The sequence below is a fragment of the uncultured Nostoc sp. genome, from assembly GCF_937863485.1.
Lineage (GTDB): Bacteria > Cyanobacteriota > Cyanobacteriia > Cyanobacteriales > Nostocaceae > Nostoc.
In genome coordinates, this window is sequence record NZ_CALMFY010000028.1 from 1 (window position 1) to 50,396 (window position 50,396).

41 protein-coding genes and 2 pseudogenes are annotated in these 50,396 nt (G+C 43.1%); 26 read left to right on the plus strand and 17 right to left on the minus strand.

Translation table 11 applies throughout. The annotated features are described in order from the left end of the window. The first annotated feature begins 953 nt into the window (after positions 1-953). From Q0541_RS04085 to Q0541_RS04100, 4 genes are all read left to right on the plus strand, one after another. A complete protein-coding gene (locus Q0541_RS04085) occupies positions 954-1,523 on the plus strand; it encodes a photosystem I assembly protein Ycf4 (RefSeq protein WP_273768725.1) in 570 nt (189 codons plus the stop codon). Positions 1,524-1,547: 24 nt separating this feature from the next. Beyond that, the gene (locus Q0541_RS04090) at positions 1,548-1,730 is read left to right on the plus strand and encodes a hypothetical protein (RefSeq protein WP_298905916.1); all 183 of its coding nucleotides are present in this window, start codon (positions 1,548-1,550) and stop codon (positions 1,728-1,730) included. Positions 1,731-1,736: 6 nt separating this feature from the next. Beyond that, positions 1,737-2,537, plus strand: coding sequence for a peptidylprolyl isomerase (locus Q0541_RS04095; protein WP_298905918.1), 801 nt, complete (start codon positions 1,737-1,739; stop codon positions 2,535-2,537). Between the two features lie 180 nt (positions 2,538-2,717). Further along, positions 2,718-3,860 carry a beta-ketoacyl-ACP synthase gene (locus Q0541_RS04100; RefSeq protein WP_298905920.1) on the plus strand — a complete coding sequence of 381 codons (1,143 nt, stop codon included), beginning with the start codon at positions 2,718-2,720 and terminating at the stop codon, positions 3,858-3,860. Between the two features lie 332 nt (positions 3,861-4,192). Here Q0541_RS04100 and Q0541_RS04105 read toward each other — a convergent pair whose 3' ends face one another. The 3 genes and pseudogenes from Q0541_RS04105 to grpE all read right to left on the minus strand — a co-directional run bounded on the left by Q0541_RS04105 (position 4,193) and on the right by grpE (position 7,930). Then, on the minus strand, positions 4,193-5,275 hold the full coding sequence (locus Q0541_RS04105) for a J domain-containing protein (protein ID WP_298905923.1): 1,083 nt from the start codon (positions 5,273-5,275) through the stop codon (positions 4,193-4,195). A gap of 13 nt (positions 5,276-5,288) precedes the next feature. Continuing rightward, positions 5,289-7,021 (minus strand): annotated as a pseudogene (locus Q0541_RS34290) (Hsp70 family protein). A 75-nt stretch (positions 7,022-7,096) separates the two neighbouring features. Further along, on the minus strand, positions 7,097-7,930 hold the full coding sequence (gene grpE, locus Q0541_RS04120) for a nucleotide exchange factor GrpE (RefSeq protein WP_298905932.1): 834 nt from the start codon (positions 7,928-7,930) through the stop codon (positions 7,097-7,099). A 779-nt stretch (positions 7,931-8,709) separates the two neighbouring features. Between grpE and Q0541_RS04125 the strand changes: the two genes are divergently transcribed. Next, positions 8,710-9,999 (plus strand): Glu/Leu/Phe/Val dehydrogenase, encoded by a 1,290-nt coding sequence (locus tag Q0541_RS04125; protein ID WP_298905934.1) that lies wholly within the window; start codon positions 8,710-8,712, stop codon positions 9,997-9,999. 196 nt (positions 10,000-10,195) lie between these two features. Here the strand turns inward: Q0541_RS04125 and Q0541_RS04130 are convergent, their stop codons facing one another. Continuing rightward, entirely contained in the window at positions 10,196-11,332 is a 1,137-nt protein-coding gene (locus Q0541_RS04130) for a Gfo/Idh/MocA family oxidoreductase (protein ID WP_298905936.1), read from the minus strand. A gap of 656 nt (positions 11,333-11,988) precedes the next feature. Here Q0541_RS04130 and Q0541_RS04135 point away from each other — a divergent pair. From Q0541_RS04135 to minE, 7 genes and pseudogenes are all read left to right on the plus strand, one after another. Further along, a pseudogene (locus tag Q0541_RS04135) lies at positions 11,989-12,258 on the plus strand (DUF29 domain-containing protein); the annotation flags it as partial. Between the two features lie 290 nt (positions 12,259-12,548). Continuing rightward, positions 12,549-12,734 (plus strand): hypothetical protein, encoded by a 186-nt coding sequence (locus Q0541_RS04140; RefSeq protein WP_298905938.1) that lies wholly within the window; start codon positions 12,549-12,551, stop codon positions 12,732-12,734. A gap of 84 nt (positions 12,735-12,818) precedes the next feature. Further along, entirely contained in the window at positions 12,819-13,481 is a 663-nt protein-coding gene (locus tag Q0541_RS04145; RefSeq protein WP_298905940.1) for a hypothetical protein, read from the plus strand. 185 nt (positions 13,482-13,666) lie between these two features. Continuing rightward, entirely contained in the window at positions 13,667-15,007 is a 1,341-nt protein-coding gene (locus Q0541_RS04150) for a four-carbon acid sugar kinase family protein (RefSeq protein WP_298905943.1), read from the plus strand. 142 nt (positions 15,008-15,149) lie between these two features. Further along, positions 15,150-16,178: a septum site-determining protein MinC gene (minC, locus tag Q0541_RS04155; protein ID WP_298905945.1), complete on the plus strand. Its 1,029-nt coding sequence runs from the start codon at positions 15,150-15,152 to the stop codon at positions 16,176-16,178. 293 nt (positions 16,179-16,471) lie between these two features. Next, a complete protein-coding gene (minD, locus tag Q0541_RS04160) occupies positions 16,472-17,278 on the plus strand; it encodes a septum site-determining protein MinD (RefSeq protein WP_273768711.1) in 807 nt (268 codons plus the stop codon). 36 nt (positions 17,279-17,314) lie between these two features. Beyond that, complete coding sequence (minE, locus tag Q0541_RS04165; protein WP_273768710.1) at positions 17,315-17,611, plus strand: cell division topological specificity factor MinE; 297 nt, start codon at positions 17,315-17,317, stop codon at positions 17,609-17,611. Positions 17,612-17,773: 162 nt separating this feature from the next. Here the strand turns inward: minE and Q0541_RS04170 are convergent, their stop codons facing one another. Both Q0541_RS04170 and Q0541_RS04175 read right to left on the minus strand, forming a co-directional pair. After that, positions 17,774-18,307 carry a Rho termination factor N-terminal domain-containing protein gene (locus Q0541_RS04170; RefSeq protein WP_298905949.1) on the minus strand — a complete coding sequence of 178 codons (534 nt, stop codon included), beginning with the start codon at positions 18,305-18,307 and terminating at the stop codon, positions 17,774-17,776. Between the two features lie 280 nt (positions 18,308-18,587). Continuing rightward, positions 18,588-19,892, minus strand: a complete 1,305-nt coding sequence (locus tag Q0541_RS04175; protein WP_298905952.1) for a hypothetical protein — start codon at positions 19,890-19,892, stop codon at positions 18,588-18,590. 860 nt (positions 19,893-20,752) lie between these two features. On the opposite strand from Q0541_RS04175, the gene fmt reads away from it, so the two are divergent. Beyond that, positions 20,753-21,757, plus strand: coding sequence for a methionyl-tRNA formyltransferase (gene fmt / locus Q0541_RS04180; protein ID WP_298905954.1), 1,005 nt, complete (start codon positions 20,753-20,755; stop codon positions 21,755-21,757). A gap of 104 nt (positions 21,758-21,861) precedes the next feature. Here the strand turns inward: fmt and Q0541_RS04185 are convergent, their stop codons facing one another. Beyond that, positions 21,862-22,224, minus strand: a complete 363-nt coding sequence (locus Q0541_RS04185) for a DUF6464 family protein (protein ID WP_273768703.1) — start codon at positions 22,222-22,224, stop codon at positions 21,862-21,864. Between the two features lie 107 nt (positions 22,225-22,331). Then, positions 22,332-23,843 (minus strand): FAD-dependent oxidoreductase, encoded by a 1,512-nt coding sequence (locus tag Q0541_RS04190; RefSeq protein WP_298906010.1) that lies wholly within the window; start codon positions 23,841-23,843, stop codon positions 22,332-22,334. 278 nt (positions 23,844-24,121) lie between these two features. Here Q0541_RS04190 and Q0541_RS04195 point away from each other — a divergent pair, with 278 nt between their 5' ends. The 5 genes from Q0541_RS04195 to Q0541_RS04215 all read left to right on the plus strand — a co-directional run bounded on the left by Q0541_RS04195 (position 24,122) and on the right by Q0541_RS04215 (position 29,250). Continuing rightward, a complete protein-coding gene (locus Q0541_RS04195; protein ID WP_298905959.1) occupies positions 24,122-25,024 on the plus strand; it encodes a class I SAM-dependent methyltransferase in 903 nt (300 codons plus the stop codon). A gap of 306 nt (positions 25,025-25,330) precedes the next feature. Next, entirely contained in the window at positions 25,331-27,133 is a 1,803-nt protein-coding gene (gene modB / locus Q0541_RS04200) for a molybdate ABC transporter permease subunit (protein WP_298905962.1), read from the plus strand. Between the two features lie 496 nt (positions 27,134-27,629). Continuing rightward, positions 27,630-28,046, plus strand: coding sequence for a XisH family protein (locus tag Q0541_RS04205; RefSeq protein WP_298905965.1), 417 nt, complete (start codon positions 27,630-27,632; stop codon positions 28,044-28,046). Continuing rightward, the gene (locus Q0541_RS04210) at positions 28,034-28,369 is read left to right on the plus strand and encodes a XisI protein (protein WP_298905968.1); all 336 of its coding nucleotides are present in this window, start codon (positions 28,034-28,036) and stop codon (positions 28,367-28,369) included. The genes Q0541_RS04205 and Q0541_RS04210 overlap by 13 nt, the downstream gene beginning before the upstream one ends. Positions 28,370-28,635: 266 nt before the next feature. Further along, positions 28,636-29,250, plus strand: coding sequence for a Uma2 family endonuclease (locus Q0541_RS04215; protein WP_298905970.1), 615 nt, complete (start codon positions 28,636-28,638; stop codon positions 29,248-29,250). A gap of 72 nt (positions 29,251-29,322) precedes the next feature. Here Q0541_RS04215 and Q0541_RS04220 read toward each other — a convergent pair whose 3' ends face one another. The 3 genes from Q0541_RS04220 to Q0541_RS04230 all read right to left on the minus strand — a co-directional run bounded on the left by Q0541_RS04220 (position 29,323) and on the right by Q0541_RS04230 (position 32,212). Next, positions 29,323-29,664: a hypothetical protein gene (locus tag Q0541_RS04220; RefSeq protein WP_298905972.1), complete on the minus strand. Its 342-nt coding sequence runs from the start codon at positions 29,662-29,664 to the stop codon at positions 29,323-29,325. Between the two features lie 266 nt (positions 29,665-29,930). Next, positions 29,931-30,302 carry a four-helix bundle copper-binding protein gene (locus Q0541_RS04225; RefSeq protein ID WP_298905973.1) on the minus strand — a complete coding sequence of 124 codons (372 nt, stop codon included), beginning with the start codon at positions 30,300-30,302 and terminating at the stop codon, positions 29,931-29,933. 728 nt (positions 30,303-31,030) lie between these two features. After that, on the minus strand, positions 31,031-32,212 hold the full coding sequence (locus Q0541_RS04230; protein WP_298905974.1) for an aminotransferase class I/II-fold pyridoxal phosphate-dependent enzyme: 1,182 nt from the start codon (positions 32,210-32,212) through the stop codon (positions 31,031-31,033). Positions 32,213-32,409: 197 nt separating this feature from the next. Between Q0541_RS04230 and Q0541_RS04235 the strand changes: the two genes are divergently transcribed. The 4 genes from Q0541_RS04235 to ribD all read left to right on the plus strand — a co-directional run bounded on the left by Q0541_RS04235 (position 32,410) and on the right by ribD (position 37,143). Then, positions 32,410-33,009 (plus strand): MBL fold metallo-hydrolase, encoded by a 600-nt coding sequence (locus Q0541_RS04235; RefSeq protein WP_298905977.1) that lies wholly within the window; start codon positions 32,410-32,412, stop codon positions 33,007-33,009. 384 nt (positions 33,010-33,393) lie between these two features. After that, entirely contained in the window at positions 33,394-34,656 is a 1,263-nt protein-coding gene (locus Q0541_RS04240; RefSeq protein ID WP_298905979.1) for an NAD(P)/FAD-dependent oxidoreductase, read from the plus strand. A gap of 337 nt (positions 34,657-34,993) precedes the next feature. Then, on the plus strand, positions 34,994-35,488 hold the full coding sequence (locus tag Q0541_RS04245) for a DoxX family protein (RefSeq protein ID WP_298905981.1): 495 nt from the start codon (positions 34,994-34,996) through the stop codon (positions 35,486-35,488). A 440-nt stretch (positions 35,489-35,928) separates the two neighbouring features. After that, the gene (gene ribD, locus Q0541_RS04250; protein WP_298906013.1) at positions 35,929-37,143 is read left to right on the plus strand and encodes a bifunctional diaminohydroxyphosphoribosylaminopyrimidine deaminase/5-amino-6-(5-phosphoribosylamino)uracil reductase RibD; all 1,215 of its coding nucleotides are present in this window, start codon (positions 35,929-35,931) and stop codon (positions 37,141-37,143) included. Between the two features lie 42 nt (positions 37,144-37,185). On the opposite strand, the gene Q0541_RS04255 is transcribed toward ribD, so the two are convergent. The 5 genes from Q0541_RS04255 to Q0541_RS04275 all read right to left on the minus strand — a co-directional run bounded on the left by Q0541_RS04255 (position 37,186) and on the right by Q0541_RS04275 (position 43,366). Then, the gene (locus tag Q0541_RS04255) at positions 37,186-37,404 is read right to left on the minus strand and encodes a hypothetical protein (RefSeq protein ID WP_298905984.1); all 219 of its coding nucleotides are present in this window, start codon (positions 37,402-37,404) and stop codon (positions 37,186-37,188) included. Positions 37,405-37,823: 419 nt separating this feature from the next. Then, positions 37,824-39,065 (minus strand): NAD(P)-binding domain-containing protein, encoded by a 1,242-nt coding sequence (locus Q0541_RS04260; RefSeq protein ID WP_298905985.1) that lies wholly within the window; start codon positions 39,063-39,065, stop codon positions 37,824-37,826. Between the two features lie 119 nt (positions 39,066-39,184). Continuing rightward, on the minus strand, positions 39,185-40,213 hold the full coding sequence (locus Q0541_RS04265; protein ID WP_298905987.1) for a cupin domain-containing protein: 1,029 nt from the start codon (positions 40,211-40,213) through the stop codon (positions 39,185-39,187). Positions 40,214-40,452: 239 nt separating this feature from the next. After that, a complete protein-coding gene (locus Q0541_RS04270; protein WP_298905990.1) occupies positions 40,453-42,309 on the minus strand; it encodes a serine/threonine protein kinase in 1,857 nt (618 codons plus the stop codon). A gap of 109 nt (positions 42,310-42,418) precedes the next feature. Further along, entirely contained in the window at positions 42,419-43,366 is a 948-nt protein-coding gene (locus Q0541_RS04275; RefSeq protein WP_298905992.1) for a LysR family transcriptional regulator, read from the minus strand. Positions 43,367-43,497: 131 nt separating this feature from the next. Here Q0541_RS04275 and Q0541_RS04280 point away from each other — a divergent pair, with 131 nt between their 5' ends. Continuing rightward, the gene (locus tag Q0541_RS04280) at positions 43,498-44,142 is read left to right on the plus strand and encodes a DsbA family oxidoreductase (protein WP_298905994.1); all 645 of its coding nucleotides are present in this window, start codon (positions 43,498-43,500) and stop codon (positions 44,140-44,142) included. A 48-nt stretch (positions 44,143-44,190) separates the two neighbouring features. Beyond that, positions 44,191-45,345 (plus strand): FAD binding domain-containing protein, encoded by a 1,155-nt coding sequence (locus tag Q0541_RS04285; RefSeq protein ID WP_298905997.1) that lies wholly within the window; start codon positions 44,191-44,193, stop codon positions 45,343-45,345. Between the two features lie 172 nt (positions 45,346-45,517). Here the strand turns inward: Q0541_RS04285 and Q0541_RS04290 are convergent, their stop codons facing one another. After that, positions 45,518-46,579 (minus strand): hypothetical protein, encoded by a 1,062-nt coding sequence (locus Q0541_RS04290; protein WP_298906001.1) that lies wholly within the window; start codon positions 46,577-46,579, stop codon positions 45,518-45,520. A gap of 679 nt (positions 46,580-47,258) precedes the next feature. On the opposite strand from Q0541_RS04290, the gene Q0541_RS04295 reads away from it, so the two are divergent. Both Q0541_RS04295 and Q0541_RS04300 read left to right on the plus strand, forming a co-directional pair. Then, on the plus strand, positions 47,259-49,187 hold the full coding sequence (locus tag Q0541_RS04295; RefSeq protein ID WP_298906004.1) for an alpha-amylase family glycosyl hydrolase: 1,929 nt from the start codon (positions 47,259-47,261) through the stop codon (positions 49,185-49,187). A gap of 363 nt (positions 49,188-49,550) precedes the next feature. Further along, positions 49,551-50,291: a hypothetical protein gene (locus Q0541_RS04300; protein ID WP_298906007.1), complete on the plus strand. Its 741-nt coding sequence runs from the start codon at positions 49,551-49,553 to the stop codon at positions 50,289-50,291. Positions 50,292-50,396: the final 105 nt, after the last annotated feature.

The following is a 50,396-nucleotide window of genomic DNA, read 5'->3' on the forward strand; positions in this document are numbered from 1 at the left end:
CGTCTAGAACGTCAAACCACCCTCTACTAGGGGCGCGTCCAACTGCGATGGTCATCGGACTAAAATCCTCTTTTTTACTAAAATTGCAACGTTTCTAAAGCAATACGGAGAGCCGATGTAACCGACTGCCGTGAGGAATTAACGTTTTTTTTGACAATCTCAACAGCGTGAAAGCAACTGAGATTCTGAGAATTTGCTGACCAGTGATATCAGCATTTCTCTTTCTTTATGCCATTACACGTACCATCGGCTAGTAATCTAGCTTGTGGTAACTTAATGATTCTTAACTTATCACACTAGTCGGGGTTTTTGCCTGATACACAGAAGCAAATCAGGCATAAAACGCGAACCTTATAAATAATATGAATATCAGAAATTTTACAATTTGACACAAGTTTTCTCAGAAATGTAAAAAAATTTAGTGCAGATGGACGTAGGTAGGTAACTCATTCCCAAGAGGTCAAAAAGAGGCAGGGGGCAGGGGAGAAAGAATTTTTATCAGCCACTGAGTCAATAAATTATATAACGTGCCCTAACAAATTATATGGATTATATGGGTAGCAGGAACAGGCAGGGGCGCAGTTGAGTTTTTGTCAACAATGTTTGGTAAAATGTGGATGGTTACTTCGCCACCCCGGTCGTTGATACACCTCTGGAAAACCTATGTGAAATGTTGGACAAGGGGAAAGGAAGTTGGCACATCTTGACTAATACAAATAGCCTAAGTGGTTTGTCCCATAGTGCAAGTAAGCCAGTATCATCTAGGACAGTAAAATTTGTCGGGTACAGGGTAAAAAATTTATAGTCTGCGGTAATGTATCCCGTGAACTTAAAACAGAGCTTCAGTGCCTTTTAAGCATTAGCCGGATTGGCACAGAGAGCCACCACTCTATGCAAGAGCATTCAGTGTACGAGTATGTCACAGCGAGTATCTCAAGGGCAATGGTAGTTCAATGATGGCATCAACAACAATTAACAAAGGCGATCGCCTCCTGCATCAAAATGTTCTCGGTTCTCGTCGCTTCAGTAACTACTGCTGGGCAACTATCGTTACCTTGGGAGCCAGCGGCTTCTTATTGGCTGGGATATCCAGTTATTTAAAAGTTAATTTACTCATAGTTTCCGATCCAACTAAACTGGTATTTGTCCCCCAAGGATTGGTGATGGGATTATATGGCACTGCTGGCTTGCTATTAGCCACATATTTGTGGTTAGTGATTTTATTGGATGTAGGTGGCGGTTACAACGAATTTAATCAGGAAACTGGCACAATCAAAATCTTCCGTTGGGGGTTTCCTGGCAAAAACCGCCGAATTGAGATTGACAGCCGCATAGAAGATGTGCAATCTGTGCGAATAGCCGTCAAAGAAGGTCTTAATCCCCTTCGTGCCCTCTATCTACGCATTAAGGGCCGGCGAGATATACCCTTAACACGGGTTGGACAACCGTTATCTTTAACAGAGTTGGAAACAGAAGGCGCAAAGTTAGCCCGCTTTTTGGGAGTGTCACTAGAAGGACTTTAATTAATTGGGCATTGGGCATTGGGAATGGGGAATGGGGAATGGGGCATTGCGGATTGGAGAATGCGGATTGGGGAGTGCGGACAAGGAGGACAAGGAGGACAAACTGGCAAAGAAGCGGATAAACCAAGAATTTTTACAATGCCCAATGCCCAATGCCCAGTGCCCAATGCCCCTCGAAAGGATAAGATACTGTGGTTGAATCAGTAACTGGCAATGCGGTTAAAAATTTCACAATTTTTGCTTTCTCTTGTGATCATCAGTGCTTTGATGTTGGGAGGATGTTCCACACAGCAAGTAGCTTCTAATACGTCTTCTCCAAGCTCGACAGCTACCTCGGCTACAAGCCAGGCAAGCACCAAGACGACTACTGAAGCAACATCTGTATCTCAAACTAGTAGTGAGAGTATTCCTGGAATCACAGATTTACCACGGCTCGAAGGCAAGGCTACTGTGGTGCTCACGGTTAAAGGTTCGCCGATTACTATCGAAGTAGACGGCACTGATGCCCCCATTACAGCTGGCAACTTCGTAGATTTAGTGCAAAAGCGTGTTTACGATGGTTTAGCTTTCCATCGAGTTGTGCGCGAACCCCAACCGTTTGTAGTTCAAGGGGGCGATCCCCAAAGCAAAGACCCGAAAGTTCCAGCAAATAGACTGGGAACCGGTAGCTATATTGACCCAAAAACGGGAAATCCTCGCTATATACCTTTAGAAGTTAAACCAAAAGGTTCAGATACTCCGATTTACAATAAACCATTTGATGCTACTGCTCAACCTGTCATATTGCCCCATAAGCAAGGTGCAGTAGCAATGGCGCGATCGCAACCACCAGACTCCGCTTCTGCTCAGTTTTACTTTGCTTTAGCAGATTTGGCCTTCTTGGATGGTAACTACGCCGTGTTTGGCAATGTCACTCAAGGCTTCGATGTAGTGAACAAAATTCAGCAAGGCGATCGCATTGAATCTGCTAAAGTCACCCAAGGTGCTGAAAATCTGAAAACACCAGGGCAGTAAGAGGAACAGGGGGAGATGGGCGAGATGGGGGAGATGAGGAAGTTTATTAAACATATCCGCAAATTAAATCTCGAAGGGTTATAAATCGAGAATCAAAACCTAATTTTCGGACAAGTGGATTGATAATTACGTTTCCTCATCCCCCATATCTCCCTCATCCTCCTCATCCCAAAATTCAAATTGGTTAAGGTTTGTGTAACTGGTATTGGTTTAATTTCTGCCTTGGGTGGAAGCTTAGAGGATAGTTGGCAAAATTTGCTAGCAGGTAAATCTGGAATTCGGTTGCATCAACCATTTCCAGAAATTACACCACTTCCTCTAGGTTTGATTGTTCAACAATCATCTGAGTTGCCAATGTTAACTCAGATGGTTGTTGCTTCTGCTTTGCAAGATGCTGAGTTAGTTTCACCTTTAGCTGATTGTGCTGTAGTCATTGGATCGAGTCGCTCTTATCAAGCGTCTTGGGAAATGCTGGCGCGGCAAATGTATGAAGACACGGCGAAGCCCGTGTCCTCTTTTGGAAATTGGCTAGATACATTACCTCACATGAATGCGATCGCAGCTGCAAGACAAATCGGTGCATCTGGGATAGTTTTGGCACCGATGGCAGCTTGTGCAACTGGAATTTGGTCTATTGCCCAAGCAGCTTTGCTGATCCAAACTGGGCAATGTCAACAGGCTCTAGCTGGTGCAGTGGAAGCGCCAATTACACGTTTAACTTTGGCTGGATTTCAGCAGATGGGTGCTTTGGCGAAAACTGGCGCTTATCCCTTTGATTTGCATCGGGAAGGCTTAGTTTTGGGCGAAGGTGGAGCTGTGTTTGTCTTGGAATCAGCAGAGTTGGCAAAACAGCGGCAAGCAAAAGTGTATGGTGAAATTCTCGGTTTCGGTTTAACTAACGACGCATATCATACCAATTCACCAGAACCTCAAGGGAAAAATGCGATCGCTGCCATCAACCAATGTCTAGAACGTAGTTGTCTCTCACCAGCCGATATTGATTATATTCATGCTCATGGCACAGCTACTCAGCTAAATGACCGGATAGAGAGCATGGTAATCCAGCGTTTGTTTCCCCAAGGCGTGGCAGTTAGTTCCACCAAGGGAAGCTCAGGTCATACACTAGGAGCATCTGGAGCCTTAGGTGTAGCTTTTTCTCTCATGGCATTAAAGCATCAAATTTTACCACCTAATGTAGGATTGCAGCAGCCAGAATTTGATTTAGATGTGGTTACAGCAGCCCGTCTAAGTAAAGTTAGGCAGGTATTATGTTTGAGTTTTGGCTTTGGGGGACAGAATGCTGCGATCGCCTTAGCAAGGTAAAAACTTGTGAGGGTTGTGATTTGTGATTAGTTGCCAATGCCCCATACCCTTAAGTTAACTGTGAGAATATCTCTGTTACTGGTGCTATTAATGTAAAAAAAGATGTATTAGTGCCTATATGCAAAGCAGCTTGCTTGCCATTAGATACCTTCGACTGGGCGGGTAGCAACACAACACTAAATGTGATCGCCTGTTATTTACCAATTGTCAATGAAAGAGGGTTAACAGTTTCAATACCTTATTCACTGCTTTAGCATTAGGAAAAGCTTGGGTAATATCAGGTCTAGAAGTACTAAGTTTGTCCCCACAGGCCATCTTAAACTTAGATATGACTACTTTTCATTGGGTAAGTAGTTAGCTAGATTACCCAGTATAAACGCCATCACTTTTTTAACATTTGGGTGCTTTTTAATGTAGCTTGCAGCTATCGGGCCAAAACGATAATAATGACTAATAAATTTCCTCCCTAAGATGTTCTTGGTCAAATATTCATCCCTGAAGTAACGATATTTCATTACTTCTGGTGCATAGGGTGTACCGTAGGTGGCTGTGACAACAAAGCAACTGTCTGAAGAATTGTTAGTAGCTTGATACTGGGGTTGATACTGCTGTTTGCTAGCAATCTCCATAGCTGCCTTTTCTAGCTGACCAAAAAATCCACTATTCAACAGATATATGGTAGGATACTTAGATTTTATACGCTGTGCAGATACAAGAACTTCACTGTCTATTGAGTTGCTAATTTCTTCGATGATACTCTTGAAATTTGTATCTCGTTCATAGTCAGAATGTTGTGCTCCCAGTGCATTAATAATGCTAAATGCTGCTAATCTTTTGAAGCCGTGGATAATTTGATAATCATCTTTGAGAACATCATATTGATTGAAAGCACTAACAACTTCTGAAATATCCTTATGTATTTTCGCAATTTCCGTATTACCAGGACTAAACCTTTTTGCTGCTTCCATAAAAGTTAGTGCAGCTTTTAATATGTGAGGATTTATGTATTTTGCACCGGCTTGAACCAGTTCAGAGCCAATTACAGCAAATTTAGCTGCAACATAATTGCGTACATCTTCATCTGCTGGTAAACAAGAAATAATTTGTTCTGCTGTGGACGTAACTTGTTCTACTTGATTGTTGCGTAAATGAATAATACAAATATTTTCTTCCCCTATTCTATCTTCAGCTTGACTTAGCAAAACTATTATTTCTCCACCATGCTGTTGTAGCGAATCATAGTTTTGCTTTGCTTTAGGATCGGATAGGGTTTCGTATGCCTCACGAATAACTTTGAATTTTTCAGGATCTTTCTCAGGTGAGTGCTTGCGTACCAGTCGATAGTAGGAGCGCCGAATTTCTTCAGTAGATGATTGTGTGGGAATATCTAGCGTTTGGTATAGTTCGTAAGCCATCTTAATTACACTCCTAATTGATTTCCCATTCAAACATCATGTCTACTAGGCGATTACCCACCTCATCAATCAGCCTGGAATTGTCAGTTATCAAAGCCTCTTTCAAATCCATTACCGCACGAGAAAGAGGAGATCGTTCCTGGGGTGGGATACCTGCCATAAACCGTTCAGCTTTATTAATCAGGCTTTCATACTGTTTTGCCCGTCCATTCTGTTTCCATAAATCCTGACTACGCTCAGTAGCGGCTCGTTTCTCCTCATCACTCATGCGCTTGTCTGAATGTCCCAGGGCTATTTCAACACTTTTACGAATATAGGGAATACTGGCTGTAACTTTAGCAATCCCATTAATATCGTAAGAAAATTCAATCTCAATTGGATAAGGATTGCCATTTGGTGCAGGTGGTATATCAGTAATCTGCCCAGTAATTCCCGTATCAATAGCATCTATGGGAAGTTTAGCCTTACCTGTTTTATCTTGATAGAGACGCACCTCAACTTCCTGTTGTTCAGCATGAAGTAAGGTGTACGTTTTTTTGGCTGAATAAGGGATGGTAGTGTTTGGTTGAATCAATGCTTCATAAGTCAACATGACTTGTCCACCGATCATGCTCACTACATCAATTCCTAAACCAAATGGGGCTACATCCGTTAAAATAATGCCACTTTCCTCATTGATTAACCCTTTGGCTAGAGCCGCTTGTATACAAGCACCAATCCCAACTGCCAAATCTGGATTAACATCTAATTTTGGTTCTTTACCGAACATTTCCGCCACCATATTCCGAACTGCCGGAATATAAGTTGTGCCGCCAACTAGCAGCACTCGATCAATTGCACTAGGGCGTATTTTTTTCTTATTTAACGCTTCTCGGATACAAACTCTCGCTCTAAAAGTGGAGCGATCGCTTTTTCAAATTCTGTGCGAGTGATTTCAACATCCAAATCAATCCCTTTTCCATCTTTAGTTGCAAAATAGGGAATTCGGACATCACAAGATTGCTCTACAGAGAGTGTCTTTTTTGCTTGTTCTGCTTGTCCCTTCAATTCCGCCTCACGGTTGTAAACTGGAACTCCCGGATACTGTGCTTCAAATTTTTTGAGCAACAGAGAAATCATGACTTCATCAAAATCCTTACCACCCAAATGAGTATCACCAAAACTACACTTTACATCTAACACTCCTTCAAACATTTCTAGAACTGAAATGTCTAAAGTTCCACCACCAAAGTCAAACACAACAAGTTGTTCTTCAGAATCAATATTTTTGATGCCAAATGCTAGTGCTGCTGCGGTTGGTTCATTGATCAACCGAAGTACATTTAAACCAGCTATCTCACCGGCATTAAATGTTGCTTTACGAGCAGCATCTGGGAAATTAGCAGGTACTGAAATTACTACATCTTGAATTGGATGTCCTAACGCTTCTTCAGCATTTTCTTTCAACTTGCGAAGAATCAAAGCGGCAATTTCCTCTGGGCGATAATCTTGTTCTTGTAAGCAAAAAACTTCCTCAGTTCCCATTAATCGTTTGCTTTCTCGAACACCATACCCCGGACGATCAACTGTTCCCCGTGCTGTTTCGCCAACCAAAAGTTTTTTTCGCTCATTAATTGCCACAATTGAAGGGATAATAGGAATTTTTGTTACTGGGTCAGGGATTGGCAGAGGTTCATTATTCTTGTAAATACAAATTTCTGAAGTCGATGTACCCAAATCAATTCCAATTGCATAAATTGTTTTCATTGTTTAAATCTCGTAAAAATGAATTTATTGCTGATGTAATTAAAGTTAAAGCTTTATTTCTACCTAAAGTTACATTTAAGTAGTTGTAGAGGCTTCTAGAGGCATTAATTGTTCTGAATCATTACTATTTATAGGTTTAAGTGCCAGAATGACTTCTGCTCGCTGCAAGACTTTTGCACCTAATCTATAACCCCAGCGATCGCACCTTACAATATATCCAGGTTTTGTTTTTGATGATTGTTCTTCACCCTTACACTCATGTTCATTCTCGTCAAATTCGCCATTGGCAAATGAAACGATTCGATAGAAACCACGTTTGTTGACAACCTGTTCAAAGTCTTGAATATTTTTATTAATGACCTTCTGTTTTTCTTCATTCTGTTCAGTTTCCAATGCTCGTTTTAGTACTTGAAAGAATTCAATAGTACTTTGATTCCAATAAAGTAATTCACGCTGCAAATTACCATTTTCTTGACGCAGATCCATCAATATCTTTTCAATAGACTTGTTACTCTCTACAAAAGAATTGTTACTCTCTTCAAGCCTTTTTATTTCCTGTTCAATCCTGTTATGCAATTTTTCCACCCGCTCACTATTGTCTTCAATAGCAGAAGTGTTTTTGAAATACTCTCTGCCAATTCTCTTTAGTTCATCAATTACCTTTGGCAAGACACCGACAAATTCTTGATCTTGATTTCGCAGGTAGATCCATAAGAAAAAGCTACAAGATGCCAAAAGGTAAATTGCTGAAATAACAAACAGGGTATCGCGCTGAATTTTCACTTGGGCATTAGGTAAAACAGCAACTGCAAGACCTACCAGAGAAATGATTAAAATAGTTGCAGTAATACCATAAAGAAGCCAATGTTTTTTTAAATGGCTTGGTGTTGTACTTTTATCATTACGCATTTATAAAAATCCTTTTGAAATTTCTGTGAAGGCACATATTGAGAATGCTTTATTTAGAGGAAATATTGCTGCAAACCCTTGCTGTCTATTGAGCGTAATTAAGCCTGAATTGTTAGGTTAAATCTGCGATGGGCAAAACCAATCACCCACACAAAAACTGAGCAAGCAACTAATTTGGCAAATACTTCGACAACAAATCTTGACCCTTACCGCCCATCTTCTCCATCGCTAGCGGCGACGGTTTAGAGCGTCCATTTTCCTAACGATTAATCGTGGTATATGTAACGCCTAGAGTGGCTGCAAATTTTTCTGGCGTTAGCCCAGCCAAAAGCCGCAAATCATGAATGATCTGCTCTACCTCTGGCTGGTTGATAGCCAAAGGTTTTGTGATAGTAATTTAACTTCTAAACTTGATTTACTAGCTTAAGTAGCTAATACTGTATTATTGGTTATATAGTAATTATGCAAAAGCCTACTAACTAACCGTATATACACGTAAATCATTTATTGCTTTAATAAAGGCGATTTGTTAAGTAATGTTGAACCTGAATTCTTAAAGGAAATCCCCACAAGATTAGATAATTTATTTTTTGGAATTATTTAACAAAGCAGACTATCTAGAATGTATTAGTCCATATACTGCTTTGCATCTATATCAAAACATAAAATATAAAACTGTAACAAAAACTACAAAAACTCTATTTTACCCACAAAAAAAAGATAAGCTAGTTAAATATGATATCCGGTTCGCAAAGATACCGTGATTAGGAGAAAATTTTATGATTTCAAAATCCCTGTTGCTGCCAGAACCTGCTTCTCCAGCACATATATGTCCATTTGATCAAGCCTGTAGCTACTTAGAAGCGGCAGCTAAAGAATTAAATTTAAATCAAGGTTTGCTGGAAATTCTCAGCCACCCGCGTAAGGTTGTCACGGTTTCCATTCCCGTGAAACTAGATGATGGGCAAATACAAGTTCTCGCTGGACATCGAGTGCAGCACTCCGATGTTTTAGGCCCCTACAAAGGTGGAATTCGTTATCACCCGGCTGTGACACTGCGAGAAGTTTCAGCTTTGGCAATGTTGATGACCTGGAAATGTGCTTTGTTAGGTATTCCTTACGGTGGTGGTAAGGGTGGTATTGCTATAGATCCAAAACGTTACAGTGTTGGCGAATTAGAGCGAATCAGCCGTCGATATATCAGCGAGTTGATTAAAGATATTGGGCCTGCGGTAGATATTCCTGCACCCGACATGGGTACTTCTGCCCGTGAGATGGCTTGGATGATGGACACTTACTCTGTAAATGTCGGTCATGCTGTACCAGGGGTTGTGACTGGGAAACCGCTTTCTATTGGTGGTTCGCTGGGACGGGAAATGGCAACCGGACGTGGCGTGATGATTATTGTGCGTGAGGCGCTAGCAGAACAAGGTAAATCCTTGGCAGGAGTGCGAGTAGTTATCCAGGGTTTCGGTAACGTTGGTAGTGCCGCAGCGGAATTACTACATCAAGCAGGCGCGAAAATTATCGCTGTTTCAACGGGTGCTGGGGGAGTATTTTCCGAAGTTGGTCTTGATATTTCCAAGTTGAAAGTCTACGCTGCTGAAAATCGCAAGAGTATTGTGGGTTTCCCGCAAGCTGTACCAATTAGCAATGCAGATTTATTAAGTTTACCCTGCGATGTCTTAATACCAGCAGCTTTGGAAAACCAGATCACTGAAGAAAATGTGAATCAGGTACAAGCGCAGATTGTGGCAGAAGCAGCTAACGGGCCAGTTACTCTTGAGGCTAACTTGTCGTTAGAGGCGCGGGGTGTGACAGTGCTACCGGATATCTTGGCGAATGCTGGTGGTGTGGTAGTCAGTTATTTGGAATGGGTGCAGGGTCTTTCCTATGTATTTTGGGATGAGGAACGTGTCAACCGCGAAATGGAGTATTTGATGGTGCAAGCCTACCGCCGGGTGATTCAGCAGTCGAAGGTACGGCAAATTCCTTTAAGGTTAGCAGCTTACACACTGGGGGTAGGTAGAGTGGCGCAGGCGCTGACTGATAGAGGTCTTTATCCTTAAATTTTTATATTTAGTTGTTCACGGGGCAGAATAGATCATTATCGGCAATAATTGTATTTGATCCGCCATTGATTTATCTGTCTTTTTTTGTTGAGCGATCGCTACAACATAAACTGTATTAATCGGATGAACAAGGGGATTTTGCCCCTTGTCTTACCAAGCTGATATTATTTGGTCAAGGATACTTCAACCTACCTTACTCATTAGAAGGTGCAGCAGCATTAATCAGGTCTGGCGTTTCCTCAAGAGGAGGACGTTGAATAGCTTGAGCCGATGTGGGACGTTGATGGCGTAGTTTACCGCCGCCGGCATCGCGAGTTTCTATCTGCACAGGTTGACGCGTCTCAATTGACTTGTAGAGCGCTTGAATGATCGAAACATCAATCAACCCCTCCGTTCCAGATGGCTCTGGATTTTTATCTTGCAGAATACAATCAGAGAAGTAGATAAATTCAGCTGCTAGTTGATCGTGATCCTCAAAGGTACGCTCTTGGGTTTCACCATTAATTGTTAGGTAGTGCTTCAGTTCTCCCTGCCAAGCATAGGCAGATTCTACTCGCAAATCGCCTTGAGTACCTACAATCTGATAGCTCGAAACACTAGCCCCTCCAAAGCTACAGGTAAATGTTGCCAATCGCTCGTTGGGAAAACGTAAGATGACGCTAGTCATTTCTTCCACTTCGCTGAAGCGTTCTTCTCCCTTATTGGCAGCTACAGCAAATACTTCAATTGGTTCATCTTGCAATAGATAACGTGCAGCATTAATGCAGTAAATGCCAATATCATAGAGCGTGCCACCACCTGTGACATCTCGCAAACGAATATTGCCTTCTTCTACTTGCTGAGTAAAAACCGAGTTGAAAATCCGTGGTTCACCAATTTGCTTTGAGCGGACAATTTCGACTGCTTGTAAATTGGCTTCTTCTAAATGTAAGCGGTAGGCAATCATCAGCTTCACATTGTTGTCATTGGCAGCTTTAATCATTGCCTCACACTCTTCTTCAGTCGTTGCCATTGGCTTTTCACATAATACATGAATTGCCTGATTAGCAGCCCGTACAGTGTACTCGCAATGCAAGTGATTGGGCAGCGCAATATAAACGGCATCAACCTCGCCGCTTGTCAGACAGTCTTCATATTGCTCGTAGGAGTAAGTATGCTTAATATCATATTTTTTGCTCAGTTCTTCGCTTTTAGTGGCGTCATCTGAGACTAGTGCCACTAATTCCGAGTTTTCAGTGTGGACAAAGGAAGGCAAGGCGGCTTCTTGAGCAAACCAACCTAAACCAACAACGGCATAACGAATTTTACGCTGATCATTTGTAGCAGTCATTTTTATACCTCATGATGAATAGCTTGGTAATTTTAAGGGACTTCCAGTTAAAAAAACATCCCATCATAGGGGCGCAAGGCCAAGATCCCCTACAAATGTACAAATAATTTTGGATAATTTATTTTTTGTCAGTCCCTAATGCCTTAATTACGTGCAAATTCTGGTTTGTTTATCTGCTTCAATTAATGAAAGAATGTCTGTTGCTTTAGTTTTAGCTATCTTTTCCCTTCACTAAATAATCGATTTCTAGGGCTGAGAATTTGGAGGTTGATGAATGGTATCTCGTATATTCTCAATGACTTGGTAAATTAAAACCTCATTCTTTCAGTAAGCTTTAGTTTAGACTTAAGGAATATTTTTGGTATTGCACCCTAACTGAAATTCATAACCTTGGCATGATGGATACTGAGTATGTAGCATTAGCAGCCCAAGGCTACGACCCTAATCTGGAACACCAACTGAAGATTTCCCCACAGACCAGTCGCTTATATAATCAATCAACCAACAACTAAACTTTCTTTATTATGATAGTGTCACAGGGAGTATTTTTATTTTGGTGAGAGATTGGAGGCAACTCTGAATATTGATAACCTGAAGCACAATTGGTGTACAAAACACAGTGTGTATAATACAACTTATGGGAGTTTAACAAGTGTATGGTGATCCAAATACAACCATCAACTCAAACTTTATACGAACAAGATTATTACCTTTGGCTTAGGACAACCATCAACCAACTTCGCACTAATCAGTTTTCATCTGTGGATTTAGATAACTTAATTGAAGAGTTGGAAGATATGGGCAAAAGCCAGAAGCGAACGGTTAAAAGTCTGTTAATTCGACTTTTTGAACATCTGCTTAAGCTCACATACTGGAATGTGGAACGAGAGCGAAATCAAGGGCATTGGAAAGGTGAAATCAGGACAACTACCCAAAACAGAGTATATTAAAACGCAGATTGAGCAAGAGTCAGCTTATCAGCAATTTTTGGCGGATCATAACCTACCTGATAGCACTGGCTTCAAAAGACTGTTGCTAGATGATTAGCCTGGGATATAGATCCCCAACTTCTTAGAGAAGTCAGGGATCTGAATGACGTGTGGTGAAAAGTGCGTAGTTTACCGCCAACCGTAGGCATCGCATAAAATCATTGTCTTGTAGAAAGTGGGAGATTAGATCCCCGACTTCTTGAAGAAGTCGGGGATCTGAATGGCGTGTGGTGGAAAGTGCGATCGCTAACGATGGATCGATTGGAGAATCTACTACCTGTGAATGCAAAAAAGGTGGCTATGGCACTAAAATGATGGATGCGATCGCCTCTGAACTTCCAGATGGTGCATGGCAAATGTCAGCTTTGCCTGATGGACAAGTGCAAGTTACACTGAGTTGGCGTTTATCCTAAGTTGATCTGGCTCAAGAAATTCATCCACGCCAAACCCGATTAAAATGAATACGCAACTCGCGCTTCCTCAAGGAGTATCAATCCGTGCAGCCGGACTTAATAGGCTTGGAAATTAGCAAAGGAGAACTGAGACGTTTGACTGGGTTCGATCCAGAAGACGTTTTTAGACCTTCTGTTTTGCGAGATAGCAAGAAGCGATTAGGGTTTTTCATCAATGAAATGCTGGTGACACTGGCGCTAACGCCAATAATTGTTGGCTTTGTTTATGCGTTTATTATTCTGCCGACAATTGGTTCTTCAATTCGACTAGGAATTCTTTTACTAATTCTAGTGCCAATCCCGATATTAGTAGGACGAGCGCTCTGGCGGCAATTAACCTGTCCCCAAGGACTGACAATACTTTTAGATGAAGTTGATAAATATCATGACCTGGTTGCTGCCATCGATATTAATGACCAATTGGCAGCATCAGGAAACGTAGAAAGCAGTATCCATGACCGAGATCAAGTAACCGCCGCCCTGCAACTAATTAGAGAAGATTTAGTCCGCGCTTTGAAAACGGAACGAATTTTGCGAGATAATAAAAAATTGCTTGCTAATAACCAAGAGTTATTTGTTAATAATTTAGCCAGTCTGCAAGCTTTACAACTTAGTAGTCAAGCAGGCGAATATGCTCAACTGCTAAATCAATCATTGCAAATTGCGATCGATGTGCAAGCAGAAATCAGAAAATTGCAGAAAGGCTGAATTGATGTTTGAAAAGTCACAAATGATACTAACAGACCTCTCTTTTTTAAGGAGAAAGGCTTTAAATCTCTCCCCAACCCTAATAAGGAAGGGGGTAGGGGGTTAGGTTGCAATTACTTTGATGTTTAGCAAAATACTTTTCAAATCCGAACTTTTCTAAAAAACAATTGCCCCGTTGACTTAAAATGAGCAACAAACCAAAAATAATTGTCCTGGATGATGACCCTACAGGTTCTCAAACAGTCCACAGCTGCTTGCTGCTAATGCACTGGGATGTGGATACTTTACGCAGCGGGTTGCAGGATGATTCACCGATTTTCTTTGTGCTGACTAACACTAGATCACTAACCCCAGAATCAGCTGCATCTGTGATCAAAGAAGTTTGCCATAACTTGAAAATCGCCTTGAATGCTGAAGGAATTGAGGATTTTCTGATTGTCAGCCGTTCTGATTCTACTTTGCGAGGGCATTATCCCATTGAAACTGATGCGATCGCACAAGAACTCGGTCCCTTTGATGCTCATTTTCTCGTACCTGCATTTTTTGACGGCGGACGCATCACCCGCGACAGTGTGCATTACTTGATTATTGCTGGTGTACCCACCCCAGTGCATGAAACTGAATTTGCCCGTGATTCAGTCTTCAGCTACCATCACAGTTATTTACCCAAGTATGTCGAAGAAAAGACTCAAGGACGAATTAATGCCGAAGTTGTGGAAAGGTTTCTCCTGGCCGATATTCGGGCTGGTAGTCTAGAACGCTTGCTAAAACTGAGTGGTAATCAGTGCGCTGTCGTCGATGGTGAAACTCAAGCTGATCTCAACCGCTTTGCAGTAGACATATTAGCAGCAGCAAGTCAAGGGAAACGCTTTCTGTTTCGCAGTGCAGCCAGTATTTTAACGGCTTTAGCCGCTTTACCATCCCAACCGATCGCCGCGGAAAACATGGTGCAGTACGTGCGCCAAGGCAAACCAGGTGCGGTAATTGTTGGTTCCCATGTGAAAAAGACTACTCAGCAATTAGCAGCGCTATTGCAAGTAGAGGGAACTGTGGGAATCGAAGTAAATGTAGCACGATTACTTGATCAGGGGGCAGATGAATCTGCGGCACTGCTAACTGAAATTCAGCAAAGTATACGGGCGGTACACGACGCTGGCAAAACACCAGTGGTTTATACTAGCCGTCAGGAACTGAGTTTTAAAGATGTCAACACCAGATTGGAGTTTGGGGCAAAAGTTTCAAGTTTATTGATGGATATTGTGCGGGGTTTACCATCTGATATAGGATTTTTAATCAGCAAGGGTGGTATTACCTCAAACGATGTTTTGAGTACTGGACTAGCCTTAACTTCAGCCCGCTTACTCGGTCAAATTTTAGCTGGTTGTTCAATGGTCTTAACGCCATCCGATCATTCCCAGTTTCCTAATTTGCCTGTGGTGCTGTTTCCAGGTAATGTCGGCGATGCTGATGCCTTGGGGATAGTTTATCAGAGGTTAACCGTGCCAATTTTAGATTTTAGATTTTAGATTAAAGGATCTTTTGGTTCATGTCAGATTAACGTCCTGCTACGCGCTTTCACCTTTTGTGGGTGACACAAATCCAAAATCCAAAATTGAAAATCCAAAATCTGTTGGCTAAAACTGTCCCTTGTCTTTTGGCTAGTACTGCATGAATTCTGATTCTGCGATTCCCAATCTAAAGTCAAATTCTGCACTTCCTGATGCAGAACCAAACTCTATCCTTTCTGAGGTAGAGGTAAATCCTACTGTTTCTGATCTAGAGTCAGATTCTATCCTCCCAGATGCTGAGTTAAATTCTGTCCTCCTTTATTTAAAATCAAATACTGTCCTTGCGGATGTAGAGTCAAATCCTGCTAACCCAGATGTAGAGTCAAATCCTGATGCGGGATCAGATTTTATCCTGACTGATTTAAATCCCGATGAGTTAGCATTACCAGGGCATCGCGTAAATGATAATACTCAAGTCCAGTTAAAAAGTCAGGAGGGACGGCTGTTATTAATTTTGCCTCCGGAATCTCAAGGATCTGGCTCAGAACTCAGTTGGTCTGATATTTGGCAACAAATAAGGCAACGTCTGAATGCAGGTGATCGCTTCCGTATATCTAACACGCCTGTACATCTAATGGCACAAGACCGCCTAGTAGATACCAGACAACTGCAAGAACTAGCCGAGGCTTTGAGTGAAGTTCAACTCCGGCTAATATCTGTCTCGACGAGTCGTCGGCAAACTGCGATCGCTGCTGTGACATCTGGGTATTCTGTAGAACAACTACAGCCCGTAACAACTCTTGTTTCAGAGTCCAAAGCGACAGCTACACCCCAGGCAGATGCTCTCTATTTGGAAACAACAGTCCGCTCTGGAGTAGAAATTCGTCATCCTGGTACAGTAATTATCTTGGGAGATGTAAATCCAGGTGGTATTGTAATTGCAGATGGAGATATTATCATCTGGGGTCGTCTACGTGGAATTGCTCATGCTGGGGCCGGAGGCAATCGTGAGTGTCTGATTATGGCTTTGCAAATGGAACCTACCCAATTGCGGATCGCAGATGCTGTAGCTAGGGCACCAGAAAAATTACCCATGCAATTTTCTCCAGAAGTGGCACATATTATGCCCCAAGGGATTCGCATCGCTAGGGCTAGTGATTTTTCTAGAAACCAATTTACTAAAATCTAATCAGTAGCCCTGAATATTTACTTAAAGAATGAAGAGTATCAAGGATGAAATATAGCGGTTTTCATGTAGATGGAATACACTACTCTAATCCCTTTGTCCTAGCGAAGTGTATTGCACACAACTGAGCACAGACGCAAAGCGGCTTGTCGCCAAATATCGCAATAAAAAAATATTCATCCCTCGCCCGAATCAGGGAGACCAGATATTTCTTCATACCTGATACGATACTTCATACTTTATACTGCAATTTACAGTTTTATATTTTCTGAACCCTCATTGACCGCATTTCTATCATGACTCGCATTATAGTGATTACCTCCGGTAAAGGAGGAGTGGGTAAAACCACAGTTTCAGCAAATCTGGGCATGGCTTTAGCCAAAATGGGGCGTCAAGTTGCTTTGGTTGATGCGGATTTTGGTTTGAGAAATTTGGATTTGCTGCTAGGGCTGGAAAATCGCATCGTTTATACTGCGGTGGAAGTCTTGGCCAGAGAGTGCCGCTTAGAACAAGCCTTGGTGAAAGATAAGCGCCAACCCAATCTCGTACTCCTGCCGGCAGCCCAAAATCGCTCCAAAGATGCAGTCACACCTGAACAGATGAAGTTACTGGTGAATGCCTTAGCGCAAAAGTATCAGTACGTGATTATTGATAGCCCCGCCGGCATTGAAAATGGGTTTAAAAATGCGATCGGTCCGGCAAAAGAAGCGCTAGTTGTCAGCACACCAGAAATTTCCTCAGTTCGTGATGCCGACCGGGTAGTGGGGTTACTAGAAGCACAAGGTATCAAGCGTGTTCATTTAATAATTAACCGCATCAGACCCGCAATGGTGCAGGCAAATGATATGATGTCAGTGCAAGATGTTCAGGAACTTCTCGCCATTCCCCTGATCGGGGTAATCCCTGACGACGAGCGTGTTATTGTATCTACCAATCGTGGCGAACCCTTAGTGTTAGCAGAAAATCCCTCTTTAGCTGCTACAGCCTTTGAGAACATTGCTCGTAGATTGGAAGGGGAAAGTGTCCAATTTATGGAGATCGACTCGTCCCAAGACAGCATCTTCGCCCGTCTACGAAGGTTGTTGTGGACAAAGATTGTTTAACTTACTTTTCCAGTCTCCACGCCAGACCTATTCGTAATGATTGAACTTCTAGAACGACTTTTTTTTCGCGGTCCTGATAGCAGTCGAACTCAAGTTAAACGTCGCCTGCAATTGGTGATTGCTCACGATCGCGCTGACATAGACCCTCAAACGTTGGAAAAAATGCGGCAAGAAATCTTAGATGTAGTCTGTCGCTATGTCGAAGTTGAGACAGAAGGCTTAGAGTTTTCTTTAGAAAGCAACCAACGAACCACAGCTTTAATTGCTAATTTGCCCATCCGCCGGGTCAAAGGTGCCATACCTGAGTGGGAAAGAGGTGATAAGTCTTTATGATCTAGTTAAATTATCTTTAAATTGCAACGAATCATCCTAACTTTTGGATTAAAAGTATTTACAAAAAAGCGATTCCAAATGATATAAGTTAGGTAAGCCAGTATTGTATACAAGTATTACTTACACACAATAATTAGTTTCAACTAATGGAGTGCGAAAGCCTCAGCTTTGAGCATCATGAATTGCTTTGAGTAGTTCGTCCTTGCTCATTTTGCTACGACCTTTAATATTCAGCGCTTTCGCTTGCTCATATAACTCCCGCTTTGACGGCTCAGACCCATCTTTAACCTCATGGATAGCTCGCTTGATAGCAGGAGTCCATTCGACGTGTTGCTTACCTTCTTTAGAAGCTTGTTCCTTTGTTTCCTCTGCTTCTTGTTTTTCGTTGTCGCTCAACTTATCCCACACCGAGGAAGGCAAGTAGCGCTTAGTGACTTTGCCCTCACGGGCGCGGTCTTCACGTTCTTCAGTCTGCCAATCTTGCTCAGACCATTCTTCCAGTGATTTTGCTGCTTCGTCTTTTTCGGCTTGCTTATAGTCTCCACCTTGTTTCTCATATTCCCGCACTAAAAGCTGACTTTTTCGCGCAGACCACTGACCAGGCTTACCACCTTTATCGGATTTCAGAATTTCTTCCTTGAGTTGGCGACGCAGCTCAGGGTGAGTATATTTTTCTTCGTAATTTTCATCAGCCATATTATTTACTTGCCTCAAATTCTGTGTGTGAAGAATCTTACAAAATTATTTTTCTTTCCTCAACCAAGATTTATTGACTGTTTTTGATAGTTTTGAAAGCGATAAATATTTTTACCAAGATATGCGGTTTTGTTGATATTTTCCTCTGTCAAAGGGGGAGTCAAAGAACTAAAAATCCTCCGACTTTTTGTGTAAATAAACTATTAGTATTTCTCCTCTTAAAAAAAATCTCCCGTTGTCAGTAGTGACGACAACGGGAGTATGTAAGATTTTTAATAAGCTATCGGTAGGCTACTTGTGGCCCTGCCCAAATTTCTGTAACCTTTTTACCAAAAGTAATCGGCTGATCATCATTTGTTGTAGTGACAGTTTTACCATCATTAGCAACTTGCATTAATGGCCAGTTTTCCTCGCCCAATTCACCCGCCCGAAATAGGACATGATCCGGTTGGCTTTTACTCCAGCCTAACAATATTGCAATTTTTTCATGATCTTCTTCCTGATTAACAGGAGAAACCGTGTTGGCGTGATTTTTTTGCCGATCCCAAATCACTGCACTATCTGTGGAATCACCTGCGTTAAATATACCTTCAAACTTGCGTGCTAAGAAGCGATCGCCTTTTTCCGACCAACTAACTGGAACTAATACCCCAATTTGACCATTGGGATCAGTTTCTTCTGACGACGCTGCCTTTACAGCCTTTATTTTTAATAAAGGATCACTAACAGGAGTAGTTGAAGCCATCACCCACAACTTCTTGCTTTGCATATCTTGGACAAACAGAACGCTGGTAACACGGCTGTTGTACATTTGGGGTTTTACCTCCAGTTGTACCCGGCTATAAACAGCATATTTACCATCTGGAGAAACCACGGGTATGCTGCGGTAGTGACGCACTCCCGAACCACCTTTAGAACTAATTGCCTCTTGAGTAGCTGTAATCCATTTCCAAGGAATAGGATGAGGACTACCTATGGGATCTATTTGTTCTGCTTGGGACTCCTCAACTGGTTCAACAACAGGTATTTCCGTCGTTGTGCTTGGTTGTGCTTTAAGAGTTGCTGTCAATGATTCAGTAAGAGACTTTTCTTTAGAGAGAGAATTTTCTCGTCCTTTCAAAGACTTGACATTAGCAGCTTTGAGTTTTCGGATTAAATTAAGTTGACTAATAGGAACATCTGTTAATGGTGCGAGTTCAACTGCTGCCAAACTATCAGGAACAGTTAAATCGCTATTTGACAAAGAACTATCTGCTTTAGCCAGAGGCTCAATTTTATCTGCTGGTAATACTTGCAGTTCCTGAACAGCAGTACTTTGCGTTGGCACAGAGTCAAATTCTTTTGTTAAAGAGTTGATTTGATCTGTTTTTAATATTTTAGCTATATCAGGTTCCCCAACTACAGCTATTTTCTTTGACACAGAGTCAGAATTTCCAGTTATCTGTGTTAGTTTAGCTACTTCGGATCTGACTGGGGTCGAGTTACCTGACGCCGCTAGCAAAGGTGCAATCAGTATCACAACGACAACGTAATTCAGAAATGGTTGTACGCGGAACCATCCTGATAGCAAAAGGGGTTTAAGCATTTGGAGACTCTCTAGAGGGGCGGTTGCTATGTGAGAAGCAATACCTATGCAGCAATGGGGCAGGCGGTAATTATATGTATAACAAGAAACTAAAAGCTTTGACGAAATATTTTCTTCAAAGTTTGTAGAGTTTTAGAAAAATTAAGTATCATTGTTTACACCTTTTTTACTCAGGTAGTAGTTTTTTTGGCAAAAATATATGAGTATAGTAAATATGCTGAAAACTCAGTAATTACTACACGATATAGAGTGTTGCAGTTCCTATACCCAACCACACCAAAAACAGGTATTGGTTAAGGGATATTCCGGGTATAGTTTAGGCGATGACGCTGGCAATTAAGAATGAGATAACTCGGCTATTGGGGATCATAATAGCGATCGCTATTACGCAGCAAACAAGCCAGGTTACACACTAAATATAACAGCGCAAACCCTGATAATGGTAAACATGAGGCGTTAGGTAGAAAACCTGGGAAAGCCGATGCATAATACATCATACTCAGAAAATACTGCTGTCAGCAACCCAAAGTTATAAATTGCAATCTCAACTACAAAAATAGTTAAAACAAGCAATAGTTTTTTAGAAACTCAACTGTATTTAACGCCAATTTGGGAAAAATAATCGGGAACACAAGAAAATTTACTCGGTAGATGCTCTAGCGGCTCGTGACGATACACCACTAAACGATGAGGCTCACTAAAGGCAGATACAGCTTATACTAGCTGTTACACTTGTCAACTTAACTATTAAGTTAAATCTTGCAGCCTTTGGTTTCACCAATACGAAAATATTCTATCACCAAACAGCCGATATTATTTACCATTAATTAATAGACTAACGATTAACAACTAAATTATTAATGAAAATTGTATTCTTTGGTACACCACAGTTTGCTGTGCCCACGTTGGAAAAGTTATTGAATCATTCAGAATTTGACGTGTTGGCAGTTGTCACCCAACCAGATAAACGCCGGGAACGCGGAAATAAACTTACGCCAACACCTGTAAAAGCGATCGCTACTACTCACAACTTACCAGTATGGCAACCCGAACGGGTGAAAAAAGACACTGAAACTTTAACCCAACTCAAACAATTAGACGCAGATGTGTTTGTTGTTGTTGCATACGGACAGATATTATCGTCAAAAATCCTAAATATACCAAAGTTGGGCTGCATTAATGTGCACGGCTCGATTTTACCCAAATATCGCGGTGCAGCGCCGATTCAGTGGTGTTTGTATAACGGTGAGAGGGAAACGGGGATCACAACTATGTTAATGGATGTGGGGATGGATACTGGGGCAATGCTACAAATAGCCACTACACCGATCGGATTACTGGATAATGCCCAAGATTTAGCCGAAAGACTAGCTGGGATCGGTGGGGATCTGTTGGTGGAAACTCTGTTGAAGTTGGAACGTCAGGAAATTCAACCAATTGCCCAAGATAATTTAGCAGCTACTTATGCCCCTCTGATTCAAAAACAAGATTATGGTTTGGATTGGTCAAAAAGCGCTATCCAATTACACAATCAAATCAAAGGCTTTTACCCTAACTGCACCGCTACCTTTCGTAACAACCTGTTAAAAATCACCGCTTCGGCTCCCCTTGCTTCTGTAAGCGATCGCGAGCTACCACCGGAATTACAAGAATTAATTCATAAATTGCCTAATTTGTCAAATATATCAGATAGACCCGGAGAGGTAGTGAGCATTGCCAAAGGAATTGGGGCGATCGTCCAAACTGGGGAAGGTTTGTTGCTGTTGCGAGAGGTTCAGCTAGCTGGTAAACGTCCCCAGTCGGGATGGGATTTTGTTAATGGTACTCGCTTAACTGTGGGAGAAGTTTTTGGTGTAGGCAGTTGAGGGGTTGCCAATTTTAGATTTTAGGTTGCACCTTTGGTGCGCTAGAAGCGCAACTTGGATTTTGGATTAAAAAAAATCTAAAATCTAAAATCTAAAATCTAAAATTAAATGACTCCTAGCTTTTCATAAAAGCGACAAGATTTGCAAGGGCCATCTGGGTTGACTGCACAGCGAATAATTTCTGAATGAGCATTGTAGCAGCAGGTGGCATCACCAATTACCCAACGTCCCTCAACCAAACTTTTCTCAGATGGTCGTTTAGCCGACTGTACGTAAATGGCAATATTATGCAAACGGTATCGCCCAGCTTTAAGTTGGTATCGATGGCGGCGCTCTAAAACTGCATAGGTTTTACCTTGAAAATCGAGATAGTTTCCGGGTTGGGGTGTCCAATCAAGTTGCACTCTACCGAGGGACTCACGCGGGTGCGTCAGAATCACTTCGGTTTGTAAAGAGTCTGGCTCCATAAGCTTATGTGATTTGATTTACATTATAAGGATGGTATCGCAATAGCTTTCTTTAGCTTACCGAATTTAGATTACAATTAATGATTCACTCTTGGCGCCCCTAAGGATTACGGCAACCAAAAGTCAGGTAGGATAGATTTGCCCAAGTTACGCAAAGTTTGGTTGAGCGATCGCCCCACTTGTATATGCACTTCATCCTCTTCTACAGCTAAAATCTCAGATAGCTGACCTGATCCCAAATAAGACACCACCAAATTCGCCGCCTCCAAACCAGTAACATAAGCCTTTTCCTGTGACCAGGAACCATGACGGTTTACAATCCAATCCCCACTCATAAACACATTCTCAAAACTTGTCTTAGCGGGCAACATATGACGATAGCTACCAGGTGCAAAGTGAGTCACCGCCTGAGGTAGCCGAATTACACTGCTATCAATAATCTTTGCCTCCCGAAACGCTGGCACACAAGTTGCTAAATAACTCTGAACTATTGGTAAAATCTCCTCATCGCTCAAACTGAGAAACTGATTAGCGTGATAAAAATCAGCTTCAATCACTGTTCCCGGCTCATTTTGATATTCATCATGTAGAGCATTCAAATCAAAAAATGTCCAACCTGTAGTTGCGTCGAATCCAAAGCAAGCATTGGAAGGACGAGGAATATCAATTTTGCGGTCAAACCATAGTCGCGTTGCTAAAACATCAATTGCTCCTAAATTGCTCAAATTACGGAATTCTTCACGGCTTTGTAAACTAGGACTAGTTGAGACAATTTTCTTCATCCCCGTGATCCCAACCGCAAAAATCACCGCATCTGCTTCAATTACTTCATCACCGCAAACTACAGCCTTGGCTCGATGATTACTATCAACAATTAAGTCTGTAACTCGGCGCTTAGGTAACACTCGCACACCAGCTTTTTCGATACGTTCCACCCAAGGACGAAATATCTTTTCCCCGACAGTTCCCCGACACCAAACCACATCAAAATCTGGTTGATGAGCCAGAATAAAAAAGTAAAGCATCCCTAAAGTTGCTGCGGCTGAACATTGTTCACCAGGGGCAAACAAGCCCACTAATAACATTGGTTCAAAAGCCTCGCGGTAAAGTCGGAAAGAAACGTTAAAGTCTTTGAACAATTCACGGGCAGTTACAAAGTCATAGCGCCGCCAAGCATCATCAGAATTGTCAAAATCAACAACAGCATAAAGTAAAGGCAGGGCGCTGAGGCGGTCAATTAGTGGCAGTCGTTTAAACTGAGTGTAGAGAAAAGTTCCTAGTGGGGAGGGGAGTCGCGGTAAGTCTTGAAAAATCGGTGATTCAACTTCCAAACCTGCTGGCGAATATTGCGAAGAACGAGTCCAAGTGGTAAAAGGATTAATTTCTAATTCATTGATTAGGGAAAAAATATTTTTGTAAGGATACCAAAAGCCATGAATGCCAGCTTCAACAGATTTTCCAGTGGCTGTTTGCCAACCTGCCACCAATCCACCGGGATAGGGGCCTGCTTCTAGAAGGGTCACATCATAGCCTTGTTTTGCCAAATGGTAGGTTGCTCCTAAACCAGCCCAACCTGCACCTACAACTACCACCCGTTTTTGTTCTGACCCTTCTACCATCCCAGCCTCCGATTGTTGCAGTCCATTAACTAATGTATACGAACTTGCCGCTCTCATCAGATAACGGGTTGCTATTACAGCGGTTTTCCTTTGGATGCAATACGCGCTTTGGTAGCCCAGCTGTGCGCCCCTACGATCTATATTCCATCGAATTGAAAACAGCTATAAACTTTGAAAAAAGGCTAAGGGGAAGCAGCTCAGTAAAAATCCCTTGCGGTTAATGCTGAGTTAAGAGTATAACAGAAAACAGAACTAACTATTCATAAGGAATAATCCTAATGACTCAATTAGCAAATGTAAAATCCAGTCTGAATGACTTTGAATTACGAGATGGCATTTATTTTCCTAGCGACTATGAACAATTGAATAATACTCAACATAAAAAAACATGGGATGCAATTGGTAAAACATATTATGGTTCCCAAAAAATTGAAAAAGTTGCAGATACATCGCCCATTAAACAAGATTACACTCTGCTAACTGGCACACCTGGAGGTACTTGGAACAAATTTCCGTTGAATAAATCTGTTGATTCTATTCTGGAGATTGGTTCTGGTTATGGTCGCGCACCTTTACATCTCTCAAAAGCTAAAAATCTGAGATGCAAAAAATATTATGGAATTGATATTTCTGAACCTTTATTGCGGCGGTTAATCAAAGTTAAACAAGAATATAATTTTTTCCCAGAAGCTGAATTTAACTTGATTTGTAATTCTGCTGAAATATTGCCTTTAGAAGATAATTCTATAGATTTGGTAATTTCTAACTGCGTCTTTATGCATATCCCAGATGCACAATTAAGAAATTTGTTGGCTGATATATCTCGCGTACTAAAACCTGGTGGAATTTTTGTTTTCAATCATTCCTTTCACAACAAGTCTTGTCCTTCTCATATTATCCATAATTTTATCAGAAGGCTGAACCCATTTGTGAGAAACCCAGTTTATCTCAAGCAATATTCATCTGCTGAAATTAATGAAATGTTAGCGACTGCTGGCATCCAAACGAAGTGTCCACAATACATTGTCGAACCAACGGAAGAATATGCAATTTTGCCGGAAACCATTAAAGGAATTCCAGTGCCCTTTGCTAATGCTATCAACAGAAGTCTTAAACCATCAGATGCTTTAAAAGAAACTTTGGCTTATGGTTTTAGTGCTTACAGCACTCAACTAGACTAATTACAGACCACGCCCTACGGGCACAGCAATGCTGTGCCCCTACAACAGATTTTTCAAAAAGCTTACCAGATAGACTTTTTTAAGCTTGATCAACCTTATTGCTCAAGAGTGATCTTACCCCTGTTTTGATTTGTGAGAATTGCAAGCCACAGCTCCCCGACTTCCTAAAAGTTGTTGGGGATCTTGTTTCTTACGAATGATTCAAAATTGCTATATTTGTCAGGTAATTTACCAACTTTTTCCAACATATTGAAGCTAAAGTTGGTAAATTAGGGATTAGTTGAGCTAATTCTTCCCTACGCAACTATGCCATTGGATTTATCGCCTCTTTGGATATCACTCAAAACTTCATTACTTGCTACATTTATCACCTTTTTCTTGGGGATCACTGCTGCCTACTGGATGTTGGGATATCGTGGCAAAGGTAAATCGTTGATTGAGGGTATCTTAATTGCGCCCCTGATTTTACCACCCACGGTTGTCGGTTTCTTGTTGCTGCTATTTTTTGGCAAAAATGGCCCCGTAGGGAAACTTATGCAGCCTTTTGACTTCAGCATCGTCTTTACTTGGTATGGTGCAGCGATCGCAGCTATGGTAGTTTCTTTCCCGTTGATGTATAAAACTGCATTGGGAGCCTTTGAACAAATAGATGGTAATCTGCTGCGAGTAGCCAGAACTCTTGGTGCAACCGAAGCCACAATCTTTTGGCGGATCAGTTTACCCCTAGCACTACCTGGGATTGTAGCCGCCACAATGCTAGCTTTTGCTCGGGCTTTGGGAGAATTCGGTGCAACGTTGATGCTGGCTGGTAACATTCCCGGACAAACGCAGACAATTCCAATGGCAATTTATTTTGCTGTGGAAGCGGGAGCAATGAATGAAGCTTGGTTTTGGGCGATCGCAATTATGGTGATTTCTCTATCTGGAATTATTGCAGTCAACTTCTGGCAAGAATTGAGGGAAAAGAAGAGGGGATCTGGGGGCACAGAGCAGGGAGCAGGGGGAGAAAATCTTTATACCCCGCACTCTAGCTTTGAATCTGGTGGATTGTTAGTCAACATTGAAAAAATACTTCCTAGCTTTCATTTAAAAGTTGCTTTCACTACTGATGAGCAACCCTTGGGATTGTTAGGGGGTTCTGGAGCAGGTAAAAGCATGATTTTGCGCTGCCTTGCGGGGATAGAAACGCCCACAATCGGGCGGATAATTTTAAATGGTAGAGTTCTGTTTGACTTGGAACAAAGGATTAATTTACCCAGTCGCGATCGCCGCATCGGTTTTTTAGTGCAGAATTATGCTCTCTTTCCGCACATGAGTGTGGCGCAAAACATCGCTTTCGGCTTGCCTAAAAAACTATCTGCTGGGAGTATTAGGGTACAGGTAGAGGAGCAATTATTAGCGATGCAGTTGCAGGGATTAGGCGATCGCTATCCACACCAACTTTCTGGGGGTCAACAACAACGGGTAGCTTTAGCAAGAGCATTAGCAAGTCAACCGGAAGCATTGCTTTTGGATGAGCCGTTTTCAGCACTTGACACCCATCTACGTAGTCAATTAGAGGAGCAAATGACAGAAACTCTAGCTGGCTACCAAGGTGTAACTCTATTTGTCACCCATAATATGGAAGAAGCTTATCGGATTTGCCCGAATCTGTTGGTATTGGAGCATGGTAGAGCCGTTCATTATGGCAGCAAACATGATATTTTCCAGCATCCAGCTACTGTGAGTGTCGCCCAACTTACCGGATGTAAAAATTTCTCCCGCATTGTTCTCCAGTCATCACAACAGGTAGAAGCGACTGATTGGGGTTGTACTCTTCAAGTTGTTGAACCAGCCAAGAGCGAATTATCCCACATCGGCATTCGTGCCCATCAGTTAATTTTTACCAACGACTCATCACAGGAAAATACTTTTCCCTGTTGGCTAGTACGAACAAGTGAAACGCCCCATAGAATGACGTTGTTTCTCAAACTACATTCTGCTGGCAAGAATTCTCAAGATTACCATCTGCAAGCTGAAGTCTTCAAAGAAAAATGGGCGACGATGAAAGACCAACCTTTTCCTTGGTATGTGCGTTTAGATCCTCTGCGCTTGATTTTGATGGAATGAACGCAGAGATGCACCGGACAGGGGGCATTGCATAAAATGCTTGTGGAGAGTTGGGTTAGACTACGACCTGGAAGTCGTCAAACTCCAGTTCTCTGTGAAGCAAGAATTCCATCGGCTAAAAGGCGATCGCTGCTAATATTTTGCAATTAGACCATATACTAGCGTACAAGTTAGAAAGTATATCGATCCTATCTGCTTGCAGCAAGATTTAGAGTCAGAGATGGATTGAGTTCTCCTTTTTTGCCTGCACCAGGGTTGATTGTCATACTATTTCCTGTTTCCCCTATTGCGCGAACGCTAACGCACAATAGGGAAAACAGGAATATTTTGATCCACTGAAGCCGTTAGCCAAAGTTAAAGAGTCACATCAGGTAGCATAAGGAGAGGAAGGAAGCTGCGCGTTAGCATTCGCAAAGCGTCTCGTAGAGAAGCTGACCGTACCCCTACGGGGATCTTGCTACGCGCAGCATCTCGCAGAGAAGGTATCACACTCAATATGTCCGCAAAAGACCTATTCCATGAAGCTGTAAAACGGGGTCTAGAGAAAGACCAATGGATGATCACCGACGATCCCTTAGAATTGGAATGGGAAGAAGTCAAGGTCAAAATCGATCTAGCGGCTGAACGATTGATTGGAGCAAAACGGGGTGAAGAAAGAATCGCCGTTGAGATTAAAAGCTTTATTGGGACTTCAGCAATTAGCGACTTTCATACAGCTTTAGGGCAATTTCTTAACTACCGGATTATGCTGGAAGCAAAAGAACCTGATCGCCAACTTTATCTTGCAATACCGCTAGAAACCTATGATACATTCTTTCAAAGCCAATTTGCTCAAATGGTGAAAGAGAGATATCAACTCAAACTAATTGTTTACGAACCTTTAACTGAGGAGATCATGCAATGGATAAACTAGAGCATTATCGTTCCTGCATCCAAACCCTCTTGGAAAAGCATAGCCAATATAAATCCCGTGACGAAGATATAGAAAGCGCCCTATTTTTTGACCCAGTACGTGATCGCTACCAACTCATGCGTGTCGGCTGGAAAGGCTTAAAGCGAATCTATTACACCGTTCTACACTTCGATATCAAAGACGGCAAAATTTGGCTTCAGCAAAATACCACTGATATCGATGTTGGTGAAGAACTATTGGCAATGGGTATTCCTAAAGAAGATATTATTTTGGGGTTGCATCCTCCCTACAAGCGTCCTTACACCAACTATGGTGTTGCTTAAAACCCATTACCAACGCACAATTTCTCAAAAACTGATCAGCTTAACTAGGCTATTTGGTCTGGGTTTAGGAAGGTGCGATCGCGCAATTGTGGAAGCAGGGATATTTTGATGCACTGAAGCTGTTAATCGAAGTCAAAGAGTTAGATCAGATGGTGTAAGCATAGAACGCACAGTGTTGGAGGCGATCGCGAAGACAAGGGTGTAGAATGTGTTAGTTAATAGGGTAGGCATCTTTCACTTAAATCCCTATTGTGTAAGAGGTCAAGATGGTACAGACACCTGCCAGTCCAGAAACCGAAACCTTATTGATTGAGTTGCCTAAGACGATTGGGCTGTACGTCACCCAGGAACAGTTTGCAGCCCTAGCAGCAGCTAACCGAGACTTGAGATTGGAAAGAACCGCACGTGGAGAGTTAATTGTGAACCCACCAACGGGCTGGGAAACTGGAGAACGCAATTGGAGTATTTCTGGAGAGTTGTATTTGTGGTGGCGTAATTCGGGCGAACCGGGTAAAGCCTTTGACTCTTCGACTGGCTTCATTTTACCCAATGGTGCGACTCGCTCCCCCGATGCCTCTTGGGTGAGCCGAGAAGGTTGGCAGGTACTTACTCCAGAACAAAAAGGAACGTTTCCTAATATCTGCCCGGATTTTGTTGTAGAGTTACGCTCTAGCTCAGATCGGCTTGGGTCTTTGCAAGCTAAGATGAAGGAGTATATTGACAATGGCACTCTGCTGGGCTGGTTAATCGATCCGCAGCAGCGACGGGTAGAAATTTATCGACCGGGATTGGCACTGGAAGTGTTGGAGAATCCGATTGAGTTGTCCGGTGAAGCGGTGTTACCAGGTTTTGTATTGAATTTGCGTCGGGTGTGGGATTGAAAATTGAATATCTCCTAAATGACATGTGCAATCTGCCAAGGGAGTATCACTTTCATCCTTTGGTTTTCCCAGTCAATCCAACTTCTTTGCTCTAAAGATACGCGCTGAAGAAACACTGCCTTGGGCGATCGCTTCTCTCTTCGTGTAACAGGCTAACAAAAGTGAGAATGGCGATTTATTTATATTCTGGCATTTTTTGCAAGAGATAGCTGATTTTAATGTTGGTATAGCGATCGCACGACGAATCACAATCCTTTTCTCGCCAGTCTCCATTCCACTTTCTGGCGTATCCTCACTCCGTACCAGTCCTTGCTCCTCGCTAGAGGCGTATACTTCTATATCCTCAACTCTATTCGCACCGCGATCGCGTTTTCGATGAATATCTACGCAGAGATTATGAATTAGTCTTGTCAACTACGCCTTAAAATTAGCAATTTCCTCCCTATACTTTTGCACCTTCTCCCAGGCCTTGAACGGTTATCGCACTGGTGGTCAATTTGCAATTCTGACTGGTGCGCCGCCTTTGACAGCCTCAGATTTTGTAGCGCAAGCGTAGTTCCACAAAAGTGTGAGTAATGCTAATTCTTTCATTAATTAAGTCTTTACTTCAAGCGCTCAGACTCTTTGGGTCTGGGCGCTTGAATATTAGGTTGCAGATAAACTTCTGCGAGGTAGGGGAATTATGCAGGCATCATGTGCATACTTCTGCAAGACTCTGCACACTTACGGCAAGCGGCAGCACATTCCATCATTTTCGCGTCATCGCTCATCATGTCACAAGCCATTGCAGTGCGATCGCACATTTCAGCACACAGCATACAAGTGCGTTCCATGAACTCAGAACCACTCATCATCATATTCATACACATCATGCACATTTCAGCGCAATCGCGCATCATGCTCATCATGCTCATCATGCTTTTGTCCATGTGCTTACCACCTTTAGCCATGCAGTAAGTCATGGTTTCCATACACATTTTATGACAGTCCATACAAACTTCCATGCAAGCTTGCATTTCGGCAGTCATGGTTTCAGTCATCATCATCATCATCGGAAATACCTCCTGATTTATTGATGCATAATATAGTGTCCTTGGAAGGACTACTCATAACATTAGTCCTATCCTTTTAAAGAGTCAATGGGGTTTTTAATTCATAATTTATAAGCATACTATCCCGATATAATTACCGGGAATTTTAACGAATTGTACACTAGTTTAGTGTTGTTTATCTGGGGATTACTACACATTAAGGCTTATAAACCCCTGTTTCAAAGTGGGGTTTTATTGAGCAAGTTAACTTTTCCTTAGAGATTAAAAATTAGAGTTAAATTTGGAGCAAAATAATGTTATTTTTTTTAACAAATGCCTAAATCAAGCATTCATTTATAAACTTATATTAACCCAACATTTATTAATTTTTATTAACTTGAAGATAGACACCCTTAAAAATTCGTAATTCGTAATTCTGTTTCCGGTTAGCTTTAAATCCCTGCCGGCAACAAAGCTATCTGTGAAAGTAGGGCGATAAATCAAGTTTACAACGCCAAATGAAAATCGGTCTTTCGTATTGGATCATAGGATGTTTAAACGAACCGCATACTCCGCAGGAGTTGCAAGCTACGCGCAGCGTCTCCTTGGCGCAGCCTCTCGTAGAGAAGAGTTGGACGCATAGACGCAAAGCGGCTACTCTGCGAGAACGCTAAGAGCGAACCCGCAGGGTAGGGCGCGTTCACGAAGTGTCTCGAAGAGAAGAAGTAAGAGAAGAGAAGAAATGAATGTTAGGATGTGGGTTGTAGATTTGATTGGAGTTTTAGTAAGTGATCGCTCGCTGTTTGTAATGTCTCAGGTCTTTTGCTGAAGCAAAATCTGATCAATGAATGTCCTTTTTCTGGTTGGCTGAAAAAGCTGGAACCAGGAACTACGGCAACACCAATATTTTTAATTAGATGATAAGTAAATTCAACATCAGTTTTATAACCAAATTTGGAAATATCTGCAAGAAGGTAATAAGCTCCTTTGGGAACGAAATAGGGAATGCCAACTTGATCTAGAATCTGTAAAATCCTGTCTCGCTTCTGGTGATAAAGTTTGGCTAGTTCTTGATAATAGGATGGTGGCAGTTGCATGGCGGCAACTCCGGCTCGTTGCAATGGTGCAGGAGCGCCAACGGTCAAAAAGTCATGGACTTTGCGAATCGCTCCCGTTAATTCGGGGTTTGCCAAAATGTAGCCGACTCGCCATCCAGTGACGCTGTAAGTTTTGGATAGACCGTTAATGGTAACAGTGCGTTCTTCCATTCCGGGAAGGGTCGCTAGGGCAATATGTTGAGTGCCATCATAGAGAATATGTTCGTAAATTTCGTCTGTGAACGCTAATACATCCCACTTTTGACAAAGTTCAGCAATTAGGGTGAGTTCTTCACGGGTGAAGACTTTACCTGTGGGGTTGTGGGGTGTGTTGATAATAATAGCTTTGGTATTGGCATTGAAAGCTTGACGCAACTGTGCTTCATCAAATGTCCAATCGGGGGGATGCAGTGTCACATACCGGGGTTTAGCACCAGCTAAAATCGCATCAGGGCCGTAGTTTTCGTAATATGGCTCAAATACAATCACTTCATCCCCAGGATCGACTGTCGCTAGCATCACAGCTGCCATTGCTTCTGTGGAACCGCAGGTAACAGTGATTTGGGTTTCGGGATCGATATCTAAACCGAGATACCAACGAACTTTGTTGGCGATCGCATGACGAAATGGGCGATCGCCCCAAGTAATGGCATACTGGTTGACATCTGCCTCTATTGCTTCGTAAGCTGCCTGTTTCAACTCCAAAGGACAGGGAAAATCGGGGAACCCCTGCGCCAGATTCACTGCATCGTGTTGCAGTGCTACCCGCGTCATTTCCCGAATCACTGACTCTTTAAACTGGTCTGCCTTCGCTGATATTTTTTGGCGCTGCATCTCACTCACCCCTATACCTCCGTTGATCTCTATTGCCGTTATCCGGGAATTTCTGTAAACCAAAGAAAATTCCTAATATCGATAGATTTATCGTAGTATACTCAAATTCCAGATTCAGAGAGAATGCAACCTTATAATCTATATACTTAATTATTGATACTAATAGTCAATTACTGAAGTACTGATCCAGAATCATCATGAAATCTTTGCACCGTCCCGATCTTTATAGCTGGTCTAATTTCAATCCGGCAAGAAATATTGATTTCAATGGGATTGCCTGGATTCGCCCAGATGGCAACATCTTGATTGACCCAGTAGCCCTATCAAACCATGATTGGAATCATCTGAAATCCCTCGGTGGTGTAGTTTGGATTGTGCTGACAAATTCTGAGCATGTCAGGGCAAGTAAAGAAATTGCCGATCAAACTTATGCTAAGATAGCTGGCCCTCTGGCAGAAAAAGACACTTTCCCCATACCTTGCGATCGCTGGTTGTCTGATGGAGAAGAATTTGTACCAGGACTTAAGGTGATTGAACTCCAAGGCTCGAAAACTCCCGGTGAATTGGCTCTGTTACTGGAGGAGACGACTTTGATTACAGGAGATTTAGTTAGGGCACGCAAAGCAGGTAGCTTAACTATATTGCCAGATGACAAGCTGCTGAATCGAGAGAAGGCTGTTGCTTCTGTTCGTAGGCTGGCTCAACTGAGTCGGATAGAAGCAGTGCTGGTGGGGGATGGTTGGCCCGTCTTCCGCGATGGAAGCGATCGCTTACAGGAACTTGCAGCGACGCTGTAAATGGGTGGGGGCGATCATCGGTTTAAATGTTGGGGAAGTTGAGGCAATATTTTCTGCCTAACAGACTGTTGCTAAAACTTCTCCAATTCTTTAGAGAATGCCTGCTTTGATTGATGGTACCTAAGTATTTCTGCTCCTAATACTGGAAAATTGAGAAATAAAAGCGACAATTTTTCTAAAAATAGTAATAATTTACACAAATGAGAGTTCATATTCATAAAGAGCGGTGACCACCTGGAGGGAGGTTCCCGACGCAAGGGTAGCGAAGCGTTAGCGTCTGACTCGTTGGCGCAGCCTCTCCAAGAGTTGAGGCTGAGGTTGCCCTATCCGTTGTCGCAACTGGCGTTAATAACTTGACTGACTAGCTAAATCAAGAGGGAAAGAATGAACAGTCGCCGCGTTGTCATTATTGGCGCTGGATTCGGTGGGTTGCAAGCTGCCCAATCTTTAGCTGATTCTGGTGCAGATGTATTGTTAATCGATCGCAACAACTATCACACCTTTGTACCGTTGTTATATCAGGTTGCGACAGGTCAATTGGAACCAGAATACATTGCTTACCCAATCCGGACAATATTACGGCGATTCTCTTTCCTACGGAATAAGCCTAAGGTTCAATTTTTGATGGCTGAGGTTAAGCTAATTGATTTTTCAAGGCAAACTGTTGAAACAGATAGTTGTGTAATCACCTATGACTTTCTGGTGCTTGCAACTGGAAGCCGAACCCAGTTTTTCGGAGTTCCTGGAGCTTCGGAATATGCTTTCTCGATGAGAACGCTAGAAGAAGCAATAGCAATCCGAAATCACATATTCTCTTGTTTTGAGCAAGCTATCCAGGAATCTGATTCATCACGACGCCAACAACTGCTGACGTTTACGATCGTTGGCGGTGGGCCAACGGGCGTTGAGGTGGTAGGTGCTTTCGTTGAAATGCTTCGAGGTCACTTGCGTCGAGATTATCGGACACTTTTCAAGGAAGTGAGGTTGATTCTCGTGCAATCTGGCGATCGCTTATTAGCCGATCTGCCAAAGAAGTTGGGAACTTACACTTACAAACGATTACATCAGCTAGGAGTGAAGGTTTATCTGCAAACAAAAGTGATTAAAGTGACTTTTGAATCTTTACATCTGCAAAACCATGAAGTAATTTCAACTGCAACCGTCATTTGGACTGCGGGGTTAGAGGCAAACTCTCCCACAATATCTGAGGAGGTATCTTTGGCAAATAAGGGAAAATTACTTGTTCATCCCACCCTACAATTGCTAGAGCAACCCAATGTTTATGCGATTGGGGATCTGGCCTATGTGGAACAGAACGGTAAACCATTAACTGGGGTTGCATCAGAAGCGCTTCAGCAGGGTGTTGCTGTAGCCCGAAATATTCAGCGGGAATTTCGAGGTAAATCACCAAAGCCTTTTAGCTATTTCAACATGGGAAGATTAGCGATTATTGGCTGTTATTCAGGTGTGGGAAAAATTGGCGCATTTGCCTTTACAGGATGCTTGGCTTGGCTGATGTGGCTAGGCGTTCATTTAATATATCTTCCTGACTACCGCAGTCGTTTACTAGTGTTACTTACTTGGCTTTACACTTACTTATTACGCGATCGCTCAGTTCGCTTAATTCTGTCTATGAAAGAACGTTAGCTCTCAAAAGCGCCAAATATTTCCAAATTTCTGCAATTGAAATCAACCACCGTTGACCAGAAACAAAAAGGTACAAGCCCCTAAATTTATTTATGGAAAATAAAAAAAATGTATTTCGAGATACGTAGTACAAGAAATACTACGTCAGTTGACTCAGAGCAACTAAATTTATTTATAGGGTTCAAAATGTTTGACTTTTGAATGAGTGACTTTTGACTTCCCCGAACGCAAGAGCGTCCCGTAGGGAAGGGGCTGACGTATCATAGTTGGAGTTCAGGCAATGACTGAAAATAGAACCTAGATTAGTCTCAAACCAAAAGATGTTGCGATTGCCTATTTGTTGCTGCGAATTCTCATCGGTGTGAATTACTTTAATCACGGATTCACTCGCATTTTTAACATCCCTGGATTCGTTGAAGAGACTGTCAAAGAACTAGCAGATTCTTATTTCCCAGAATTTCTGGTGAGAATCAATTCTTACCTAGTGCCCCCTGTAGAGTTAATTGTGGGCGTGTTAATCACACTTGGGTTAGCAACCAGAAGCGCTTTGATTGTCACCTTTGCCCTAATGATTATTCTGAAGTTAGGGGTGACATCGATCCAAAACTGGGGTGCAGCTACCTCCATGCTTTCTTACGGGATTGTGCTGTTTATTTTGCTTGCAGGCAACAGCTTTAATATTTACTCGCTCGATCACTGGAGAAAAAAGAGACAAAACCTTGCAGACTCAGGAGCGGATCGTGAACAAGGTAGGGTCAACTTCTTTAAGAATAACTTTTGGATAAAACGTCGGCTACAGCATCGTTTACCCAATCATAATACTTTCAGATAAAGAAATATTCCTAAAGTGGAATGTCACTTACTTACAGCTATTTTCAGGTAAATAGACCACGCGGTAGGGGATCTTGGTCTTGCGCCCCTACGACAGATGTGGTTCAAATACTTGAATTTTGCTGTAAGCAAAAGTTATTACCGAGGGGATAGTTGGCCTGTCTCCCGTGATGGGAGCGATCGCTTACATGAACTTACAGCGACGCTGTAAATGGCTGGGTAGCACAGATATCTGTGCTACCCAACAGAAGATTGTGGTTCAAATAAATGAAAAAGGCTGCAAAAACAATTGTAATCTGAATATTACAGGCTGATGCAAGTTAAGACAGCTAATAATAGCACCTGAATTTGACTCTGTTTAATTATCAGGGGTAAAGCGCGATTCTCCTGTGAAAAGACTGCGCGATCGCGTGCAGAATATTTACAGTGTTGCCTAAAATTATGGATAATTCCCCAGTGGTCGCTCAAGCAGATGCATCCTTAGCAAATTACACTCAGGAAAATATACATTTAGTGGAGTCAACAGTTGGATCGAATTCACCACCAAAGGAAAAGATCGGAAGTGATTTTGACTCTCGCATGATGCTGCGGTGTTTGTCACTTGCTCGCCGCGCTTTAGGACGGACTTCACCAAATCCGTTAGTCGGAGCGGTGATTGTCAAGGATGGCGAGATTGTCGGCGAAGGATTTCATCCTCGTGCAGGTGAGCCTCATGCAGAAGTGTTTGCCTTGCAAGCAGCAGGCGATCGCTCTCGTGGTGCAACAATCTATGTCAGCCTTGAACCTTGCAATCACTACGGACGGACTCCCCCTTGTTCGGAAGGCTTGATCCAAGCAGGGGTGGCAAAAGTAGTAGTGGGTATGGTTGATCCCAATCCACTGGTAGCTGGAGGTGGGATTGCCCGTTTACGTGCGGCGGGGATCGAAGTGTTGGTAGGAGTAGAAGAAGAAGCTTGTCATCAGCTAAATGAAGCTTTTGTGCATCGCATTCTCTACAAACGACCTTTGGGAATTTTAAAATATGCCATGACTTTAGATGGCAAAATTGCTACTACCTCTGGTCACAGCGCCTGGGTGACAAGCCAAGAAGCCCGTACTGAAGTACATCAACTGCGGGCGGCAAGTGATGCAATAATTGTCGGCGGGAATACAGTCCGACAGGATAATCCTTATTTAACCAGCCATCAGCTGGAAGCACATAATCCCCTGCGGGTGGTGATGAGTCGCCATCTCAACTTACCGGAAAATGCCCATCTCTGGCAAACTGCGGATGCTCCGACTTTGGTGTTGACAGAGGAGGGTGCTAACCCCGATTTTCAAGAACTGTTGCGAAAACTTGGGGTGGAGGTGGTGGAATTAACATCACTTACACCAGATAAAGCTATGGCGTACTTATATGAGCGCGGTTTTTGTAGCGTGTTGTGGGAATGTGGTGGAACTTTAGCTGCTAGTGCGATCGCTCAAGGAGCAGTGCAAAAAGTTCTAGCATTTATCGCCCCGAAAATCATTGGTGGTAGTATTGCTCCCACACCTGTGGGCGATTTAGGTTTTACTACTATGACTGAGGCGTTGTCTCTAGAACGTGTTCGTTGGCGTGTAGTAGGCTCTGACTGCTTAGTGGAAGGTTATTTTTCCCAAAAAGCCAATAGTCAATAGTAATAATACTTGACTATCAATTAATTCGTCGTGATTTTGCTATCATGAACACTGACGTTCATGGGCAATATCACGGATAAGGGCTAGCCGAGATTGAATGTAGTGGCACAGAAAATCAGTTTCGTTAGAATCTAACAACACTTGCGTTTCGGTTTGTTTCACTAACCACTGCACCAAGCTAGCATCATCCAGTTGCAAGAGGATCTTGGCTTGGGCAGTTTCAACCACTGACCAAAGCTGACGCATAATCGTAGGAGTCATCAAACCTCAATTGAATAATTAGCTTTGTTGTTTTCAGATTACACAATTTTGATCGCACTTGACGACATAAATGTAGAAGCTGAGACAAGTATTATCAAAAACTTAATAATGGTATTTATAACTTTATGAAGATTAAGAATTTAAAACTCAGTTTTAAAAATGGGGATTGGGGATTGAGGCATGGGAAAGACAGATTTTCGTGGATTTAGTCCCAAATCCGAGAAAACAAATCCACTAAATTCTAAAAACTAGTTTTTTGTGTTTGGGAAGACCGAAATTATGTTGATTGTAGCCCAAGAAAGCAAGTTTTTCAGGACTATATTGAATACTAAATCTGTCTTATAGAATACAAAGCCCTGCGATCGCCATTTTACTGTCAAATAACACATCCCGATTCATCCTACTTTCCTAATCCAAAATTACTTCTTCTGCTGTTGCGCCACGATCTTTGATGCAATGAAGGCCGCATCCTCTCCAACGCCCAACAGAAGGCTAGACTTCGCGGTGTGTAGCCAGGGTAGACCTAGTAAGTAAAGTCCTGGATAATTTGTGAAACCACGCTTGTGAATCGGATAGCCATCACTATCCAAGACCGACAAGTGAACTAAGCTGAAATCGAACTTGTAGCCCATAGCCCAAATCACGCTAGTGACACCGATGGATTTTAAGTCCAACTCTAAAATCTCTTCGCTGTCATAGCCATCCCGCAAATTAAGCAGGTTTTCTTTGGGGATATCCAGCCCGTTTTTCTCGATATAGTCGTCAATCTGTTTGAGCAAATCGACCTCAAACTTATCTGCTTTGGCCAGATTTTCCTTAAGATCAGCAGCCAATGCAATCTTGCCGTCATGTACACCTTGAATGCGACCTAACAGCACTACCCCATCTCGCGCAAATTGGTGCAGGTTGAGAGAATGACCGCCACCTTTACCAGATAAATGCGGATTTCCCTTAAACTTAGCTTTCGGGGACGGTAGCTTATCTACTGTCCGCTCATAAGACCCCATCTTGTCTATCCACCAGGTGATATCTTTGCCCCGATACCGACGAGGTGTCCGACCAGCACTGCTGACGCACAAATACACTTTGATTCCGCTCTGATAAAGCTCCTCGGCAATCTGACAGCCCGATTGTCCACTACCCACCACTAGCACCGCACCAACTGGTAGCGCCTCTGGATTGCGGTATTCGCTGGAATGAAGTTGCTTTATCTGTGCTGGAAAAGCGATGCTGAAAGACGGAATTTTAGGGCGCTGGAATAGACCAGTAGCTACTACCACATTGGTCGCTGAGAACATTCCACTGCTGGTCTTGACAATATAGCCTGCTTTTGGAGAATTTTGTTCTACTGCCGTGACTTGGATGCCATAATGCACAGGTAGGTTGAAGCGCTCCACATATCGCTCCAAGTAAGTTACGATTTCGTCACGGGTCATGAAACCATCTGGCTCATCGCCTTGATATTCTGCTCCTGGTAGTCGAATCTGCCAATTGGGGGTCACGAGGGTGAACGAGTCCCAACGCTGATTGCGCCAAGCATTACTCGCTTGAGGTGATTGCTCAAGGACAATATGTTGACAAGCTTTCTGGGTCAAGTAATAGCTAATCGAAAGCCCAGCTTGTCCACCTCCGACAATGACTGTTTCTATGTATTCACTCATGGACAATTTTTCCGTCGGGATGCAATTATCTCAAAATTCATAGCAACAATGTGCCTGGCCATTCCATTACGATCCCCAAACTTCCCGCCTAATCGGACGCGGCATCCGCGCCAGTCCGTTTAGGATCTGAAGGGGTCGGGAATGGCGATCGGTCGCATACCAATATCGGCGAACAGCCTTGCACGCTGGTCGTCCGGCACCTCCGGCTGAGTCCAGCCGGGCGGCGGAAGGTTCCTCGATTGCGTTGGTTCGCCGAGCATGGCGACGCTGCGCTCAAAGCCGGCCGGCGTGTAGAGGTTCAACAGGCGGGCGCTCTCGCTGTTTATGCGGAAAGCGTGGACGGTTCCTTTCGGGATGAACACGAGGGCGTTCTTGCCCGCAGTATCGATCCTGTCGCCCAGCAGGAACTCGGCTTCACCGTCAAGTATGTAGAAAACCTCGTCCGCCCACTCGTGCAGATGCGGTGGTGCCGCAGGACCTTTGGGAAGCAGTTGCTCCAAGAGACAGTAGCTATTGTCAGTCGAGGGGCCGTCCGCAAGCACGGTAAATAGGCCGTTCGCGTGCCAGTAGGATGGTGAGGTAGCGACATCTGAACGAAAGGGAAAAACCTTCGCTCCGGGTGTCGGCTTGGTTACCATGTTGTTTTCCGTCGGCGGGTCCGCGAATGACCTGCCGAGCACCTCGGTCACACCATAGTCACGATTGAGTTGTTCGACCAACCGACGTGGGGGGAGTGGCACGTTGGCATCGGGCGGAGGCAGCTCGTTCCGCTCTGCCGGGACAGAGACACTCATGATGATCATCTCGAAGCCAGCGGGTAGGTAGAAGTTCAGAAGCTGGGTGCCTGGCGCGTCCACCACGAACGAGTGCTCGGTGTGTCGCGGGATGGCAACGAATGATCCAGACCCAGATGGGATGACTTGTCCGGCCGCATTGTAGGTGCAATGACCGCTGACGACGTACAGCCCCTCGTCCTGCGTGTGCGTGTGCGTGGATGGACCGCCGCCGTCCGTGGTCACAAGCTGGTCCAGTGCACAGAAAGAGCCGCCAGTCTGGATACCCGTCGCCATCACGCGCCAAAGATTACGGATCTGCCAAAAGTTCGGAGCCGTATCTGGCGTTACAATGTAGGGGTAAGCGGTAGTCATGATTTTTTCCGTTGGAAGCGTTGTTTACCTCTTTCTGATGAAACAATACCAACTCAATGAATACATCTACCGATTGAAATATTAGTGCATCAGCCTGAGAAACTGATTAGATCGCGTTCACAATAGTTTGGCACTCCTGGCGATCGCACGTAATTGGGGATCAAGAAATTAGTTTGGCTGATGCCAATTCTAGTTGCATAAAGTACTTTAAACTTTTGAGAACAATCTTTCCCAGGTAGCTAACACTTTTTGGCTGTCGATGGACTCACAAAATCATGTAAATCTGCATCCCAAATGCTGATGTATATAAAATCACATTTTTGGCGGATAATCTGACCTTTAACTGAGCCATTCTGAAAACTAAAATTATCAGACTGGCGCTGTTGTACCTGTTTAAGTCCCTGCTGAATTTTTTCAGTGGCTTGCCCATCTAACATTCCATTCAAGGTAGCTTCCATTACCTGCGGATCTACCGATTGGGCAAAAGCTACCTCAGTTTGACGCAGCACTTTAGAATTACGATCAAATAAGTAGCCAAGGTCAATTTTGTTTGGCACTAGTTTGTAAACAACAGCACGCGTCTTGGGCCATGCGCCTCTTAAATCTTGATTTGGTTTGCCGAGGGTAGCTTCTACGATGTTTCTTGCTGTACCTGTAGGGAATGCGGGGACGCTTTGTCTGCTGGTAGTGGCAGCTAATTTACTCCGGGGCTTGTTCTGTGGTGTGGAACGCACTTCTGGTGTGGGAACTGCGTTGGCATTGCCCAAAGCAGGCGTCGCCTGATTCTCTGGTTCTGGCTGTGGTGTGAATACTGCTACTGGCGCTGGAGTATCTGAAGTTACAGGCTTCTTTTTTGGCAGTGGTGTGGATACAACAGGAGGATTAAAAGTTGGCAAAGGATCGGGAATTACTGGCTGTTGTGATGGTGAGATCGGTACAACTGGAACTGGAGAAGTTTGGGAAGAAACAGGTGGTTCGGGAGATGCAGGAGTAGAAGGCAAAGATTTTGGCGATGGGGTGGGACTTGTGGCAATGGTTATTTCTGGTTGTTGCTGACGAGTGATGTTAGCAATTGCGATCGCACCAAGCAAGCCACCTACCAGCAAACTACCAACAATCACAGCAGGTTTTTGCCAGTTTCCACCAGAGGAAGACTCTGCGATACCTTCGGTGAGCTTCGCTAACGCAGAATTTTTTTGCGGGGAATATAATGGCTGGGTTTGTCGAGTCGATGTTGCAGTGGGAGAAGAAATGACTGTGGAAGCATTTGCAGCAGACTGCAAGGCGTGTAGCATTTTACTAGCAGTGCTGTAGCGATCGCCAGCATGAGGCTTGATTGCCTGATTGAGTACCGCCGCCAATTCGGAAGAGACGTTAGGGGCGAAGTGGTGCCAAAGTATTTCCCCAGTTTTTAGATCAGTTAGTAGTTCTTGCGGGTGTTTGCCAGTCAGCAGATAAATCGCTGTTAAACCTAAGCTGTAGATATCAGTGGCGTAAACTGGGCGGCCAACGGCTTGCTCGCTAGGCATATACCCAGGCGTACCAATAACGAGCGATCGCGTGGGGTGTCCTGGAGAATTCACCACGGAACGGATTGTTTCTTTGACTGCACCAAAATCAATTAAAACTGGCTTGCTATCAACAGAACGGAGAATAATATTATCTGGCTTGATATCCCGGTGAATAATGCCTTTGCTGTGGACATAATCCAAGACTGAAAGCAGACTCAAGAGAATTTGCCGAACAGCAGTTTCACTCTCAAATCCTTTGGCTTCGACAATTTTTGTCAGGGTTTGGCCGTGAATCCATTCTTGGACAAGGTAAAATTGCCCGTTCTCAGAAAAGTAGGCGTAGAGTTTGGGAATTTGGTCACTACTTTCACCCAAATACTCCAAGGTTGCTGCTTCTCTTTCAAAGCGCTGTTGGATAAGTTGGTAGGTTTGCGGGTCATTATTGGTTATCGGTTTGAGTTGCTTGATCACACAGCGACGGCGAGATGGCATATGGACATCTTCTGCCAGAAAGGTTTCGCCAAAACCACCAGCGCCGATTACTTGGATAACTTGATAGCGATTGTTCAGCAGGGTTATTGTCATGAAAAATTACAAGTGTAGACACTAACTGCGGAGCCGGAGACTTCCTGTCTTCTCCGGGCTTGTCGTCAGACATCGCCCTTACCAAATGTACATCAGATGAGTTGATGAGTTATGGACACTGAATTGAGAACGGGTCTGTCTCCCAGTAGGGCGGATTGCCAAATTGCTGAATCAGGAAATCCATGAACACTTGAACACGTAGCGAGTGTTTACGATTGGGTAAATACAATGCATAAACACCTGTATCTGGATCAGTTTGTGGAGAGATTTGAAAATCAGACAACACTGCCTGCAATCGTCCAGCTTTAATATCTTCACCGATCAACCAGGTTGGCATCAAGATCAAACCACTGCCATCTAAACAAACTTGACGCAGTATCTCCGAATGGTTTGCTACTAAAGACCCACTCACTTTCACTTCACACACTTCTGTTTCACGCTGGAAGCGCCAGATTTGATGATTTGTGGAATAAGCAAACAGCAAACAATTGTGCTGAGTTAAGTCGTTGGGATGACTCGGTTTACCTTGTTGCTTCAAATAAGCTGGGCTACCGCAGACCAGCCGATGATAAGTCGCGAGTTTGCGAACCATTAGATTGGCATTGGAACGATCGAGGTTGCCGATGCGGATGACCAAATCTAGATCGGCTTCTGCCAGGTTTGCGAGTCCATCGCTCAGTTGGAGGTCGAGTTTCACTTCTGGGTACTGAATCAGAAAATCACTCAGAATCGGAGCAATGTGCAACCGCCCAAACGTCACAGGCAGACTGATTCGCAAAGTGCCGTGCGGAATATCACCCTGTTCTATAACACAAATGTTGGCTTCTTCCACATCTTGCAGAATCTGCACGGCTTTGTCGTAATACTTCTGCCCCTGTAGTGTGAGCGTGATGCTGCGCGTGGAGCGGTTGAGTAACTGAGTGTTCAGCATCGCTTCCAGGGAATTGATTTGGCGCGTCACCGAGGAGACGGCTAACCCTAACTGCCGTGCAGTTTCAGAAAAGCCACCAGTTTCTACGACTTTGACAAACGATCGCATCGCTGCCAGTTGATCCATCGCCTCCCCCCGGAACTGATTATTGCAAAAAACGCAAAGGTATTTAGCGTATTTAGTACATTAACATTCTTTTCAAATGAGATTAAAGTGAAACTATCAACAGTTGCAGAATAGTCCCAAAGGAGGCAACGATGACGCTGACGATCGCAATTACTTCTGATTTCATTTGTCCTTGGTGTTTAGTGGCAGAAACGCGGTTGAATCAAGCGATCGCGCAACTAAATTCTGCTGTTGAGATTGAGTACCTCTGGTTTCCCTTTGAGCTAAATCCGCAAATGCCAGAAGCCGGAATGGATCGCAAAGCCTATCGCACTGGCAAATTTGGCAGTTGGGAATACTCGCAAGGGTTGGACGCAAAAACGGTGCAGGCGACACAAGCTGATCATATTAACTTCCGCTACGACCTGATGACCGTCACGCCCAACACCCTGAAAGCACATCGATTGACCTGGTTTGCAGGCAATCAGGGCAAAGCGACTGAGATGGCTGTCCGCATTCTTAATGCCTATTTCACAGAAGGTCGAAACATTGCCGATGTTGAGACTCTAGCAACTTTGGCAGCAGAGATCGGGATTGATGCTGCTCAAGTGAAGGCGTTTCTTGAGTCAGAAGCAGGAATTCAAGAAGTCAAAGACTTAGAACAACAGGCAATCGCCCAAGGAATTCATAGTGTTCCGACCATTCGCATTGGTCGAGAAATCATATCTGGAGCGCAATCAGTTGAAGTCTTTCGGGCAGCTTTGCAACAAGCAGTGAATGAATTAGCAACCGCTTAATCACGCTCGTTGCCATCACAATTCAAATCAATATCTGGAGGAAAATAGATGAACGCTACTGATCGTCGTGCCATTGTGATCGGTGGATCGCTGGCGGGATTATTTACGGGAACCCTGCTGCGATCAATTGGTTGGCAAGTCGATATTTATGAGCGATCGCCTCATCTGCTCGACAGTCGCGGCGGCGGCATTGTACTCCAGCTTGATGTGATTGAAGCGTTTCAACGCGCAGGCATTCTCCAGGACAAACTGGGTGTTATGGCGCAGGAGCGTTATTACTTGAAGCAAAATGGCAGCATTCAACGAATGCCGATGCGTCAAACCTTGACCTCCTGGAACTTGCTCTACGCTTCGATGCGGCGGCAGTTTCCAGATGAGCATTACCATCAAGGGAAATGCTTGAGCGAGATTGAGCAAAACGGCAATCAGGTGACAGCCATCTTTGTGGATGGTACTCGTGAGACGGGCGATTTATTGGTAGGAGCCGATGGACCGAATTCGACCATCCGCCAATTGCTGTTGCCTAACTACACGCCCCAGTATGCAGGCTATGTTGGTTATCGCGGCTTAGTCGATGAATGGGAGCTAGACCCAGAAACGGCTGCCATTTTTACCGAGCGCTTTGTATTCTATCAGTTTCCCAATTCACACATCCTGCAATACGTCATTCCAGGTGAGAATGAGTCGCTTCTGCCGGGAAAACGTCGCTTTAATTGGGTGTGGTATGTCAATTACGATCAAACAACTGAATTGCCGCACATTCTGACTGATAAGCACGGCAAACGTCGAGATTTCTCGATTCCACCCGGTCTGATCGCGCCATCTGTAGAACAAGAGATGCGATCGTATGCGAATCGAGTCTTAGTTACTCCGTTTCAAAAGCTAGTGGCAGCAACAAAAGAACCGTTTGTGCAAGCCATTCTGGATCTGGGTGTGCCCCAAATGACATTTGATCGCATTGCCTTAGTGGGAGATGCAGCGTTCATCCCCCGCCCGCATACCGCAGCGAGTACCTCAAAAGCAGCAGCAAACGCGATCGCGCTCGTTGATGCCCTCATGGTTCATCAGGATGTCTCAAAAGCACTCTTTGCTTGGGAAGGCGATCAACTGGCGCTGGGAATGCGGCTATGGAAACACGGTCAAGCCTTAGGAGAGCAATCCCAGTTTATCTATGGCCCAGAGCGCTGGGAGGGAGAGCAATGAAGTCATTAATCAGCCTGAATCGGTTTGAGACATTTGGCGATGGCGTGTTTGCATATTGCACTGCATTTGTAATTCGTAGCGAATTAAATTTTGCAATACTCTGCAATCCCAATGCATCAGCCACATTGTTAATGCGTTCCCCTGCATTAAAAACGCTACGCTTAAAGCTGTACTAAGTGAACTCTATAGTCTCAACAAACTCTAAAATACTCTCCTTGATGTCTTCCGCCTCTTCTTCAAGGGAATCAGGAGTTTCGCCGTTAATAAAGCTGTGCTGACTACTAACTATATACAAAAATTCACCACTGATAAAGGTGAGCAGCCCCCGGTAAGCGTCTAATCTGATCGCAGTTCCATTATTTTCTTGCTTAGAAATTGTCGAACCTTTGGGCATATCGATTAACACGTAGTAAGCGCCTCGCAAGGTATCTTTGAGATATTCGCTATACTCCACAGAAGCATCTGGTACATTGACAAAAATCGCTTGCGGTACATACTTGTCTACTAAGATTGTTTGTAAATATTCTTCTTGTCCAACAGACTCCAGTTCCTCTAACTGTTCTAGAGGGAAAGGATAATAATCGATTCTCAGCAAAGTACCGATGTCATCAGAAAAGCCAACTACTCCTTCCTGGCTTTGAATTCTACCACCCTGATGCGGATCAACTGGAATCTGCACAGTAAAGTTACCTAAGGGTGATTGATATGTCTGTTGACTAAAATCTTCTATGACTACTGTTTCATCTTCGTCGTCTGCATATCCGTCGTCTGCATATTCTTCTTCTGTTTCTTTAAAGGCTGCAACTACCTCCTTGATGATTTCCTCTGCTTCTTCATCCTCCAGTTCTAAGGCTGCTTGTAGCTTTTTGAGGTAGGCTTGTTTCGGTTTCGGGATGGCGAGTTCATCGTCTAAAAGCACTATCACCCCAGCTGCAAAACCATCCAGCACTAATTCATCAGACAGAGATACTTTGGCGGTATTAAACAGGGGTCCAATTCCCTCTTCTTCGGCAATGCCTATGAGTCTATCAACTATTTCGGCGATTTCATCTTCTGAATATTCCTCGAAGACCTCGAATTCCCAGAGGATACCCGCTAAACTTTCTGCATCTACATTTTCAATGGATGAATCAGCGATCGCAGTCACAGTTGCGATCGCCGCCACCGCTTCCTCTGGACTTAGCGATTCCTCTGATGTCTTTGGTGAGTTAAAAACCTTGTCATATTTTGTCATAATTGCTACCTAAATTAATTCTTTGATAGTAATAACAGATTGAAAGTGACAATGGTCAGTTTACCAATGCAGCGAATCTTCTAGAGAAAAAGTTGACTAACTAAGTAGGATGGCGTAAATAAAAAGGTTTGTAGTGTTCCCATAGCGGACGCACCAGAGGACTTTAGTCCTCTGGTGCGTCCGCTATGCGAGCAAAAAAGGGCTGGAGCCGCTGACTACAAAATCAATTACAATAATTTTACATTGCAAAACACATAGTTTGATTTATTCCCACCGACTTAACTTACATCGTTTACTCGGTATTGCTCAGGGATAACGAAACCTTGTTGAGAGCTAATCTCCAGCACTAATTAAGCCTTGCTGTAATCAGACTCTACAAAACGCTGACTTCCCATATCATCGGCTCAATATTTACCGCTGGCCACTTTGACCAAATATTGTAAATTTTTATGATCAAGCAATTACTGTTAATAATTGCTATCTATATTGGTTGGTTTTTATTCTCTAGCAGATGAATTATATCTATCGATAGAATTAGGAACTAGCTAGCGATAGATCCTTACACCGTGGGCCGGATGTCACAATACCGAAATTTGTAGTTACACACAATACTCGAAACGTTGTACTGTTGGTTCTACAAATGTGAAAACGTGAATTTCATGAAATTTTGAGTTTTTTTATGGTACAAACCCCTCCATCTCAGTTTTCACCAGATCAATACAAAGTTGATTCTGTACAAGAAAAAGTACAAGCTATTATAGAAACACCACCATCAGAGAGTGAGATTGACCTAGAGTTTCTTTACACCAGAGATATTGAATTTCGTCAGGAAACCATTTATTTTCTTGTGGTCGATCGCTTTTATGATGGCGATCAAGATAACAGCGAAGGTGCGAACTCAGAACTGTACGATCCAAGTAGACAAGAATGGGGTAAGTACTGGGGTGGTGACTTGCAAGGTGTCATCGATAAATTAGATTATCTCAAAAATATGGGAGTGACTGCCCTTTGGCTAACTCCACTGTTTGAGCAGGTTGAAGAATTATTTGTTGGTAATGCAGCGCTACATGGCTATTGGACAAAAGACTTTAAACGGCTCAATCCTCGCTATATTGCTGAAGGAGAGAACCCTTCTTTAAATGCTACCCAAGAAGAAAAAAATACAACCTTTGATCGGTTAATTGCGGAACTGCACAAGCGCAATATGAAGCTAGTGCTAGATATTGTCTGCAACCATAGCACACCTGATACCAGCGGTAGCAAAGGAGAATTGTATGACGATGGTGTAAAAATTGCTGACTTCAATGATGATGTCAATAATTGGTATCACCACTATGGCGAAGTGCAAAACTGGGAAGACGATTGGCAAGTGCAGAATTGTGAACTATCTGGTTTAGCAACCTTCAACGAAAACAATACTGAATATCGTGAGTATATCAAGTCAGCCATTAAACAATGGCTAGACCGGGGTGTAGATGCTCTGCGGGTGGATACTGTCAAGCATATGCCCATTTGGTTTTGGCAAGAATTCACTGGCGATATGAGCAATCATAAACCAGATGTATTTATTTTTGGTGAATGGATTTACAGTAATCCTACTGACGATCTCTCAGTGGAATTTGTTAACCACTCAGGCATGACACTTCTAGACTTTGGGTTGTGCGTGGCAATTCGAGCCGCACTGGGCCAAGGTTCAGAAATGGGATTCCAAACAATTCAATACATTTTTGATCAGGATTATCGCTATAACGGGGCAGCAGAGTTAGTCACTTTCATCGATAACCATGATATGTGCCGCTTCCAATCGCTGAACCCCGATCCAGCGATGCTGAAGGTTGCGATCGCCTTAATTATGACATCTCGCGGCATTCCCTGCATTTACTACGGTACAGAACAGTATCTGCATAACGACACCGACGGTGGTAACGACCCTTATAACCGCCCAATGATGGAAAATTGGGATACTGAGAGTGAGATTTATCGTTGCATCAGGCTGCTGTCTGGTTTACGGCGACTAAATCCTGCCGTGTCAATGGGTAGTCACTGGCAAAAATATCTCACTCCCGACATTTACTGTTATGTGCGTCGTTATCGTGACTCCCTATGTTTTATAGCTTTAAACCGGGGAGGAGAAGTTACTCTCCCGGAAGTAGAAACAGAATTGCCCGATGGGGAACATACCTGCGTAGTGACTCGCAATAAGTATGAGGTGAAAAATGGTAAGATTTATGACTTAGTACTAGAAGAACGGGGAGTGCTTGTTTTCAGCCACGTTGGGGAACGGATAAAAGCACAGACAATTGTGCGCGTCCAACTCAATGGCGTGGATACCCAACCCGGTGAAATCATTGTGGTAACTGGAGATTGCCCAGAGTTGGGTAATTGGGATATCAGCAAAGCATATCCCCTAGAGTACATCAACTCGAATACCTGGTCTGCTGAGATTCCCTTTGATGAGAGTACTGGTAAGCTGATTGCTTATAAATATGCCATGTGGCGGGAGGGGCGATCGCCTCTGCGTGAAAATCTTGTAAATCGTCGCTGGGTAATTGCTAAAGAAGGGACTGTAAAATGGCGTGATACCTGGGCATCGGGAAGAGAATCTTAGAAATTTAAGATAAATAATGAAGTGTGAAGGAGCAAAATTTTCATCCTTCGCACTTCATTTGGATGTGAATTGATAGCACTTCTCGTACCCTGCCTTAAGCCGCAATACGTCCATATATGCAATACTCTAATTTCTAAATACTTCTTGAATATATTTTAGTTTACAGTGATCGGGATCACACCATTTTATTAGTAAAAATAGATAGTATCAAGCACATAAACACCAAATAACTGTCAAAAGGAGGAGCTAAAAGGCTCTAATTTTACAGTATAAAGGGATGCATGATACCTTGATAAGCACTAAACTCATCAGTTTTTAATTCTTACCAAGTCATCTAAAAAAATCATAAAAAGGTAAATGGTAATGCTCGACCTATTACAAAAAAATCAATTAAGTGTTACAAAAACACTAAAAGTTAAAAATGAAATTTTGGCACGAGTTCAAGATAGAAAGCCAGAAACTTTAAATGCCGAAATGAAATTTTACAAAACTGAATTACTTCCCTATTTTATAAAGTTAAGCCAACATAATCCTGTTTTGAGTGTAACAGAGCAATTACGGCTTTTAGTGGGTGTTTGGACACCAATCTGGTCTACCATATCGTTTCATGAAAGTTTACCAAAAAGAATACAAGAGCAGTCCTTCCAAATTTTCCAGCGTGATGGTTACTGTGCCAGTATAGCTCGCTATATACTGGGAAAAGAGTCGTCTTTATCCCAGAATTTTGAATCAAATTTACCAGCTTATGATTTCATGGTGATCCAAAAATATGGAGTTCAAAATGGTAAATGGTGTCTTCAAAACATTGATAGATTTCAGGCTTTTAAAAATAGAGAAATTCCTCTAACTTTAGAATCAGTCTACAGCTGGTTTACTAATGTAGTTAACACTAAAGTCAAACTGAATGCGTCAAAACTGGCTTTGCCTAAAGCTGTCAAATTAGAAAATCTAGAGATAAATCATGTTAATGAATTTCAAAAAACATCCTTAGCAACTTCTCAAGTGTTTGAGAATTTATATATAGATAATGACTGGCGACTTGTGAAAACTCAAACAGATGCCTCACATCTACCTAATTACACAATTGCTGTGAGGAGGCGATAAAGATAATAATTTCTGCAAATCGAAAAGTTTTTGTCAGATACCAAGTATAAGGGGAGCATCTCAGTTTTTGAAGTACCTCAAACCGACAATAATCCATTAAGGTAG

Excerpts from the sequence above, each read along its gene's own strand:
- Q0541_RS04235 (WP_298905977.1), top strand. The coding sequence starts at position 32,410 with ATGAAATCTTTGCACCGTCCCGATCTTTATAGCTGGTCTAATTTCAAT.
- Q0541_RS04270 (WP_298905990.1), bottom strand. The coding sequence starts at position 42,309 with ATGACAATAACCCTGCTGAACAATCGCTATCAAGTTATCCAAGTAATC.
- Q0541_RS04295 (WP_298906004.1), top strand. The coding sequence starts at position 47,259 with ATGGTACAAACCCCTCCATCTCAGTTTTCACCAGATCAATACAAAGTT.
- Q0541_RS04290 (WP_298906001.1), bottom strand. The coding sequence starts at position 46,579 with ATGACAAAATATGACAAGGTTTTTAACTCACCAAAGACATCAGAGGAA.
- Q0541_RS04210 (WP_298905968.1), top strand. The coding sequence starts at position 28,034 with ATGGATAAACTAGAGCATTATCGTTCCTGCATCCAAACCCTCTTGGAA.
- fmt (WP_298905954.1), top strand. The coding sequence starts at position 20,753 with ATGAAAATTGTATTCTTTGGTACACCACAGTTTGCTGTGCCCACGTTG.
- Q0541_RS04125 (WP_298905934.1), top strand. The coding sequence starts at position 8,710 with ATGATTTCAAAATCCCTGTTGCTGCCAGAACCTGCTTCTCCAGCACAT.
- Q0541_RS04215 (WP_298905970.1), top strand. The coding sequence starts at position 28,636 with ATGGTACAGACACCTGCCAGTCCAGAAACCGAAACCTTATTGATTGAG.
- ribD (WP_298906013.1), top strand. The coding sequence starts at position 35,929 with ATGGATAATTCCCCAGTGGTCGCTCAAGCAGATGCATCCTTAGCAAAT.
- Q0541_RS04240 (WP_298905979.1), top strand. The coding sequence starts at position 33,394 with ATGAACAGTCGCCGCGTTGTCATTATTGGCGCTGGATTCGGTGGGTTG.
- Q0541_RS04150 (WP_298905943.1), top strand. The coding sequence starts at position 13,667 with ATGAGCAACAAACCAAAAATAATTGTCCTGGATGATGACCCTACAGGT.
- grpE (WP_298905932.1), bottom strand. The coding sequence starts at position 7,930 with ATGCGTAATGATAAAAGTACAACACCAAGCCATTTAAAAAAACATTGG.
- Q0541_RS04205 (WP_298905965.1), top strand. The coding sequence starts at position 27,630 with ATGTCCGCAAAAGACCTATTCCATGAAGCTGTAAAACGGGGTCTAGAG.
- minE (WP_273768710.1), top strand. The coding sequence starts at position 17,315 with ATGATTGAACTTCTAGAACGACTTTTTTTTCGCGGTCCTGATAGCAGT.
- Q0541_RS04105 (WP_298905923.1), bottom strand. The coding sequence starts at position 5,275 with ATGGCTTACGAACTATACCAAACGCTAGATATTCCCACACAATCATCT.
- Q0541_RS04255 (WP_298905984.1), bottom strand. The coding sequence starts at position 37,404 with ATGACTCCTACGATTATGCGTCAGCTTTGGTCAGTGGTTGAAACTGCC.
- Q0541_RS04300 (WP_298906007.1), top strand. The coding sequence starts at position 49,551 with ATGCTCGACCTATTACAAAAAAATCAATTAAGTGTTACAAAAACACTA.
- minD (WP_273768711.1), top strand. The coding sequence starts at position 16,472 with ATGACTCGCATTATAGTGATTACCTCCGGTAAAGGAGGAGTGGGTAAA.
- Q0541_RS04170 (WP_298905949.1), bottom strand. The coding sequence starts at position 18,307 with ATGGCTGATGAAAATTACGAAGAAAAATATACTCACCCTGAGCTGCGT.
- Q0541_RS04225 (WP_298905973.1), bottom strand. The coding sequence starts at position 30,302 with ATGATGATGATGATGACTGAAACCATGACTGCCGAAATGCAAGCTTGC.
- Q0541_RS04130 (WP_298905936.1), bottom strand. The coding sequence starts at position 11,332 with ATGACTGCTACAAATGATCAGCGTAAAATTCGTTATGCCGTTGTTGGT.
- modB (WP_298905962.1), top strand. The coding sequence starts at position 25,331 with ATGCCATTGGATTTATCGCCTCTTTGGATATCACTCAAAACTTCATTA.
- Q0541_RS04085 (WP_273768725.1), top strand. The coding sequence starts at position 954 with ATGATGGCATCAACAACAATTAACAAAGGCGATCGCCTCCTGCATCAA.
- Q0541_RS04230 (WP_298905974.1), bottom strand. The coding sequence starts at position 32,212 with ATGCAGCGCCAAAAAATATCAGCGAAGGCAGACCAGTTTAAAGAGTCA.
- Q0541_RS04260 (WP_298905985.1), bottom strand. The coding sequence starts at position 39,065 with ATGAGTGAATACATAGAAACAGTCATTGTCGGAGGTGGACAAGCTGGG.
- Q0541_RS04190 (WP_298906010.1), bottom strand. The coding sequence starts at position 23,843 with ATGGTAGAAGGGTCAGAACAAAAACGGGTGGTAGTTGTAGGTGCAGGT.
- Q0541_RS04195 (WP_298905959.1), top strand. The coding sequence starts at position 24,122 with ATGACTCAATTAGCAAATGTAAAATCCAGTCTGAATGACTTTGAATTA.
- Q0541_RS04275 (WP_298905992.1), bottom strand. The coding sequence starts at position 43,366 with ATGGATCAACTGGCAGCGATGCGATCGTTTGTCAAAGTCGTAGAAACT.
- Q0541_RS04285 (WP_298905997.1), top strand. The coding sequence starts at position 44,191 with ATGAACGCTACTGATCGTCGTGCCATTGTGATCGGTGGATCGCTGGCG.
- Q0541_RS04095 (WP_298905918.1), top strand. The coding sequence starts at position 1,737 with ATGCGGTTAAAAATTTCACAATTTTTGCTTTCTCTTGTGATCATCAGT.
- Q0541_RS04280 (WP_298905994.1), top strand. The coding sequence starts at position 43,498 with ATGACGCTGACGATCGCAATTACTTCTGATTTCATTTGTCCTTGGTGT.
- Q0541_RS04090 (WP_298905916.1), top strand. The coding sequence starts at position 1,548 with ATGGGGAATGGGGAATGGGGCATTGCGGATTGGAGAATGCGGATTGGG.
- Q0541_RS04265 (WP_298905987.1), bottom strand. The coding sequence starts at position 40,213 with ATGACTACCGCTTACCCCTACATTGTAACGCCAGATACGGCTCCGAAC.
- Q0541_RS04185 (WP_273768703.1), bottom strand. The coding sequence starts at position 22,224 with ATGGAGCCAGACTCTTTACAAACCGAAGTGATTCTGACGCACCCGCGT.
- minC (WP_298905945.1), top strand. The coding sequence starts at position 15,150 with ATGAATTCTGATTCTGCGATTCCCAATCTAAAGTCAAATTCTGCACTT.
- Q0541_RS04175 (WP_298905952.1), bottom strand. The coding sequence starts at position 19,892 with ATGCTTAAACCCCTTTTGCTATCAGGATGGTTCCGCGTACAACCATTT.